Source organism: Paenarthrobacter sp. NPDC092416 (genome assembly GCF_044755025.1).
Lineage (GTDB): Bacteria > Actinomycetota > Actinomycetes > Actinomycetales > Micrococcaceae > Arthrobacter.
The window spans coordinates 1-57,671 of record NZ_JBIVQG010000003.1 but is presented as its reverse complement, the minus strand read 5'-3'; the positions used below and the strand labels follow the sequence as shown (position 1 = coordinate 57,671).

General features: G+C 62.4%; 46 protein-coding genes, 1 tRNA gene, 1 other RNA gene and 6 pseudogenes (1 of these 54 running past the window's edge). 30 read left to right on the top strand and 24 right to left on the bottom strand.

Features of this window, described 5'->3' with window-relative positions; translation table 11 throughout:
- The 5 genes from ACIQC5_RS08000 to ACIQC5_RS07980 all read right to left on the bottom strand — a co-directional run.
- A protein-coding gene (locus ACIQC5_RS08000; protein WP_400280261.1) for a DNA polymerase III subunit gamma and tau crosses the window boundary here: on the bottom strand, window positions 1-3,225 show its 5' portion. Its footprint begins 105 nt before the window's first position; the window shows 3,225 of its 3,330 coding nt (coding positions 1-3,225); the start codon lies at window positions 3,223-3,225; its stop codon lies beyond the left edge, outside the window.
- A gap of 33 nt (window positions 3,226-3,258) precedes the next feature.
- An RNA gene (gene ffs, locus ACIQC5_RS07995) (signal recognition particle sRNA small type) lies at window positions 3,259-3,355 on the bottom strand.
- Window positions 3,356-3,452: 97 nt separating this feature from the next.
- On the bottom strand, window positions 3,453-4,118 hold the full coding sequence (locus ACIQC5_RS07990; RefSeq protein WP_400280259.1) for a D-alanyl-D-alanine carboxypeptidase family protein: 666 nt from the start codon (window positions 4,116-4,118) through the stop codon (window positions 3,453-3,455).
- 126 nt (window positions 4,119-4,244) lie between these two features.
- Window positions 4,245-5,159, bottom strand: coding sequence for a hypothetical protein (locus ACIQC5_RS07985; protein WP_400280257.1), 915 nt, complete (start codon window positions 5,157-5,159; stop codon window positions 4,245-4,247).
- A gap of 9 nt (window positions 5,160-5,168) precedes the next feature.
- Entirely contained in the window at window positions 5,169-5,519 is a 351-nt protein-coding gene (locus ACIQC5_RS07980; RefSeq protein WP_400280255.1) for a hypothetical protein, read from the bottom strand.
- Between the two features lie 304 nt (window positions 5,520-5,823).
- On the opposite strand from ACIQC5_RS07980, the gene ACIQC5_RS07975 reads away from it, so the two are divergent.
- Window positions 5,824-5,908: transfer RNA gene (locus ACIQC5_RS07975), tRNA-Ser, on the top strand.
- 89 nt (window positions 5,909-5,997) lie between these two features.
- Here ACIQC5_RS07975 and ACIQC5_RS07970 read toward each other — a convergent pair.
- Window positions 5,998-6,900 (bottom strand): LysR substrate-binding domain-containing protein, encoded by a 903-nt coding sequence (locus tag ACIQC5_RS07970; RefSeq protein ID WP_400280253.1) that lies wholly within the window; start codon window positions 6,898-6,900, stop codon window positions 5,998-6,000.
- A gap of 123 nt (window positions 6,901-7,023) precedes the next feature.
- Between ACIQC5_RS07970 and ACIQC5_RS07965 the strand changes: the two genes are divergently transcribed.
- The gene (locus tag ACIQC5_RS07965; RefSeq protein WP_400280251.1) at window positions 7,024-10,497 is read left to right on the top strand and encodes a bifunctional proline dehydrogenase/L-glutamate gamma-semialdehyde dehydrogenase; all 3,474 of its coding nucleotides are present in this window, start codon (window positions 7,024-7,026) and stop codon (window positions 10,495-10,497) included.
- A 409-nt stretch (window positions 10,498-10,906) separates the two neighbouring features.
- Here ACIQC5_RS07965 and ACIQC5_RS07960 read toward each other — a convergent pair whose 3' ends face one another.
- Window positions 10,907-11,473, bottom strand: a complete 567-nt coding sequence (locus ACIQC5_RS07960; protein ID WP_400280880.1) for a recombinase family protein — start codon at window positions 11,471-11,473, stop codon at window positions 10,907-10,909.
- An 83-nt stretch (window positions 11,474-11,556) separates the two neighbouring features.
- Here ACIQC5_RS07960 and ACIQC5_RS07955 point away from each other — a divergent pair, with 83 nt between their 5' ends.
- From ACIQC5_RS07955 to ACIQC5_RS07940, 4 genes are all read left to right on the top strand, one after another.
- Window positions 11,557-13,281, top strand: a complete 1,725-nt coding sequence (locus ACIQC5_RS07955; RefSeq protein WP_400280249.1) for an IS30 family transposase — start codon at window positions 11,557-11,559, stop codon at window positions 13,279-13,281.
- A gap of 739 nt (window positions 13,282-14,020) precedes the next feature.
- Window positions 14,021-14,176: a hypothetical protein gene (locus ACIQC5_RS07950; protein ID WP_400280247.1), complete on the top strand. Its 156-nt coding sequence runs from the start codon at window positions 14,021-14,023 to the stop codon at window positions 14,174-14,176.
- Window positions 14,177-14,452: 276 nt separating this feature from the next.
- Complete coding sequence (locus ACIQC5_RS07945; protein ID WP_400280245.1) at window positions 14,453-15,103, top strand: RNA polymerase sigma factor; 651 nt, start codon at window positions 14,453-14,455, stop codon at window positions 15,101-15,103.
- Window positions 15,090-16,142: a CU044_5270 family protein gene (locus ACIQC5_RS07940; protein ID WP_400280243.1), complete on the top strand. Its 1,053-nt coding sequence runs from the start codon at window positions 15,090-15,092 to the stop codon at window positions 16,140-16,142. Before ACIQC5_RS07945 ends, ACIQC5_RS07940 begins: the two co-directional genes overlap by 14 nt.
- A 448-nt stretch (window positions 16,143-16,590) precedes the next feature.
- On the opposite strand, the gene ACIQC5_RS07935 is transcribed toward ACIQC5_RS07940, so the two are convergent.
- The gene (locus tag ACIQC5_RS07935) at window positions 16,591-17,397 is read right to left on the bottom strand and encodes a trypsin-like serine protease (protein ID WP_400280241.1); all 807 of its coding nucleotides are present in this window, start codon (window positions 17,395-17,397) and stop codon (window positions 16,591-16,593) included.
- 809 nt (window positions 17,398-18,206) lie between these two features.
- Here ACIQC5_RS07935 and ACIQC5_RS07930 point away from each other — a divergent pair.
- Window positions 18,207-18,425: a hypothetical protein gene (locus tag ACIQC5_RS07930; protein ID WP_400280239.1), complete on the top strand. Its 219-nt coding sequence runs from the start codon at window positions 18,207-18,209 to the stop codon at window positions 18,423-18,425.
- A 356-nt stretch (window positions 18,426-18,781) separates the two neighbouring features.
- Window positions 18,782-19,129, top strand: coding sequence for a hypothetical protein (locus tag ACIQC5_RS07925; RefSeq protein ID WP_400280237.1), 348 nt, complete (start codon window positions 18,782-18,784; stop codon window positions 19,127-19,129).
- Between the two features lie 73 nt (window positions 19,130-19,202).
- On the opposite strand, the gene ACIQC5_RS07920 is transcribed toward ACIQC5_RS07925, so the two are convergent.
- Window positions 19,203-20,114: an oxygenase MpaB family protein gene (locus tag ACIQC5_RS07920; protein ID WP_400280235.1), complete on the bottom strand. Its 912-nt coding sequence runs from the start codon at window positions 20,112-20,114 to the stop codon at window positions 19,203-19,205.
- 90 nt (window positions 20,115-20,204) lie between these two features.
- Window positions 20,205-21,644 carry an MFS transporter gene (locus tag ACIQC5_RS07915; protein WP_400280233.1) on the bottom strand — a complete coding sequence of 480 codons (1,440 nt, stop codon included), beginning with the start codon at window positions 21,642-21,644 and terminating at the stop codon, window positions 20,205-20,207.
- A 96-nt stretch (window positions 21,645-21,740) separates the two neighbouring features.
- Between ACIQC5_RS07915 and ACIQC5_RS07910 the strand changes: the two genes are divergently transcribed.
- The 4 genes from ACIQC5_RS07910 to ACIQC5_RS07895 all read left to right on the top strand — a co-directional run bounded on the left by ACIQC5_RS07910 (window position 21,741) and on the right by ACIQC5_RS07895 (window position 25,645).
- A complete protein-coding gene (locus ACIQC5_RS07910; RefSeq protein ID WP_400280231.1) occupies window positions 21,741-22,118 on the top strand; it encodes a MarR family winged helix-turn-helix transcriptional regulator in 378 nt (125 codons plus the stop codon).
- 180 nt (window positions 22,119-22,298) lie between these two features.
- Window positions 22,299-23,933, top strand: a complete 1,635-nt coding sequence (locus tag ACIQC5_RS07905) for a M23 family metallopeptidase (protein WP_400280229.1) — start codon at window positions 22,299-22,301, stop codon at window positions 23,931-23,933.
- A gap of 118 nt (window positions 23,934-24,051) precedes the next feature.
- Window positions 24,052-24,549 carry a glutathione peroxidase gene (locus tag ACIQC5_RS07900; RefSeq protein WP_400280227.1) on the top strand — a complete coding sequence of 166 codons (498 nt, stop codon included), beginning with the start codon at window positions 24,052-24,054 and terminating at the stop codon, window positions 24,547-24,549.
- A gap of 154 nt (window positions 24,550-24,703) precedes the next feature.
- Window positions 24,704-25,645 carry a phosphodiesterase gene (locus ACIQC5_RS07895; protein ID WP_400280225.1) on the top strand — a complete coding sequence of 314 codons (942 nt, stop codon included), beginning with the start codon at window positions 24,704-24,706 and terminating at the stop codon, window positions 25,643-25,645.
- A gap of 24 nt (window positions 25,646-25,669) precedes the next feature.
- On the opposite strand, the gene ACIQC5_RS07890 is transcribed toward ACIQC5_RS07895, so the two are convergent.
- Together ACIQC5_RS07890 and ACIQC5_RS07885 are read right to left on the bottom strand one after the other, a co-directional pair.
- Entirely contained in the window at window positions 25,670-27,199 is a 1,530-nt protein-coding gene (locus ACIQC5_RS07890; protein WP_400280877.1) for a stealth family protein, read from the bottom strand.
- Between the two features lie 100 nt (window positions 27,200-27,299).
- Complete coding sequence (locus tag ACIQC5_RS07885) at window positions 27,300-28,220, bottom strand: hypothetical protein (protein ID WP_400280223.1); 921 nt, start codon at window positions 28,218-28,220, stop codon at window positions 27,300-27,302.
- A gap of 136 nt (window positions 28,221-28,356) precedes the next feature.
- Between ACIQC5_RS07885 and ACIQC5_RS07880 the strand changes: the two genes are divergently transcribed.
- Together ACIQC5_RS07880 and ACIQC5_RS07875 are read left to right on the top strand one after the other, a co-directional pair.
- Entirely contained in the window at window positions 28,357-28,656 is a 300-nt protein-coding gene (locus tag ACIQC5_RS07880; RefSeq protein WP_021471645.1) for a type II toxin-antitoxin system VapB family antitoxin, read from the top strand.
- Between the two features lie 112 nt (window positions 28,657-28,768).
- On the top strand, window positions 28,769-29,416 hold the full coding sequence (locus ACIQC5_RS07875) for a LytR C-terminal domain-containing protein (RefSeq protein WP_400280874.1): 648 nt from the start codon (window positions 28,769-28,771) through the stop codon (window positions 29,414-29,416).
- Between the two features lie 7 nt (window positions 29,417-29,423).
- On the opposite strand, the gene ACIQC5_RS07870 is transcribed toward ACIQC5_RS07875, so the two are convergent.
- Window positions 29,424-30,113: a TetR/AcrR family transcriptional regulator gene (locus ACIQC5_RS07870; RefSeq protein WP_400280221.1), complete on the bottom strand. Its 690-nt coding sequence runs from the start codon at window positions 30,111-30,113 to the stop codon at window positions 29,424-29,426.
- A 468-nt stretch (window positions 30,114-30,581) separates the two neighbouring features.
- Here ACIQC5_RS07870 and ACIQC5_RS07865 point away from each other — a divergent pair.
- A pseudogene (locus tag ACIQC5_RS07865) lies at window positions 30,582-30,764 on the top strand (TniB family NTP-binding protein); the annotation flags it as partial.
- A 273-nt stretch (window positions 30,765-31,037) separates the two neighbouring features.
- Here ACIQC5_RS07865 and ACIQC5_RS07860 read toward each other — a convergent pair.
- The 4 genes and pseudogenes from ACIQC5_RS07860 to ACIQC5_RS07845 all read right to left on the bottom strand — a co-directional run.
- Window positions 31,038-32,591, bottom strand: a complete 1,554-nt coding sequence (locus ACIQC5_RS07860; RefSeq protein ID WP_400280219.1) for an NCS1 family nucleobase:cation symporter-1 — start codon at window positions 32,589-32,591, stop codon at window positions 31,038-31,040.
- A gap of 112 nt (window positions 32,592-32,703) precedes the next feature.
- On the bottom strand, window positions 32,704-33,528 hold the full coding sequence (locus ACIQC5_RS07855; RefSeq protein ID WP_400280217.1) for a MurR/RpiR family transcriptional regulator: 825 nt from the start codon (window positions 33,526-33,528) through the stop codon (window positions 32,704-32,706).
- A 232-nt stretch (window positions 33,529-33,760) separates the two neighbouring features.
- On the bottom strand, window positions 33,761-34,021 hold the full coding sequence (locus ACIQC5_RS07850; protein WP_400280215.1) for a hypothetical protein: 261 nt from the start codon (window positions 34,019-34,021) through the stop codon (window positions 33,761-33,763).
- 284 nt (window positions 34,022-34,305) lie between these two features.
- Window positions 34,306-34,842 (bottom strand): annotated as a pseudogene (locus ACIQC5_RS07845) (hypothetical protein); the annotation flags it as partial.
- Window positions 34,843-35,120: 278 nt separating this feature from the next.
- On the opposite strand from ACIQC5_RS07845, the gene ACIQC5_RS07840 reads away from it, so the two are divergent.
- The 13 genes from ACIQC5_RS07840 to ACIQC5_RS07780 all read left to right on the top strand — a co-directional run bounded on the left by ACIQC5_RS07840 (window position 35,121) and on the right by ACIQC5_RS07780 (window position 50,020).
- Window positions 35,121-36,185 carry a LacI family DNA-binding transcriptional regulator gene (locus tag ACIQC5_RS07840; RefSeq protein WP_400280213.1) on the top strand — a complete coding sequence of 355 codons (1,065 nt, stop codon included), beginning with the start codon at window positions 35,121-35,123 and terminating at the stop codon, window positions 36,183-36,185.
- 363 nt (window positions 36,186-36,548) lie between these two features.
- Window positions 36,549-37,991 (top strand): argininosuccinate lyase, encoded by a 1,443-nt coding sequence (gene argH / locus ACIQC5_RS07835; RefSeq protein WP_400280211.1) that lies wholly within the window; start codon window positions 36,549-36,551, stop codon window positions 37,989-37,991.
- A gap of 66 nt (window positions 37,992-38,057) precedes the next feature.
- Window positions 38,058-38,975, top strand: coding sequence for an amino acid ABC transporter permease (locus ACIQC5_RS07830; RefSeq protein WP_400280209.1), 918 nt, complete (start codon window positions 38,058-38,060; stop codon window positions 38,973-38,975).
- On the top strand, window positions 38,972-39,739 hold the full coding sequence (locus tag ACIQC5_RS07825) for an amino acid ABC transporter ATP-binding protein (protein WP_400280207.1): 768 nt from the start codon (window positions 38,972-38,974) through the stop codon (window positions 39,737-39,739). Before ACIQC5_RS07830 ends, ACIQC5_RS07825 begins: the two co-directional genes overlap by 4 nt.
- A 28-nt stretch (window positions 39,740-39,767) precedes the next feature.
- Entirely contained in the window at window positions 39,768-40,643 is an 876-nt protein-coding gene (locus tag ACIQC5_RS07820; protein WP_400280205.1) for an ABC transporter substrate-binding protein, read from the top strand.
- Window positions 40,640-41,563, top strand: a complete 924-nt coding sequence (locus ACIQC5_RS07815; protein WP_400280203.1) for a polysaccharide deacetylase — start codon at window positions 40,640-40,642, stop codon at window positions 41,561-41,563. The genes ACIQC5_RS07820 and ACIQC5_RS07815 overlap by 4 nt, the downstream gene beginning before the upstream one ends.
- Window positions 41,541-42,440 (top strand): polysaccharide deacetylase, encoded by a 900-nt coding sequence (locus tag ACIQC5_RS07810; RefSeq protein ID WP_400280201.1) that lies wholly within the window; start codon window positions 41,541-41,543, stop codon window positions 42,438-42,440. The genes ACIQC5_RS07815 and ACIQC5_RS07810 overlap by 23 nt, the downstream gene beginning before the upstream one ends.
- Window positions 42,437-43,888 carry an MmgE/PrpD family protein gene (locus ACIQC5_RS07805; protein WP_400280199.1) on the top strand — a complete coding sequence of 484 codons (1,452 nt, stop codon included), beginning with the start codon at window positions 42,437-42,439 and terminating at the stop codon, window positions 43,886-43,888. The genes ACIQC5_RS07810 and ACIQC5_RS07805 overlap by 4 nt, the downstream gene beginning before the upstream one ends.
- Before the next feature lie 126 nt (window positions 43,889-44,014).
- Window positions 44,015-45,016 carry a LacI family DNA-binding transcriptional regulator gene (locus ACIQC5_RS07800; RefSeq protein WP_400280197.1) on the top strand — a complete coding sequence of 334 codons (1,002 nt, stop codon included), beginning with the start codon at window positions 44,015-44,017 and terminating at the stop codon, window positions 45,014-45,016.
- Between the two features lie 190 nt (window positions 45,017-45,206).
- Window positions 45,207-46,541 carry an extracellular solute-binding protein gene (locus ACIQC5_RS07795; protein WP_400280195.1) on the top strand — a complete coding sequence of 445 codons (1,335 nt, stop codon included), beginning with the start codon at window positions 45,207-45,209 and terminating at the stop codon, window positions 46,539-46,541.
- A gap of 27 nt (window positions 46,542-46,568) precedes the next feature.
- Complete coding sequence (locus tag ACIQC5_RS07790) at window positions 46,569-47,531, top strand: carbohydrate ABC transporter permease (RefSeq protein WP_400280193.1); 963 nt, start codon at window positions 46,569-46,571, stop codon at window positions 47,529-47,531.
- A gap of 2 nt (window positions 47,532-47,533) precedes the next feature.
- Window positions 47,534-48,430, top strand: a complete 897-nt coding sequence (locus ACIQC5_RS07785; RefSeq protein WP_400280191.1) for a carbohydrate ABC transporter permease — start codon at window positions 47,534-47,536, stop codon at window positions 48,428-48,430.
- Window positions 48,431-48,481: 51 nt separating this feature from the next.
- Window positions 48,482-50,020: an alpha-N-arabinofuranosidase gene (locus ACIQC5_RS07780; protein ID WP_400280189.1), complete on the top strand. Its 1,539-nt coding sequence runs from the start codon at window positions 48,482-48,484 to the stop codon at window positions 50,018-50,020.
- A 97-nt stretch (window positions 50,021-50,117) separates the two neighbouring features.
- Here the strand turns inward: ACIQC5_RS07780 and ACIQC5_RS07775 are convergent, their stop codons facing one another.
- A complete protein-coding gene (locus ACIQC5_RS07775) occupies window positions 50,118-50,816 on the bottom strand; it encodes a DsbA family oxidoreductase (protein WP_400280187.1) in 699 nt (232 codons plus the stop codon).
- A 148-nt stretch (window positions 50,817-50,964) separates the two neighbouring features.
- Between ACIQC5_RS07775 and ACIQC5_RS07770 the strand changes: the two genes are divergently transcribed.
- Window positions 50,965-52,038 (top strand): glycosyltransferase family 4 protein, encoded by a 1,074-nt coding sequence (locus ACIQC5_RS07770; RefSeq protein WP_400280185.1) that lies wholly within the window; start codon window positions 50,965-50,967, stop codon window positions 52,036-52,038.
- A gap of 56 nt (window positions 52,039-52,094) precedes the next feature.
- Window positions 52,095-54,230 carry a glycogen debranching N-terminal domain-containing protein gene (locus ACIQC5_RS07765; RefSeq protein ID WP_400280183.1) on the top strand — a complete coding sequence of 712 codons (2,136 nt, stop codon included), beginning with the start codon at window positions 52,095-52,097 and terminating at the stop codon, window positions 54,228-54,230.
- Between the two features lie 3 nt (window positions 54,231-54,233).
- On the opposite strand, the pseudogene ACIQC5_RS07760 reads toward ACIQC5_RS07765, so the two are convergent.
- The 6 genes and pseudogenes from ACIQC5_RS07760 to ACIQC5_RS07735 all read right to left on the bottom strand — a co-directional run.
- Window positions 54,234-54,764, bottom strand: a pseudogene (locus tag ACIQC5_RS07760) (GNAT family N-acetyltransferase).
- A complete protein-coding gene (locus ACIQC5_RS07755) occupies window positions 54,757-55,785 on the bottom strand; it encodes a LacI family DNA-binding transcriptional regulator (protein WP_400280871.1) in 1,029 nt (342 codons plus the stop codon). The pseudogene ACIQC5_RS07760 and the gene ACIQC5_RS07755 overlap by 8 nt, the downstream one beginning before the upstream one ends.
- Before the next feature lie 164 nt (window positions 55,786-55,949).
- A complete protein-coding gene (locus tag ACIQC5_RS07750) occupies window positions 55,950-56,261 on the bottom strand; it encodes a hypothetical protein (RefSeq protein ID WP_400280181.1) in 312 nt (103 codons plus the stop codon).
- Between the two features lie 20 nt (window positions 56,262-56,281).
- Window positions 56,282-56,992 (bottom strand): annotated as a pseudogene (locus ACIQC5_RS07745) (sugar phosphate nucleotidyltransferase); the annotation flags it as partial.
- An 18-nt stretch (window positions 56,993-57,010) separates the two neighbouring features.
- Window positions 57,011-57,111 (bottom strand): annotated as a pseudogene (locus tag ACIQC5_RS07740) (sugar phosphate nucleotidyltransferase); the annotation flags it as partial.
- 135 nt (window positions 57,112-57,246) lie between these two features.
- Window positions 57,247-57,671, bottom strand: a pseudogene (locus tag ACIQC5_RS07735) (DUF3417 domain-containing protein); the annotation flags it as partial.

Here is a 57,671-nt window from a genome sequence, read left to right as displayed (position 1 = left end):
GGTCTCGTCTTCCGGACTGGGGATGTCCTCAACAGTGCTGGCTGGTTGAGCCTGTGCTCGAACCGGTGCCTGAACGCGTCCCATTTGGGCTTCGGGGCTGTTTGAAAGCCGCTGATACAAGCTCTGCCGGCCGGATGGAGTGACCGACGGGCTGGTCTCTTCCAAGGTTGCGACGGACCCGTGGGCCTCGTGGGATGCCCCTGCAGAAGTGGACGGCCACGCGGCGGGGACGTTGCTGGCCGCTGGCGCTGGTGCTGCACTTTCTGCTGGCGTTGCCACGGGCCACGACGACGCCGGAGCGACGTCCCAGCCCGAGGAACCGTTGTGTTCCGCGTTGGTCAGGTGGCCATAGTTCGGTGTGGTCTCGGCCGGGACCTGCGCCGTGGCAGGCTCGTAGTCCGGGACGCCCGATGTGACCGGGGCTGCCTCAGGCGTAGCCTCCGTCCTGATGCCCACGTTGGATTCGCTGCCGACAACCCACGTGCCGGGAGCCTGCTCGACTGCCCGGGACCATGGATCCTTGGACGTTTCGGGGCCGGATTCCGCTGGTGACTTGGAACTCTGGGAGGACTTGGGGCTCTTTGAGGTCTTGCTTGCCGGGCCAGCTGCGCCTGTTGTCGCCTGCGCGCTGACCGATGCGTTGCTTGCCGAGGCAGGATCAAGAACCGGAGCAGCGGTTGCCGTGGACGTATCGAGCGATGGCGTCGAACCCGGCCCGGAGTACGAGGCCGTTGGTTCCCAATCTGCCGGAGGCTCCTCATCCAGCGGCGGGGCATCTTCATCCCGCGGCGGGCCCCAGTCGTCATCCGGGTACGAGTAATCGCCGGCGGACTCCATGGCAGGAACAGTTGTGCGTGGTTGAGCTTGGGAACTCTGTCCCGGCTGCGGCTGCGGCTGCGGCTGCGGCTGCGGCTGTGTCGGCGTCGCTTGCTCCGGCACAGGCGAGGCCGCCGCGGGAAAGGCCGCCGCAGGAGCAGAAACCTGCGTGGCTGTAGCAGCTCCTGCTGCAGGGGCGGATACTGGGGCGCTCCCGTGCCCAGCAGGCGCGGATACTGGGGCGCTCCCGTGCCCAGCAGGCGCGGGAACAACGCTGGGGGCTTTCGCCGTCGAAGGCTCTTCCCGGGCCGCCGGACCCGAAGCCTCCGAGGGCGGGTCGGAGACCGGAGTCGCCGGAGCCAGTCCCCAGGCTGAGTCGACGGAGGAGACTGTGCTCGCCGAGGGAGCAGCGACCGCAGGCGCCGTTCCGACCGTTGCCGTAGCCGGAGTTTCCCGGCTAGTAGGCGCTTTTGGGTTTGGCTCAGAGCTCGCTGAGCTGTTGCCGCCAGCCACTGCGACGATCTGGCAGTCGATGCCGATGGTCTTGTGGATTGCCTGGCGAAGATTCTCCGAGTGGTCCGCGCGACCGAAGGCCCCAGCAAGACCGCCAGTGGTGAAAGCGAGTGTAAGGACTTGTCCGTCGAACTGTGCCACCTGGGCGTTGGGTTCCACGAGCGCCCACGTGCTGCGCTTGATCTTGGTCAACGTCTGCAGGACTTCCGGCCAGGCACGACGCAGGGCCTCGACGTCGCCTCCACCAGCGGGTGCAGCATGCTGCGGAGCGGCGGGTGGCTGCATTTGGGGTGCCTGCGGCTGAACAGGCTCTGGCCCGGGAGCCGTTACCTGGGGCTGTGCCGCAACTGGCTGTGCCGCAACTGGCTGACCGGGCGCCGCCTGGGCTGGCGCTCCTTGGGGCTGTGCTGCCTGCGCAGGAGCTGATGGACCCTGTCCGGCGGGTGCTTGGCGCTCGTCGACGGGCCAGTCGTTGGTGGAAACCCGTGGTGCGGTCAGTGCTTCACGGGCCGTTTCACGAGCTCCGGCACCGTCCGATGACGGAGCCGGCGACACTACCGGAGATTCAGGCGCAGCCGCTGACTCGGGAACGGAGGGCGCCACAGGTGCGGATTCAGGTGCAACAGATGCGGGTGCAACCGGTGCCTGAGTAACCGGCGCAGCCTCTGGAGCAGCAACCCCAGCGGCAGGCGGGACTGGAGCGGCAGCGGGGATCCCGGCGTCGCCCGTGTAACTGAGCCGCCGTTCCACTCGGTCGATGCGTGCCGCGATGCCGCGTTCGGTTTGTTCCGAACTGGGCAGCAGGATGCGTGCGCACAGCAGCTCGAGGTGGAGGCGCGGCGAGGTGGCACCGGTCATTTCGGTGAGCGCGGTGTTGGTGACGTCGGCGGCTCGGGAGAGCTCTGCTGCCCCCAGGTTGTTGGCCTGGTTGCGCATACGGGCGATCTGGTCCGCGGGCATGCCGCGGAGGATGGCTTGGGCGCTTTCGGGCATCGCCTGGACGATGATGAGGTCACGGAAACGCTCCAGCAGGTCCTCAACGAACCGGCGGGGGTCGTGCCCGGTCTGGATGACCCGGTCAACGGCCCGGAAAACCGTGGCGGCATCGACTGCTGCCACCGCGTCAACGACGTCGTCGAGCAGGGAAGCGTGGGTATAGCCGAGCAGCGCAACAGCGAGCTCGTAGTCGAGGCCGTTGGGGCCTGCGCCGGCCATCAGCTGATCGAGCACGGACAAGGTGTCGCGGACGGAACCGCCGCCCGCGCGAATCACCAGCGAAAGGACGCCCGGAGCAACCGGAACGTTTTCCTGCTGGCAGAGCAGCTCAAGGTACTTCATCAGCGGCTCGGGCGGCACCAACCGGAAGGGGTAGTGGTGCGTGCGGGAGCGGATGGTGCCAATGACCTTGTCCGGCTCCGTGGTGGCGAAGATGAACTTGATGTGTTCCGGGGGCTCCTCGACGATCTTCAGGAGCGCATTGAAGCCAGCCGACGTGACCATGTGGGCCTCGTCGATGATGAAGATCTTGTAGCGGTCACGGACCGGGGCGAACGTTGCGCGCTCGCGGAGATCGCGGGCGTCGTCCACGCCACCGTGGCTGGCGGCGTCGATCTCGATGACGTCCAGCGAGCCGGAGCCGCCGCGCGCCAACTCGACGCAGCTGGGGCACGTGCCGCAGGGGGTGTCAGTGGGGCCCTCGGCGCAGTTCAGGCAGCGGGCCAGGATGCGGGCAGACGTGGTCTTACCGCAGCCGCGGGGGCCGGAGAAGAGGTAGGCGTGGTTCACGCGGTTCTTGCGGAGCGCTGTCATCAGCGGCTCCGTGACGTGTTCCTGCCCGATAACGTCCGCGAAAGAGTCCGGGCGGTACCTTCGATACAGGGCAGTTGTAACAGTCACAAGTGAAACCTACCTATAGGGACTGACATTTAAATAAGAGACCCCTCATGCACCCGCCAGAGCCCATCTACCCTTGCTACCTTCCGGTCCTGGGGGAGTTCAACAGGATGACGCCACATGAGGGGCCGTCGACAAGCTTACCTGAACTTGGTTATTGGTTCGAATCGGCGCAGGGGGCTGTGGAAAACGCTCGACGGCGCGTGGCTCCCGCCCGATTCCGGCGGGAGTTAAGGCAGATAGTCCGGCGCGTCCTCAAGCCCGAAATACCGCTCCAACGTGGTGATTCCGTTGGCCTTCATGTCGGTGGCCAGCTCCACGCCGACAAATCGCAGATGCCACGGCTCATATTCATAGCCAGTGATGTCCTGCGCCCCGGCCGGGTACCTGATGATGAACCCGTATTTCCAACCGTCCGTGGCCGCGAAACGCCCCACTGGAGTGTCGGCGAAGCAAGCTTGCAGAGCACATACGCCGCTGGCGTTGCCGATGTCCATGGCCAGGCCGGTCTGGTGTTCACTGTAACCAGCGCGTGCAGCCAAGGTATCCGCGGTCTCCTGGCCGTATTGCGCGACGTAGTTGGCATAGAGACTCTGTTGTTGCGAGTAGGAGCGGTATCCGCTGGTGGCCCGGACGTTGACACCTGACGCTTTGGCTGCCTTCACGAAGGAGTTGTACGCGGTTGCAGCCTCCGGGCGCAGCCGTTCAGTTGAAACCCGCGTAAGCGACGCCGGGACATAGCTCGGCGGATTCAGCATCCGGTGTTTGTTAACCACAACCTGGAGACTGTTGGCCGAGTCGATGTCGTATTGGACAGCGACGGCAGCCTGCGGGGACAGGAGCCCCACGGACAGCAGTGCCGCAGCGATCCCTAACCAGAATTGGCGCAGCTTCATCGGGTCCTCCAAGTCATGTGCGTCCAGTCAAGTGTGTCCAGCGATGGGGTGACTGTACTCCGGGTCCGGAGTGCCGACAATCTTGACTTTCAAGGCCTGTCACCTCTTCAGTCCAAGGGTGGGTTTTCAGTCCAGAGCTGGTTCCCCGGAGTTGAAGAATGGCCGGCCGCGGCGCCGGGCATCGAAGACTTCCCACGCCTGGGGTATCAGATCGAACGCTACGTCGCACATGCGCCGCAGTTGTTCCATTCCTTCGGCCTGGAACGCATCGTCTTCGGCGAGGTTGCTTGCGACGTCGTAACCGCTTCTTTCGGCGGTAGTCCACTCCAGCCCGTGGGAGTAGCCGCTACAGAACTGCCAGGCATAGATCAGCCCGGGAGGCAGGCTGCTGCTCGAACGCAACTCCTTGAGGATCGCTGTCTCCGTGCGGTTCTTGGTGGCATACCCCCAGCTTCCATCGCCTTTCCGTCGAAACATTGGAGGCAACCGCAACAGTTCAGCCGATGAATTGAGCGCCAGGCGGAGGCCGTCAAAGTAATCCGCCGCGACATCGTGCCGTTCCGGATGGAACTCACCAAGGTAGGCGTCCCAGAACGCAGCGGCGTTGAACACCTCCCGGGACACGAGTACCAGGCCTCGCCGCGCACGTTCATCGGAGCTTTCCGGCAAAAGCGCCCACAGCACTGTTGCAGTGCATTCCATGATGGTGCGTACCAGCGCATACGGTGCATGGGTCTGCGTGCGGAAGTAGATATTCCCGTCGGGTGCCTCGATGAACAAGAGGCGGCGGAGCGCCTGCAGATTATCCACGGCGGCCACGAGGGACTGGGTCAGCAGGTGGCTGAGGCTGCGAGAGGATCTGAAAAGGTCATCCAACTGGTGAAGGGGCGAACCGTTCTCGACGCCGCCAACGTCCATTCTTCGATCGCAGAGCGGCTCCAAGGCCTGGAGGCGTTCAAAGATTCTTTTCGCGGCCCGGCTTTCTTCGTCTGCCCCGTCCAGCGAACCGGCAGACTCGGGAGGTATTTGCCTATCGTCCACGCAGCGATCCTAGCTCTCCGGCAGATGCGGCGGGGAAGGTCGCCACCCGTTCACTGGCCAGGTCATGAAAGCCGGCTCCTCGTACGGGTGGGCCGCTCGCAGAGCCAGCACAACGGCGTCGAGCACGTCATCCTCAACCACGCACTCAACCCGCGTCTCCGGCACTTGCTCACCGACGCCTACGTCGCCGATGAACGGCTGCGCCCCTGTCAAAGGGGTGAAATGACCGGTGCCGGGCGAGGTGAAAGCGCAGTGGGAGTAGTCGCCAATGCGGCCGGCGCCGGCATCCCCGAGGGCCTGGAGGAGTGTTGAAGCATGAGTTTCGGGCACATAAACCACCAAAGCGTGAAGCTGCGACATGGGAACATCCTGTCAGTAACTTGGCCGCAAACGGGCCCGCACCATTGCATATCCACGTGTCACAGCGGACCATGGGTATGTACACCGATTGGGGCAATCTCAAGATTGTGAGCTGCGGGGCCTGGGGGCGAGGGGCCGGACCCGGCAGCTCAACGGTGATACCGCAAGAATGGGCGCGTTGGGGGCGTCCATTTTTCCGTTAAGGGGAACGTCGCAACCAGGACTGCGTGGACAGCAAAAAGGGCCGATTACACGATGCCGAAATTCTCAGGTACAGTAGTATCTGCTTTCGAATCGGAAGCAAGGAGAATTCGCCTAGCGGCCTATGGCGCACGCCTGGAACGCGTGTTGGGTTAACGCCCTCGGGGGTTCAAATCCCCCATTCTCCGCGTTTGGCCCCAGTCTTCGGACTGGGGCCTTTTGCGTTTTCCGACCCGTGACTGCGGACACGCACCCACGCACCTGCGGGCTGGCTCGGCTACGACTGTTGCGCCGCGGCCACGCGCTCCAGAACTTCGCGGCACGCCAGGATCGCAGGGTGGATGCGGCCGGCTGTGCGGGTGGAAGTGAACACGGTGCGCTTAGGTAGCCCGGGAAGGTCAAGGAGCTGGACGGGTCGGGTCATGCCGGTCCAGACCAGGTCCGGCATGAGTGCCACGGCATTTCCGGATTCGATAAGCCGAATCTGTGCTTGGAGGTCGGCAGTTTCGTAGCGCACGTCCGGTTCGAAGCCCGCGGACCGGCAGGCCTGTTCGGCCCAGTGCCTCGAGGCCGCGCCGCGGGGCTCCATCACCCAAGGCATTGATGCTGTGTCCGCCAGCGATGTCACGGACTCGCCGCCGAGTCCAACCGGGGGAGTAGCCAGGCGCAACGCGTCGCTGGTGAGGGTGGCGCGGTCAAGTCCGGGGTGGTGCGGCGCGGCGTGTCCGGGATACTGCTCGGCCACAACAATGTCGAAGTCGCGGGCCCACGTTTCGTAGAGTGCAGTTTCGGGTTCGCGCTGGGTCATCTCGACGCGGACTTCGGGATACTCCCGGCGCATGATCGTGAGGAAGTCCGGAAGCAGCGCCAGCGCGGCCGACTGGAACACGGCAAGCCGCACCGTCCCCGTCACCATGGACAGGGATGCCGCCAGCTCGGTTTCGGCCCGCTCCAGCGTTTCCAGCAGCGCCGCTGTGTGTGCCACGAGGATCTCGGCTTGCGGCGTCAGTTGCACGCGTCGCCCTGCCTTTCGGAGCAGTTCAACCCCTGCTTCCTTCTCCAGAAGCGTCAGCTGTTGGGACACTGAGGAGGGGCTGTATTGCATCGCGTCGGCCACCTCGGCCAGGGTTCCGCGGATCTTCAATTCGTGCAGCAAACGCAGCCTGCGAACGTCCAGCAAGGCGGCCTCCAAAGGATCGGAATGATTGATGAATATTCGTCAGAAAAGATCGCTTTTCCTAACGTGATTGTAGATCCATACTGATGGAAACAAACAAACTTCTCCGCCCCAGAAGGAGCCCCCATGACCAGCACCATCCCGGATGCCACCTCCCCGCGCACCCAGGATTCCGGGCAGTTCGATGCTTTGGCCGAAGAGGCCATTGCTTTGGTCCGCCACTGGCTGACCGAAGCCAGCAAGATCCCGGTAGACGTTTCCGCGCAGCGCCTTGCCGGCGTCCTGAAGGACCCGAACGGCCTGGACTTCACGGTCGGATTCGTCGACGGCGTCATCCGCCCGGAGGACCTGTCCGTCGCTGGCCGCAAACTGGCCGAGCTCGCCCCGAAGGTGCCCAAGTTCCTCCCGTGGTACATGCGCAGTGCAGTGCGTGTGGGTGGCGTCATAGCCCCGATCCTCCCGCAGGTAGTCATCCCGATCGCCCGCCGCGTGCTCCGCGAGATGGTGGGCCACCTGATCGTGGACGCCACCGACGCCAAGCTCGGCCCGGCCATCGCCAAGATCCGCCAGGACGGCGTGCACCTGAACGTGAACCTCCTCGGCGAAGCTGTCCTGGGTGAGCACGAAGCCCAGCGCCGCCTGGAAGGCACCCTCAAGCTGCTTGCCCGTGAGGACGTGGACTACGTCTCCATCAAGGAATCCTCCACGGTGGCACCGCACTCCCCGTGGGCCTTCGACGAAGCCGTGGACCACGTGGTGGAGAAGCTCACCCCGCTCTACCGCCTCGCAGCCTCCTTCCCCAAGCCCAAGTTCATCAACCTGGACATGGAGGAATACAAGGACCTCAGCATGACCATCGCCGTGTTCAAGCGGATCCTGGACATGCCTGAGTTCAAGAACCTGGAAGCCGGCATCGTGCTTCAGGCCTACCTCCCCGACGCCCTCGGCGCCATGCAGGAACTGCAGGAGTGGGCCACGGCCCGTCGCGCCAAGGGTGGAGCTCCTATCAAGGTCCGCGTCGTGAAGGGCGCCAACCTTCCCATGGAACAGGTTGAAGCCTCCCTCCACGACTGGCCGCTGGCCACCTGGGGCAGCAAGCAGGACTCGGACACCAGCTACAAGAGCGTCATCAACTACGCCCTTACGCCGGAGCACGTTGACGCTGTCCGCATCGGCGTTGCCGGTCACAACCTGTTCGACGTCGCCTTCGCGTGGCTGCTCGCCAAACAGCGTGGGATTGCCGGGCCGGCACAGAAAGCGATCGAATTCGAAATGCTCCTGGGCATGGCAACCGGCCAGGCCACAGCAGTCCGCAAGGACGTCGGCAGCCTGCTGCTCTACACACCGGTGGTTCACCCGGGCGAGTTCGACGTCGCCATCGCTTACCTGATCCGCCGCCTCGAAGAAGGCGCCAGCCAGGAAAACTTCATGTCCGCAGTCTTCGAACTGAGCGACAACGAGGGCCTCTTCAAGCGCGAAAAGCAGCGCTTCCTGGACTCCCTCGCGCAGCTGACAGACGAAGTCCCGGGCCCGAACCGCAAGCAGGACCGCCGTCTCCCCGCCGAGCCCGCACCGCTCGAGGGCTTCAGCAATACTCCTGACACGGATCCGGCGCTCCCGGCCAACCGAGCTTGGGGACGCGACATCCTCAAGCGCATTCCCGGCTCCACCGCGGGCAACGCGATCGTCGAGTCCACCAAGGTCTCTGACGCTACTGAACTGGACCGCATCATCGCCACCGCTGTGGACCACGGCAAGGCCTGGGGTACCCGCCCTGCCGCCGAGCGTGCAGCGATCCTGCACCGCGCCGGCGACATCCTCGAAGCCCGCCGCGCCGAACTCCTTGAAGTCATGGCGTCGGAAACCGGCAAGACCATCGACCAGGGCGACCCCGAGGTCAGTGAAGCAATCGACTTCGCGCACTACTACGCCGAGCGCGCCAAAGACCTGGAAACGGTCGACGGCGCCACGTTCGTCCCAGCGAACCTCACCGTAGTGACACCGCCCTGGAACTTCCCGGTGGCGATCCCCGCAGGCTCGACGCTGGCAGCACTCGCCTCAGGCTCCGCCGTCGTGATCAAGCCTGCAAAGCAGGCCCGCCGCTCCGGTTCGGTCATGGTGGATGCCCTGTGGGAAGCCGGCGTGCCGCGCGAAGTGCTGGCGCTCGTCCAGCTCGAAGAGCGCGAACTCGGCACCCAGCTGGTCTCGCACCCGAGTGTTGACCGCGTGATCCTCACCGGCGGCTACGAAACGGCCGAGCTGTTCCGTTCCTTCCGCCAGGACCTCCCGCTGCTTGCCGAGACCTCCGGCAAGAACGCCATCATCGTCACCCCCAGTGCCGACCTGGACCTCGCAGCCAAGGACGTCGTGTACTCGGCGTTCGGCCACGCCGGCCAGAAGTGCTCCGCCGCGTCCCTGGTGATCCTGGTGGGCTCGGTGGCGAAGAGCGCCCGCTTCCACAACCAGCTGATCGACGCCGCGCGCTCCCTGACCGTTGGCTACCCGGACAACGCCACCACCCAGATGGGGCCGATCATCGAACCGGCCAACGGCAAGCTCCTGAACGCCCTCACCACCCTGAGCGACGGTGAAACCTGGGCCATCAAGCCCGAGCGCCTCGACGAGACCGGCCGGCTGTGGTCCCCGGGCATCCGATCCGGCGTCAAGCGTGGCTCCTACTTCCACCTGACCGAGTTCTTCGGCCCGGTGCTGGGCGTCATGACCGCCGAAACCCTTGAGGAAGCCATCGCCATCCAGAACGAGATCGAGTACGGCCTCACGGCAGGCCTGCACTCCCTGGACTCGGCCGAGATGGGCGTCTGGCTGGACACCATCCAAGCCGGAAACCTCTACGTCAACCGCGGCATCACCGGAGCGATCGTGCAGCGTCAGCCGTTCGGTGGCTGGAAGAAGTCGGCCGTCGGCGCCGGAACCAAGGCTGGCGGACCGAACTACCTGGTGGGCCTGGGCAGCTGGCTCCCCGCCGAGGCCAAGGCGCAGCGAGGCACTGTCCTTCAAGGTGCAGCCGCGCAGATTCTCGCCGCGGCCAGGTCTGCCGACGTGTCCGGCCAAGAGCTGCAGACCCTCCAGCAGTCATTGTTCAGCGACGCCGCCGCGTGGGAATCCGAGTTCGGCACCCGCAAGGACGTTTCGGCCCTGTCCGCCGAGCGCAACGTCTTCCGCTACCGCCCGCTCCCAGTGACCATCCGCCTCTCCGAAGGCGAACGGCTCGCTGAACTGCTCCGCGTTGTAGCAGCCGGCGCTGTGGCGGGCTCGGCGCTCAAGGTGAGCACCGCCGTCGTACTTCCTGACGCGGTAGTGTCGGCGTTCGCGGCCCTGGGCGTTAGCGTCCGGATCGAGGACGACGTCGCGTGGCTGGCCCGTGCGCCCAAGTTCGACGCCGGCCGGATCCGCCTGATCGGTGGAAACTTCACCGCGCTGAGCGCGGCCATGGGTGGTCGCCCGGACGTTGCGGTCTACCACGGTGCTGTGACTCAGGCCGGCCGGATCGAGATCCTGCCGTTCCTCCGCGAGCAGGCCGTGTCCATCACCGCGCACCGCTTCGGCACGCCGAACCACTTGTCGGATCACCTGATCTAGGCCATGTGCGCCGAGGCGTGAAAAACAGCCGGACAGGGACGGATTCATTTCGTCCCTGCCCGGCTGTTTTGTATCTCAGGGTGGCGCCAAGGTTGGTGGAGAACGTCACACCAGCCGCGCTGGCACCCCCGGCGTCCGGCGTGGAAGAGCCGGGCTTGGACGGCCCGTTCGATGGCGGCAGGAGAAGGGCCAGAGGAAGCATGCGGGGAAGCACTCCTGGAACAGGCTAGCCCCGCTCAACCGGGACCACCGGATCGGTATGGGTCAGCGGGATGACGTCTTGAAATCCTAAAGCTTAACGAGACAACGAAGCGCTGGGTCCGGACAGGTCTGTGACTTTCGGCGCTAAATGGCGGTCTTTTTGCGGCGCTATTTGGCGCGTTCCTAGCAGTAGGCGCCGCGCCGGTCTTCAGATGGTGCGCCTTTGGAGCTCGCGGTACACCGTGGTCCGTGACACCCGGAACAGCTCTGCCAGTTCGGCCTGCGTATGCTCGCCGGCGTCCTGCAGTGTCAGAAGGTGCTTTTGCTGTGTCTTGGACAACTTTGGCTGCTTGCCTTTTAGCCGCCCCTTGGCTCTTGCTACCGCCATGCCCTCGCGGGTGCGCATCCGGATCAGATCCGCCTCAAACTCGGCCACCATTCCCAGGACGTTGAACAGCAGACGGCCTACCGGGTCAGTTGGGTCGTGGGTGCTTCCACCGAGACTAAGCACAACGCCCTTAGCCGTCAGCTCATCGGCAATGTCCCTGGCATCAGATAGAGAGCGCGCCAGCCGGTCGAGCTTGGTCACCACGAGCGTATCGCCGGCCCGGCAGGCCGCCATTGCTTCACGGAGACCTGGGCGCACACGATTCGCTCCCGTGAGTCCGTGATCAACGAAGATCTGGGTCTCTTCCACACCCAAAGCAACGAGGGCATTGCGTTGGGCTGTGAGGTCCTGGTCGTTCGTCGAGACCCGTGCATAACCGATCTTCATTCCAGTCATAAGGAACATGGTTGCAGTAATCCCCCCTTGGATTCTGTTGATCGAAGCAACACCCAATCAAGGGAGTTCCTTCGATGTATCAACAGTTCGATTCGCCCACCGGTGTTAGGTTTCTTGCTCTCATCAAGGAAGGCAAGAGTTTCAGAGAGTCAGTACGGGTGACGGGAGTCGGTAAGGAGACCGGTTACCGGTGGTTGCGTGATGAGTACCTCCGATTCCGCAGCAAAGGCCTCGACCACGTAGCTGCCCAGATCGAACTTGGGTTCACCTCGCGCAATGCCGGGAAATGGAATGAACTCTTCCTGAGAGGCTTTGGGCGCCATCACTTCCAAGTCGATGCAGCTGTTGAGGAGGCGTTCTGGTCCTCATACTCCACCGGCATGAGCGTATTGGCTGCTGCCACATCGGCAGGCGTAAAGCATACGACTGGGTACCGGTGGGTCTACCGTCGTTTCATCATCTTGCGAAGCCAGCTGCCCCTGGCGGAGGTTGTAAACCTTTTACAACTGTCGCCGAGGACCTCCCTCAGGTGGGAATCCCAGCGGAAAGAAGAACTGGAAGTCGAGAAAGCACGCCTGCTGAAAGCCGAGCGGGACGCGATTCGGACCGCGAGGATCGTTGCCGAGAGGGTTGCAGCTCCTATGTCTCCAGCACAAAAGCGACGCGCGTTACGGGAGACACGATATTGGGAGTTGGTGGGCTCCGGTGCTTCCAATGCTGCCGCCTGCAGGATGTTGGGCGTGAGCAGGAATATCGGGACAAGGCTTCGGAATCAGAGGGCGCAACAGCCACGGGCTCGCCTTAAACCTCCGTCGGGCAGGTACTTGTGCCTGCGCGAAAGGCTTCAAATGGCAGATCTGCTCCGCATGGGATGTTCCCTGCGTCAGATTGGCAGGGAGCTGGGGAGGCATGCGTCGACCATCAAACGGGAGCTTGACCGGCACCGTGATCCCCGGGGGCGCTACTTGCCGCATACAGCCGATCACGATGCGCGCAGCCAGCGGCGTCGGCCGAGGGAGCGGAAATTGCAGGCTAATCCGCGCTTGCACGCACTGGTACAAACAAAGCTAACCAGTCACTGGTCCCCAGAGCAGATCTGCGGGTGGCTAGCACTGGAATTTGCCGCTGAACCAGCGCTGCGGCTCTGTCCGGAGACAATCTACCAAGCACTATTATTCGGCGATCATGGCGGGCTAAGCACGGCCGGCAAGCCACGCCTGCGCACAGGGCGAAAGATCCGTAAGCACCGCTGGCGGACAGGATCGGGCCATGGTTCCGTCGTGAAGACCATGACGATGATTCACGAAAGACCGCCAGAGGTCGAGACCAAAATAGAGGCCGGCCACTGGGAAGGTGATCTCATCGTGGGGGTTGGTTCCGCATCCGCTATGGTCACCTTACGCGAACGCAAGACCCACTACGGGATCATCGTCAACCTCCCAAACGGACACACCGCGGCCCAGACCAACCAAGCGATCGTCACTGCCTTTTCAGCCTTACCGGCTCATCTGAAGCAGACACTGACCTGGGACCAAGGCCTGGAAATGGCCCGGCACCAGGAACTATCTGCCGCCACCGGACTTCGGATCTATTTCGCGGAGCGGTCCAGCCCTTGGCAACGCGGCGCGAATGAAAACTTCAATGGACTCGCGCGCCAATACTTCCCTAAAGGCACGGATCTCTCCGTCCATTCAGAGGACCACGTCAAACAGGTCTGCGCCGAGCTGAACAGCAGGCCACGCAAAAGCCTCGGCTACCGCACCCCGGCAGCAATCTTCCAATTCTCGACGGATGGATAGGCTCCCAGACCAGGAGCCTCCAGCTGCCGACGCCTCTCTCGCGTCCCGTCAGTCTGCGCCTATTCTCCGGTTCACAACGTGGGCTGCAGTGGCAGCACTCTTCAGTAAATCTTCAAGGCGATTCCTAAAAGACTGTTCTGCGCCGAAAAAAGTTCGGTCCGTCAAACGCCACCCGAAAGTGTCAAAAGCGCGTGCCTGAAGTTTGCACTCGTCATCGATTGCTGTCGCCGTAACCTCCAGGGCAACTGGAAGGACATTTTCGCCTGAAAGGAGGTTTCCGAGGATCCTATAAACCCAATTAGAGCCAGCACGGATACGTACCGCTCCGCCGTCGATTTCAACCTTCGCGCGTGACTTAGCGGATGATCTCGCAATGGCTTCGATGGCGGCGTTGGCACTTAAGGGTGATCGCCAGTGCTCAGTTATCTCCACGATTGGTTTTCCCTTGAAACCATCAACGCCCACGACAAAGCCCCCTTCAATGCGGCAGGACGTGGTCTTTGGACGTCCCGGTACCGAATTTACAGGGGATCTTTCTAATAAGGGATAACCTCTTTGCGCAGCCTCTCCAGGGGCCGTTCTATAGCTCTCCTTCGTACCCTCGTAGACTTCAACCACAGGGCGATAGAGCCCGAAAGTAGCCCGCTGTTGCGTCGACCACTTGAATCCGCCCCCCGTCACCGTGCATTTCATCGTGCGGGTCTTACGTACATGGCCCAAGCCAGCAATGGCGCAGAGCGTGGCGACAGGCTTTGGCAGCACGGTGATCGACCGGCTTACGGGCGTGCCACGGGTAGCCTCATCGGATGCCAAGGATGCCAAGGATGCCAAGGATGCCAAGGATGCCAAGGATGCCAAGGATGCCAAGGATGCCAGTGCCACGATAGACGCATGACGTCGACCGACGCAGAGCAGCAACCGGAGGAGACACCTTTGAGCGATTTTCCAGCGCAGCAAAAAGTTAAGGCCGAGTCAGAGCTTGCTTTGTTGAACGGTCGGTATATCCGGGTATGGGATGTCACGGGAAGCAAGCCACGGTTACCGAGCTTTCGACCAGGGCAGGAAACGACTCTTCCCGTGTTCCGAAACAATCCCGAACTCGAGGGCCTGCCAACTGGTCACTACCAAATAGTGGCCTTCCTGGGGGCGTTGAAACCTTCGCGCAGAAGAGGTGCAGATACGCTGTGGTCGAGGGGGAGATGGGCCGCTGCGTGAACTCTTTTGCAGCCAACGGTCAATACATAGTGTGAGCACAGACAGCGAGATCATCAGGCGGTCCCGGGACAGCCCCGCGGTTTTCGGGGAACTATACGATCGGCATGCCACGGCCATTTATAGATATGCGGCCAGAAGAGCTGGCGACTTCGCCGCGGAAGATGTCACTGCGGAAACGTTCCTGGTCGCTTGGGAGCATCTGGACAGCTACGACACTAGCCGGGACGATGCTCGGCCATGGCTATTTGGAATAGCTACCAACTTGCTTCGAGAGCATCATCGGGCAGAAGCCAAAGTCCTCAGAACAGCTGCAAAATCGGCGTCACGTGAGGCCATAGCCGATGACTCTGACCGAATCGCTGCTGAGGTCGATGCCAAGATCGCCACCGGACAAATTGCGCAAGTCCTCCGGGATATGGCTGCGATCGACAGGGAAACATTGTTGCTCTACGCATGGGCTGACCTGACTTACGAAGGTATAGCCCAGGCAACCGGCGTTCCGGTGGGGACAGTTCGTTCCCGCTTGAACCGTGCGCGGCAAATAATTCGAGCCCAGTTCAACCTTGAAAGACTTACTGAAACGGAGAATCACTATGGACGACCTTGAGCTGCTCCGCGAGATGCGTAGCGATGTCGGCTCAGCGCCGGCAGCCGCCTTGGCCCGAGGCAGGGAGAAAGTCATGGCCAAAGTGCAAGCGTCCGTCGCTTCAGCACCTCAGCGGAAAGCCACCGTTTCGCCTATCCGGTTCCGGCGCCGGGCCCTTTTCGCATCTGCCGCTGCCGCGCTGTTGGTCGGCGGAATCGTCTTGGTCGATGTCATCAGGCCTGGAGGTCCTGGAGCCACAGCTGAGGCGGCCGAGGTGCTGAACAACGCCGCTGCTGCAACCATTCAAACGTCCGACCCTGTGGTGGGACCTGGCCAGTATTTGAAGATCGCAACGAAGACGGTCTCTGGAACGGGCGGGCAGGCTGCCGATCTAAGCCAGGTGAGATGGCAAGAGACCTCGACCAGTCAGATGTATGTGCCAGCCGACAAGTCAGACGTATGGGTCTGGAACCGGGAACCAGGCATGATTCTGGATTCGATGAACGAGGAAGCCAAAGCTCTGCCGGACGAGATCGTCAAGGCTCAGGGAGCCGAGTCGGATGGTCAACCTGAGTTCGTCGGGATTCTGCGCTCTCCGGGAGGTGTCTTCTACGGGAAAGAGCCGACCGTCATCGTCGGCACGCCGCTAAAGGAGGCCGCGAGTCTCCCTAGGGATCCACGGGCTCTCCTGGACTTGATCTACGAACGAACCAAAGGCACCGGGAAGTCCCCCGACAGTGAGGCTTTCACGGCAATCGCGGATGGACTGCAGACAGGAGTCGTTCCGGCGGACTTGCGCGCTGCGCTGTACAAAGCAGCTGCTCTAATCCAGGGCGTTACGGTTACCGACAGGCACGCAATGATCGACGGCCGCACCGGCATCGCCATCGGTATCGCAACATCAGGCGGGGTAACTGGAGCGAACATTGTCATCGATCCCGCTTCGGGTCTGGTTATCGGGGAACAAACCGTGCTCTTCAAGGACTACCCCGGATATCCTGCTGGGACCCTCACGACGTGGACCTCGCTGAGGACCTCCGTAGTGGACGTCGCTCCCTAGGCTCGCGCCAGCTGGCCGCACATCGCAGCGGTCGCCATTGGGGGATGACCGCACCACTTGGAGGGACTGAGGCGAACAGTCCCTTCAGTAGGATCGATGCCCATCTATTGCCACCGGGGACAGGGGCCGCCCGAATATGGTTACTCTGCGAACCACCAACAGAGACCGGCCCTGCGAAAATCCGATAGGAGTAAGCAAACCCTCCATCTCTCCCTGACGCCATTTGACGTTGCCGTTGTAGCAGCAGCCGCGCTATCAGAGTCTCCCGATGCAACTTATCTGAAGCAGGCAAACATCAATCAGCCTCCCAAATCTCCGCTGCGAATTGAGAGTGTAAAAATGAGATGTCCTCTTGATAGCGCAAAAGGCGTAAGCAAGAGGACATCTCATTTTGGTTGTACGAGCTAGCAAACGCGCTTAGTCAGCCACCGTCTCCCGAGGATTCCCACTAGTCCCGGATAAGCTCCACACCATCAGCGGCAGTGAGAATAGGCGGGAGTTCTGTGCTCGGGCTTGGAGGCATCAATTCTTCGTCTGAAGTTGAGCCGCGGGCTGCCCACGCCGGCCAGAAGTTCATGCTCGCTCCCCACTGACTCAAAAGCGTGTCTATGGGGATGTAGCACCCGAGAATGGAACCGTTGTAATTAAGGGCCCCGACGTGCATGCCAACTGCTCGCAAACCTTGACTGTCCTGTCGCCAAACAGGACCGCCGGAATCGCCCCCTGCTCGGGCATAATTGGCGCAGTACGTGTAAACCCCGTCCCAATCAAGAAAGCGGTATTGAATCGTTCCTTCAGTCCAACCCGTTGTATCGCCCATCTTGCCGACCGCCGTGCCGATAGTCTGGTCACCGCTGGGCATCGTCCCTGTTACGCGTCCGCTGCCAGGAGTATTCCCTGTCTTCGGGTCGACAATGGTCTGGTACACGTCGACGCCGGTGTCGGGTCGAACGAGCGCGGAGTCTCCATCAGTGCCGAAGGCCTTTCGGTACGCCAGAGTTCCGAACTGGGCACCGGTGCCGGACACTCGTTCCCCCACAGAAAAGCAATGCCCAGCAGTCAGGATAAAGGTCCCACTCGAGCCATTGATGACGTAGCTGCCGGTGCACCAAGGATTACTGCCTTTGTACATGGGGTGACCAACCAAATAGTCGTACCATCCTGCGTGTGCCGGTTGCACACCAATAGCAATGACAAAAAGTGCCGCGATAAGGGCTGAGATACCTGAGATCCCGCCCTTAAGTACCTTCCGCATATTGCCTCCTACTTGAGATTTGCTTGCCGGCAACGCCGACAACGAATGACTCTAATCCGCCTCTCAGATAATTTTTGGTCTTTACGCTCATTCCTGCCCGGGGTCAATCGGACGAAAATTATCTTCGTTGGACTGATCCGACTTGAACTAGTTGGAGTCGGCGGGCACAGATTATCAGAAAAGGGCGTCTCACTTGTCCAGTCATCCGAAATAGTTGGAGGATAGTAAGCAACTTGTGAAATAAAAAGAAATATTTCCCGATCTGCGTCACGAAATCAATCGCTGCATCACTTATGCGGATTGACTCAGTACGTTTACCAACAGTGAATATTCGAGCAGAAGAATTAATTCTGTTTGGTCCGTCCTTGTCCATGCGGTTCAGTGCCGGACGTAGGGTGAAACGACGTTGAAGATTTTGATCCGATGTGCAGCTGCCGCCATCACGGCGTTGATGTGAGCATCAGATTCCTGTAATCGGGTATTTGGGAGCCGGGGACCAACGCGGCATCAATAGCCCTGCCTATGCCCCTCCATGCCAATAATGGATTGCTGGACCTGTGGCATCGTTCTTGCGCAGGCCCTTCCCTTTGGCCATTAGGGGTGCCCCATTAGTTGGTGTGTTTCTGTGATAAGAGTCCGGTTGACATGGATCCTAGTCAGGGGGCCGTGAGTGGCCGAGGCAGCGTCCCACGCAATTCCTTAACGGAAGTTGACCTGAATTGTCAAACAAAGAGCTACAAGAAAGTGCAGAAATTCTCGATTAGCCATCAAATCCGGACACGCGCCAAATCCACACCATAATGTCGGTTATGTTGTGGGAGGGTGACCTGATTGACCAACTCAGAGATTCACTGAACCGAGACCCGGAGTCTTGGGAGAACCCCGATCTGGATAGGTTCCTGGAAGCTTTGGCTGCATGGACCCGAGATATGGACGGTTGGTTCATGAACCGTGGCGAACCAACTCCCGAGGTACCTTCCTGGGAGCTCTTTGGCCACATGCTCCTTGCGGCCGGAATTTATGAGTAGATCGTCAAGTACTGAACCCAGATGCGAGTCTGGCACTGTTTCAGCACCCTGCGAGAGATCAACGCTGTCTTACTTACCGTTTCAGTTCGTCCGCGCCCAGTAACTCGGTAGGTTCCGTCCGGAATTCGTTTTTGGGCGGCCGGTCGAGGAGGGCGACAGGCCGCCCGCAATCGAGGACCTTCGGGGACCACCCAAGCGGTGAAGTAGTTATCTGCGATTCTCAGTTCCACGGCACGACGGAACAAGGGCGGTTACGGCGAGTGGGTCCTCATTACTTGGTAAGCCATCCGTGATGACGGGTGTGACAGACTCCAACAAAATGCCTTGAGGGCCGTTCGTTTGGAAGGGAAAGCTACATGTCGTCCCAAGCTGGTAGGCGGGAAGCCGTCACAGACCTCATCCAGTTGCGGTGCCCGTTGAAGGAGTCCTTGGTTCGTTTGGCCGCCTTTGTTTGGTCCTATCAGGAGGACCTGGCGGTTGTTGAGGTTCGGGACATCGGCCATGCACTTGACGAGTTCGAGGCCGGGAGGATTGATGCGGATGAGCTCTGTGCCTGGGCAGAGGAAGTGCAAGGGCGCGAAGACATTGGGGTGGATTCCCGTGGGCATGACTTCATCACCGACGCACTCTTTCAGCTGTCTACGCCTGAGATCTGTGCACCCGCGAATGAGGTTGCCCGTGCCCTCAGGCAACGGATGATCTGACGACCGAAGCGTTTCCTGCACCCGAACATACCGACGGCCGTGGGCTCAACCAGAAGCCGGGCGGCAGGGGGTATCAGGCCGCGTAACCCAGCCTTCGCAGCCGCCTTCGCGCGGCTTGTTCGCTGGGACCTGTCCGGCCTAAAGCAAGGCGCACCATGCCGAGCACCACCTTGGCGGCCATGGTTGACGGGAACGGCACGGGGCCGATCTTCGCCGGCCGGAGCCCCAGCATGTCGCGGTATTTTGGCTCAAGGCTTGCGACGGCGGCGGCGAACAGGATGCGGTACCCGGGGCGGAGCCGGGGGCTCAGCGGGGGATGGTGGATGAACTCGACGGTTTCGGCGAGACGCTCGTCGGAACGAAGGACTCCTGAGGAATACCAACGTTCCAGTTCGGCGGTGACCTCGGCCTCGGTGAGCGGCGGATTCTCGATCCCCATGAGCTTGCCTGCCTCGGCCCATTCGCGAATATAGGCGTCAGGACCGCCTGGCGCCGGGCGGCCCCAGATCCGGTTGGCGGTGACAAATGAATCCGCGTAGGTGACATGCACCCAGCGCAGCAGCTCGGGATCGTTCGCCGAGTAAGGGTGGCTCATGCCGGAAGCGTCCAGGTAACTTCCGCGGACGTGCTCGTGGATTTTCCGCACACGGGAGGTGGCGGCTTCGGCGGCCTCGGTGGAGCCGTACGTGACGGTGAAGATCCAGCGGATGGTGCTTGCCAGCCGGCCCAAGGGATCCTCTTTGAAACCGGAGTGTTCGTAGACGCCGGCGAGTGCGCCCGGATGGAGCGACTGCATCAGCAGGACCCGGATCCCGGCCACGATGGTGGACATGGAGCCATGCACCGCCCAGACGGCCGACCCCGGAAGGTGATATCCGGCGTCGTTCCCTTCTGCGAGGCGCGGTACCCACTCCGGCGGCGAACCTGCTGACCCGGTGAACGTGCGCTGCAGTTCGTGCCTGTACTCGGTGAGGTAATTCCTCATGCCATCCATTCGACCGCGCATCTGCGTTTGTGTACAGATAATGCCCTTATGAGTCGCTCCTAAGGGCATTATCTGTACGGAAACCCGACGCTAGACGCGGGTGCGGCGGCGGGACGGTGCAGCCGCCACCAAGAGCGCGACGATTGCGACGGCGGCACTCAGGATGAGTCCCGGACGGTACTGTTCCAGCATGGCCTGGGCGCTGACGGTACCGGTTTCGTGTCCGTGGCTGCTGACCAAGGCGGTAGTGACGGCGAGAACCAGCGCGGCTCCCACCTGCGTGCTGGTCTGGATCAGTCCAGCGGCTAGTCCTTGTTCGGAGTCCTTGATACCGGCCGTGGCCTGAACGTTGATGGACGGGAACGCCAGTGCGAAGCCGATGCCCAGCAGGACCACCGACGGCAGAATGTCCAGGGCGTAGTTGGGTGTGGTGCCGACTCGAAGGAACAGCACGTAGCCCAGGCCCAGCGCCGTCAGGCCCGTGAGGATCAGCTGCGTAGCGCCAAACTTTTCAATGAGCCGGTCCGCGAACGGTGCGCTGGTCGCCACCAGCAGGCCAGCGGGCAGCAGGGCCAACGCCATTCCCAGCGGCGTCCAGCCGAGCACGGACTGCAGGAACATGGTCACGATGAACTGGAAGCTCAAGTAGGAACCGAAGAGCCCCACCGCGCTCAGGTTAGCCCTGGCTACCCAGCCTTCCTTGAGGATGCCGAAGCGGATCAGCGGATGCTTCACCTTGTTTTCGATGATCGCGAATGCCGTCAGCACGGCGGCAGACACTGCGAATCCGGCGATTGTTGCCACAGATCCCCAGCCCTGTTCGGGTGCTGAAACCAGTGTGTAGACCAAGCCGAGCATGCCCAGTGCGAGCGTTACGGCGCCCCAGATATCGTGCCCGCTGTTTTCTGCCGAGGGCTTGTCCTTGGGGATGAACTTCATACCCAGCAGGACCACGACGACGGCGATCGGCACCGAAACCAGGAACGTCCACCGCCAGCTGAGGCTGGTCATGAGCCCACCCACCACAAGCCCCAGTGAGAAGCCGCTGGCGCCGAACGTGGTGAAGATGGACAGTGCCTTATTGCGGGCGCGGCCTTCGGCGAAGTTGGTGGTGATGATGGAGAAGCCTGTCGGCGCGGTGAACGCTGCGGCCAGGCCCTTCACGAAGCGCGTGGCGATCAGGATGGTGGGGTCGTCCACCAGTCCACCAAGCAGCGACGCCGCAGCGAACACCGTCAGTGCAATGAGGAAGATACGACGGCGGCCCAACAGGTCCGCGAGGCGGCCACCGAGGAGCAGCAGGCTTCCGTAGCCCAGAACGTAGGCGGAGACGATCCACTGGAGCGAATCGGTACCGAGGTTCAGTTCCTGGCCAATGGACGGCAGGGCCACGCCAACCATGGAAACGTCCAACCCGTCCAGGGCCAGGACGGTGCAGACAACCATCAGGAGCAGCCACTGGGCGCGGGTCCAGCGGACTGCGGTCAGCAATGGTTCGGCAGTTCTTTGAAGGGTGGTGGGTGATGTCATGCGATCAATGTATATGACGCGTCATTGAATGACAAGGAATATGACACGGAATATTATGACGTGGATTCTAACGGCCACATGAACTAGAATCGGGGCATGGCAACGACGCGTGACCGTCAGCTGGTTGAGCAGTGGCGCAGCATCCAAAACTCCTACTTCCGCACCGCGGGGGCGATCGACCGCGCTCTGGAAGCGAAGTTCGACATCGGCCTCAACGAGTTCGAAATCCTGGACCTTGTTGCCGACAGTGTTGAATCCGCCTGCCGGATGAAGGCGCTGGGGGAGCGCACCCCGATGACCCAAAGTGCGGTATCCAAAGTGGTGGACCGCCTGGAAAAGGCCGGGCTCGTCTCCCGCCAAACCTGTGAGGATGACCGCCGTTCCCTGTACTTGGAGCTGACGGAAGCCGGCCGCACGTTGCACGCCAATGCAGCACTGGAACACCGCGCCCTCCTCAAGGAAAACCTCGGCTGAACTGCGGCAATTCCGCCGCCTCTGCTTGGCCTGGAAAGTACCCCGGCGCACCCTTCCTCAAGATTGTGACAAGATCTTCTGTGGGGGTCCGTAAGGCCTTTATTTTCGGCCTATAACCAGCCAGAATGGTGCTTGCACGCCAGGCTGGGGTTTGGTGCCGCTGGCTTTGGGGAGTGTGTTGTGGGCAAGCATCAAGATTCAGGCCGGGTTGTTGACCTGGTACGCACCAATGGGTTCCGACGAATCCTTATGTCCGGGTGCCTCGCGGTCTTGATATTCGTCGCCTTTGGTTTCCAGGCGCCAAATTCCTTCACCTCGGCATCCGTCAACGGCTCGTTGGCCCAAGGCGTTGTAGGCCCCACCCAACTTGGCGGATTGGTGCCGCCGGAAGCCGAAACCACGGTCATCGACCTCCTCCCGGAGCCTCCTGAACAACTTCCCGGCACGCCCATGGTTTTCTTTGACCGTGCGCTGGTCCGCACTGTCGGCAAAGACGGCTCCTCCGGGCTGACCGTAGCCTCTGCCGGATTGTCACGCCCGGCCCAAGGCAGCCTGTACTCACCCCTTGAGGTCCTGAACCCGAGTTCGCCGTACGGCTACCGCATCAACCCGCTGACCGGACTTCCCGGCGAATTCCACTGGGGCCAGGACTACGCGGCCGCTTGCGGTACGCGTGTCTACGCCGCCGACGCCGGAGTGGTCCGCGCAGTCGGCTGGCACCTCTGGGGCGGCGGCAACCGCGTGGAAATTGAGCACGGCAACGGCCTCGTCACCACCTACAACCACCTCCAGGCCATCGGCGTCACACAGGGACAGTCCGTCCGCGTCGGTGAAGTCATTGCAGAGGTGGGAACCACGGGCTGGTCCACAGGTTGCCACCTCCACTTCGAGACGATCGTCAACGGCCTCCACACCAACCCGAACAACTGGACGCTCCTGCCCATCCACCAGGTGGATCCGCTCCAAAGCATCACCATGGTGAGCTACCAGCCCGGCGTTGGCACCGGCGCCTCCGCTTCACCGCAGTGGGCAGTGCCCGTGTCCGGCAGCGACCAGCGTGCCGTGATCGGCGGCGAACACGAGGAATCTGTGGCTCCGCCCGTGACGGTCCCGCCGACCACAGCACCCACCACGCCGACTGTTTCGACGCCGCCTGTCACCTCGACGCCGACGCCGACACCGACCGCGACGGCTACGCCAACACCGACCGCGACCGCTACGCCGACCGCGACGGCTACGCCAACACCGACCGCGACCGCTACGCCGACCGCGACGGCTACGGCTACGCCGACCGCGACGGCTACGGCTACGGCAACGCCGACACCGACCGCTACGCCGACTCCAACGGCCACAGCGACGCCAACGCCTTCGACGACGACTCCCGCACCGACCACCACAGCACCGGCAGCGCCCGCCACCACCACGACGACCGCCCCCGCCACCTTGACGGCACCTGTAACGGTTGCAGCGCCCCCTGCTCCGGAGAGCGCTGCGGCGCCGGCACCCGCCGTCGAACCTGTCGTTGAACCCGCACCTGCGGTTGCGCCAGTCGTTGAGCCCGCACCTGCGGTTGCCCCAGCCGTTGAACCGGCTCCTGCCGTCGCCCCTGTTGTGGAGCCCGCGCCGGTGGTGGCTCCAGTGGCAACAGTGGCGCCGGCACCGGTGGCGCCGGTTCCCGTAGCGCCCGTTCAAGTGACGCCCGCGATCGTTCCAACGGTGGTCCTTCCGCCGGGCTACGTCCTGGTGGCGCCTGATCTGGTGCTGACGCCGGAGGGCGTGATTGTCCCCCTTGCGAGTCTCCTGATCACGCCGTAGCCAGCCATGAACAGGCCATCGGGTCAGCTCAAGTTCTCAGGCGATTCGCGACGGACCAACAGCGACCGTAGACTCGGTGACGGCAATTCCGCCAGCCGACGTCGTCAGGAAGCACTTAATGACCGCCCTCTACAGCATCCCCCTCACGTTCAACGATGGTTCGGAAGCGGACTTCAGCCGCTTCGAGGGGAAAGCAGTCTTGGTGGTCAACGTTGCCTCGAAGTGCGGTTACACGCGTCAGTATTCGGGCCTGGAGGAACTCTACGGCCGGTATCGCGAGCAGGGCTTCGAGGTCCTGGGCGTGCCATGCAACCAGTTCGGCGGCCAGGAGCCGGGCGCCGACGATGAGATTGCCGAGTTCTGTGAGCGAAACTTCGGGGTCTCGTTCCCGCTGACCACCAAGGCTAACGTCCTTGGCAAGGAACAGCACCCCTTGTTCACAGAATTGACCACGCCTGAAGCCGGGGCAGAGCGGGTCAAAGTGAAGTGGAACTTCGAGAAGTTTGTGGTCAACCGCAGTGGTGAGTTGGTGGCCCGGTTCCCTTCCGCCGTCGAGCCTGACTCGGAAGAACTGGTCGAAGCGGTCGAAATGGCGCTTTCCCAAGCGTCAAACTAAGCCGCTGACAACAGCAGTCGATTCCGCGGAATTCACGTAATTTTCCAACATTCCGCCCCAAGTTCGCCTGTTGTTGGCCTCTTGTCTGGTTGGATTGGCCCTACTGGGGGATGACACGGGAGGCGCCGCCTCCCACCAACCGCTAAGGCTAGTCATGGAGTTCATCGAAGCCGAGTACCCCAAACCAGGTCATGTGCTGTTGCATCTGAGTGATCTGCATTTGGTGGGCGGCCCCGGCACACTCTACGGTTCAGTGGACAGTGCGCTCAGACTGCAGGAAATCTTCGACCAGATCGTCGCATCCAAGCTCAACCCCGACGCGATCATCTTCACAGGTGATCTCGCGGACACAGGCGAAACCGCGGCCTACAGGCTGCTTCGCGAGATGGTCGAACCCGTTTGCGAGACGCTCGGGGCAAAGGCCATCTGGGCCATGGGAAACCATGACAATCGCGCGAACTTCCGTACCGCATTCATGGATGCGTCCGAGGACAGCAAGCCCCAAGACCCCGTGGACCGCAGCTACTTTGTCAACGGGCTCAGGATCATCACGCTGGACACCACCGTTCCCGGCTACCACCACGGCGAATTGTCCGACTCGCAGCTCGAGTGGCTCGCCGACGAGCTGGCGACGCCGGCCCCGGACGGCACCATCCTGGCCCTGCACCACCCACCAGTACCGTGCGTCCAGGACCTCGCAGTCTTGGTGGAGCTGCGTGGCCAAGCCGAGCTGGCCGCCGTCGTTCGCAATTCAGATGTCCGCACCATCCTGGGCGGTCACCTGCACTACTCCACGACGGCGGGCTTCGCCGGCATTCCGGTGTCCGTCGCCTCCGCCACGTGCTACACGCAGGACCTTGGCGTGAGGGCTGGGGGCCAGCGCGGCCGCGACGGCGCGCAGGCCTACAATATGGTCCACGTCTACGAACACACGATCGTTCACTCGGTGGTTCCGATGTCCGGGGGCGTCACAGTGGGCGAACCCGTGGACGCGGCCGAGGTTCAGCGCAGGCTGGCTGCGGCCGGTATCCGCATTCCGCGGCGATCGCGGGTGCAAGCCGCTGTCCCCCAAGCGGAGCTCGTGGACCGCGACTGACGTTCACCGGCCGAAGCCAAGCACCTACTTCTCCCAGGGCGCCTTGACCGGGAAGTACTTCTCCATGAAGTCCGTCACCAGGTCCGCGCGTTCGTCCGCCTCTACCTCAGGGAAACTGCCGTCGTTGAGGCAGAAGAAGTCCATGTTTCGCTTGGCCAGGAGCTTGGGCAAATAGTGCAGCCCGGCCCACAAGGTGGTGTCCACATACCGCACCCTGGCGCTGGTCTGGGTCACCGCGCGGCCCGTCAGCAGCGCGTAGTAGTGGTAGAACGAGTTGGTGACGGAGATGTTGTCAGCGGCACGGAACCGGCTGGCAGCTGTCTTGGTGAACTCGGCAGGGAACTCGCGCTCCATTTCTGCCACGACGCTCCGCCGCAACGGGGCCGCAGTGTGTTCCAGGTGCCTCGTGGTGATCCTGCCGAAGCGTTCCCACAGCAGCTTGCGGTTGACCCTGGCGGCGTTCTCGAAACCGCTGCGCTCGGTATCGTTCTCGCCGAGCCCGATCCGCGTTTCTGCTTCGATGAATTTGGTGATGCCTCCGGGCGTGAAGAACATGTCCGGGCTGACGGGGCGGCCAAAGAACATGTCGTCATTGGAGTAGAGGAAGTGCTCCGACAGGTCCTTGATGTGGTGCAACTGGGATTCCACGGCCTGCGAATTGTGCGTTGGCAGCACAGAGGGATCGGCGAAGAATTCTTCACTCCGGACGATCGTCACCGAGGGGTGCTCGGCCAGCCATGAAGGCGTGGGTGAATCGGTGACGATGAAGATGCGGCGGACCCAAGGCGCGAACATGTGGACCGAGCGCAGGGCGTACTTGAGCTCGTTGATCTGCCGGTAGCGTGCCTCATGCGCGTCGCCTTCGCCAAGGACGGCATCTGCCTGCTGGGAGCGTCGAGCCGCGATGTAGGCGGGATCGCTGCCGTCAACCCAGGAGAAGACTATGTCGATGTCGAAGTCGATGTCGCTCGCGTGGTCCGCAAACATGTTCTCGATGGTTGGCCACGTGAGGCCGTGTCGCTGCACAGTGCCCCGTACGGCGTCCTGCCGCAGCATGGTGCGGCGGGTCAGGGAGTTCTCCACGGGCAGTTCCAGATGGTCGCCCTCGAAGCGCCAGAGCTCCAACTGGACGCCGAGGCCCGGGCCGTAAGACAAACCGCCGCCGGGTTCCACCCTGGGGCGGTACAAGCGGAAGATCCGGGCTTTCCTGTTGGCGGACAGCTCGCCGTCGGCCACGAGCACCGACGACTTCTTCCGGGCGTCAACGGTCATGGAATAGAACGGTTCGTTGCGGAAGGCAGTAACCAGTGCTTCGCGGAGCTCCTTGCGGTGCTCCCAATCGACGGCGATGACCGGCCTTTCGTCGTTGCCGCGCACCAGGATGAAGTCGACGCCGGCAGTGTCCAAGGCCGCTCGAATGGCGAGCAGGTCCACCACCATGGCCTGCTGTGGCGTGAGATCGGCGTTGACGAGGGCGTACCGCCCGCGGTGACGGACGACGTCGGACCTGTGCTTTAGGTGGGCAACAACGGCAGGCGAGACCGCCTCGGCGATCGCGTCTTCTTCTACGGTGGGGCTGCCGTGGTAAATCGGATCGACCTGTGCTTGAGTGATGGCTGTTTCTCCGAACTGCTCTGGGGTGGAATGCAGAATGCTAGATGGCAAGCGCCTCGCGCCAGCTGCGCAGGAAGGCGCCGCCGGCGTCGTCGTGGATGACGTCGTCCGCGAGGTCGAGGTCGGCAGCCGTCAGGATGGTGTAGGGCTTGACCGGAACGCCGTCTGCGGGACGGACGTCCACGTGCTTGACGTCGTGATCATTGTGATGGAGCCAGTCTGCCATGGCGTAGTCGGTGCGTGAGTCGCCCACCGTACGCCAAGCCAGAGGGGTGATGCCCTGGGCTGCAAGCAGCTCCACGGCGCGGCTTGCGCCGAGGTCCTTTCCGAGCCTGACCGACTCGATGTCCGTGGAGATGATAGTGGGGTCCAGACGGTAATCTGCGGCGTCGTCGGATTCCGGGGCGTGGTGATCCAGGATCGCCGCGTTGAGGCCGTGACGTCCCATGATGTCCAGGGCGTCGGCGTCGAAGAGTTTTTGCTCGGCCAGGTAATCCTCGCTGGTGACCTCCAAGTGCTGCTCCACTGAGACCATGGCGCGTTTAGTCTCGTCGAAGAACATGTGCGAGGCGTAGTCCTCGGCCACGAGCCTGCGAATATCGTCGCCGTAGGCCTTGGGGACCGCGAGCTCGTGGTCAACGTGGATCGGCCCCGGACCCGTTGCCGTGTAGCTGAACCACACTGCGCCCTTTTCGCAAATGGCATGGATGACCGTGCCGGATGGCATTCCGGCAGCAATCATGGGCTCCATGACTTGCTCGCTGATGAAGGCATCGGAGCGGCCCGTGTTGAAGATGACAGGAATGCCCGCGGCGGCCAGCGCCACGAGATCGGCGATGATGTCCGGTTTCACATCCCGCGTGACAGGGCTCGCGATCGGTCCGTCGACGTCGAGCAGCAGCGCAAGTGGCGGCGCTTTCTGAAGAGGGGTGCGGTCAGTGCCGTGGAGCGGTTGAGTCATGCTCCCATTCTGTCAGTCCATGCGGTTTGCATCACAGCTATGACGCGCGACGTCGGATAGTCACCTTTTGGCCACAACCTGCCTGTGCCGGGGCTCACAAGTTCCGTTGGGGCTGCTTCTTCCATAGGCTTGCAGAGTGATCTTCAAAGCTGTGGGCGAGGGACGCCCGTACCCTGACCATGGATACTCCGCGCCTCGCGATTGGGCCGCGCTGCCCCCGCGCCCCGTCCGCCTGGACGAACTCGTAACCACCAAGCGAACCCTTGATTTGGAGGCTTTGTTGGCTGAGGATTCAACATTTTTCGGCGACCTGTTCCCGCACGTTGTCCAGTACCAGGGCGTCATGTACCTCGAAGATGGCCTCCATAGAGCGGTCCGCACGGCGCTCCACCAAAGGACGGCGATCCACGCACGCGTGCTGGTCATCGATGGCTAGGCCTGAGGCTCCGGAGCAGGAAATGACCGAACCGGTTCTCGGGAGCGGAGCACCAGCGGATGCCACTGAGCAGCCCAAGGCCCGCCCAAAAAAACGCAAGCGTCCCAAAGATGTGACGCGCCTCCACGGCCACCATGTGGTGACCGGACCTGAACTGCGGGCCACGTTCGCCGTGGATTCACAACCGCACCGCGGCCGCTTCGGACGCCGCCTGTTCCACGGCATTGTCCTGGTCCTGCTCGTCGGCGTCATCGCTGCCGGCGCGGTGGGTGCGTGGGCCATCATGAACGGGCTCATCAAGATCCCCACTGCAATCGCCAGCAAGGCGCCTACCAGCCTGTGCCCCACCACGACGTTCGACTACCTTCCGAACGACCAAGTGACCCTCAACGTTTTCAACGCCACCTCCAGGGGCGGATTGGCCCGAACCATCGCGGATCAATTCACCGCGCGCGGCTTTAAAGTGGGCTCCGTGGACAACAGCGACACCGGCTATTCCGGCATTGGCATAGTGATCTCCGGCGTCAAGGGCGAGGCCGCTGCGTTCAACGTCCAGCGCAACCTTGCCGGGACGGACTACTTCCAAGACAACCGTGAAGATGCCTCGGTGGACGTTGTGTTGACTCCGGGTTTCGAGGGCCTGGTGGAACCGCAGCTGGTGGATCAGACTCCCGGCATGCTGGCTTGTCCCCGCGAAAACCTGCGGATCGCCGACAATTCCAAGTGGCCGATCATCCTTACCCCGGCACCGAAGCCCTAGTCGTGTCTTAGAGGGCAGCTTCGTCCAGGCGAAGAGGGCGGCCGTCTTCGCCGAAGCGCGCCCCGGCGCCGAGCTGGATGAACCGCACCGTTTGAGCGATCTGTCCCTCCTGCGCGGCCAGGCTCTCGACGTCGGTGGTCGGGGCAGTCTGGGGAGTCTCGCCGTCGGGCGTTCGGTTGCGTCGTGCGGCGCTGGCGGACAGTGTGCCGTGAATGAGCCGTGCGAGTTGCGTGACGTCGATGTCCGGCAAATAGCCCTGCTGGACGCCATCGCTGAGGATGTCCTGGAGCAGGACGTTCAAGTCGCCCACGTGGTCCGCGAGCTTGGAGAACGAACCAGGGGAGAGTACCGCCGCCATGGCCGGTCCTGGTGGCAGGTGGCGCCGGCTGAGGTCCTCCACCTGGGCGCGGACGTACAGTGCCAGCCTGTCCACAGGATTCTCGAGCGCCGCCAGAGAATCGCGAAGGTCCACGATGAAACGCTCAGTCTCGTCCAAAGCGTACGCGATGAGCAGTTGCTCCATGTCCGCATAGTAGTTGTAGACGGCGGTTCGTCCCACCCCGGCATGGCGTGCGACGTCGGTCATGGTCAGCCCCGGAAGTCCGTGGGTGAAGAGCAGTTCACCGAAGGCCTTCAGAATCCGACGTTGGGTCTCGGCGCGTTGGGCAGCATTCGTGGCGGCCGTGATCCTTGGCATATAGACACTTTACAGGGATCTGTCAGCAAACTGGTGCTGCCTGAATCAGTGTCCTTTCTTGTCGGCGAAAAGGATCGCATCAAGGGACTCGGGCCCAACCAGAGGGGGTTCAATCGACTACTGCGGCGAAGACAACCAGGCGCATGCGACGCGACGCCGAGCCGCAATGTAGCGACGATGCGGCGCGCCGGGATACCAACCCCTTTGTTCCCGTCGGAGGCCCGGCTGATCAGGCGCTGGACACGGTGGATGTGGTCCGGGTGCCGCGATTCGATTAGATCCAGCAGTGGTGAACGTGCCCGAGTACGAGGCGCCCGAGTTGTCCCACCTGCACCCGAGCGTGCGGGACACGGCCCGGTTGCCTGCGAACGAACGGGCGAACTGATCCGGGCCGACCGGTGGATCGGCTATCCGTGCGCGGTGGAGGTGGTGGCCCGTCTGGAGGCCCTGCTGTGATGGCCGGAGAAACGGCGAATGCCGACCGTGTTGCTGATCGGTCCGACGAACAACGGCAGGTCGATGTTTGTGGAAAAGTTTCGCCGGGGGCCGGCCTGTGGACGGGGCAGGCCGGGAAGACATTCCGGTGATGTGCGGGCACATACCGTCCGAGCCTTGCGTCGCGCGCTTCTACATCGCGCCGAACGCGGCTAGTTCGTCGATGAGGAAGAGTAGGAGATAGGCGTACATCGCTTCGCGATGGCCATCCCCAATGCGCCGAGGGCGGCGGTGATTTCCGTCTCTGGCCCCGCCTCCTGGATGGACCAGTCCTTCGCTGGCGGCGTGGCGCGGCTGCTTCGGGAGGCGGCCCAGACGATCTCCGAGGAGCTCAACCAGAACTGACGACGCCTGTGTTGGCGCGGACTGGCAGTTGCCGCCTCCATTTTCAGTGGAAAAGCGGCAACAACTGCCAGCCCGCTGAGGGGGTCAGCTCAATGCGCCGTCGTTCGCCTCGACACCGTTCGGCTCAAGGTTGATCATCGGCGTGCTCTTCTCAAAGGACCAGAAGGCCACCAGGCCCAGTGCGCAGCCAAGGAACCAGCTGTAGTTGCCAATCCAGGTGGCGTTGACGGTCGTTGCGCCTGAATCCAGCAGCATCTTGGGGATCAGGACCGAAGCGATCGAGATGACTCCGCTGACGGCCACGGCTTTGATCGCGTTGGGGTTGTAGCCGTTGCGGAACCAGTACTTTCCACTCGGCTTCATCGTGTACATGTCCTCCACCCACACTTTCTGTTTGCCCACCAAGTAGTACCCGGCTATCAGGATGCCGAAGAGCGGGCCGATCAAGGCGCCCAGCACCCCGAGTGTGTAGTGAATGGCGTCATTGTTTGAGTACCAGTTCCACGGGGTCAGGATGACGGATCCGACGGCGGCAATCATGCCGCCCATGCGCCAGCTGATCTTCTGCGGGCTCACGTTGGAGAAATCAAATGCCGGTGAGATGAAGTTGGCCACGATGTTAATGCCGACAGTTGCGATGACAAAGGTCAGCCCGCCCAGCAGCACCGCGAAAACTGAGTCGATTTCCTGCACAGTCTTGACCGGATCGGTGATGAGGTGCCCGAAGACGGGGATCGTGGCCGACGCCGTAATGACGGTCAGCAGCGAGAAGAACAGGAAGTTGACGGGAAGGCCCAGGAGATTGCCCTTCTTGACCGCTTTGAAGCTCTTCCCGTAGCGGGCGAAATCGCCGAAGTTGAGCATGGGGCCCGAGAAGTAGGACACCACGAGCGCAATCGCGGAGATCATGACCGGGATGGATGCCGCGAAGTCGAGTGGCTCACCGGCGGACAGGTTGAGGCTGATGTTGCCGATGCCGGCCTGGGAGACCAGGTAGATGGCCAAGATGAGCATGACGACGTACACGGCGGGGCCGGCGAAGTCAATGAACTTGCGGATACTTTCCATCCCGTTCCAGAACAACGCAGCCTGGGCCACCCAAAGGATGCCGTAGCAAATCCACCCCAAGGCCGAGAGGCCCAGGAAACCGTACTGTTGGGTGTCGTAGAGCGGTGTCATGGCCGGGAAGAATTTAAGGAACACGATCACGAGGGCCTCTGACGCGAGGAAGGTCTGCACCCCGTACCAGGCGACGGCGATCAGGCCGCGGATGATGGCGGGGATGTTGGCGCCTTTGACACCGAAGACGGCCCGGTTTATCACCGGGTACGGAACGCCGGTTTTCTGGCTGGGTTTGGCCACCAGGTTGCAGAAAATCTGAACGATCACGATGCCCGCCAACAGCGCAACGAGAACCTGCCAGCTGGCGAGGCCCAGCGCGAAGAGGCTTCCGGCCGTAACGTAGCCACCAATGCTGTGGACATCGGACATCCAGAACGCGAAAAGGTTGTACGTCGTCCAGCGCTGACTTTTCAGCGGCGCAAGGTCGTCATTGCTGAGTCGTGGATCGCGGGCGGGGCCAAGGCCGGGGGCGGCGAGGGCGTCGTTGGGTACCGCAGTAGTCTGGGGGTCTGGCATGGTGTCCTCTAATCGGTCTGGGTCCCGGCTGGTTCAGCCGTTCCATGTTCTCAATTAGATGAAACCAAAGTTTCATCGCTGTTTCGACGGCGCTACATCCTGTTTACAATTCCTAACGCCGTTCGATCTCCCGCAGCGAATCGTAGACGCCGGTGATTTCCCTGACACGGTCCCGCCCGGGGCGGCCGCGGCCGGCGAGCACTCCGTTGGCGAGAACGCTCATGAGGCTCATGGCTGTGGCGTAGCTGTCGAAGGCTGCACTGCCCTCCAACGGGCACTCGATCCAGATCGAAGCCTCCGCGGCAAGCCAGCGGGCGCTGGGGTCTGCGATCAGGATGGTACTTGCACCCGTGGCAGCGGCAGCTTTCAGCGCACTGTGGAAACCCTCCGGCCGGCGCCGGAATCCGAGCAGGACGACGACGTCCGCCTCGCCCATCCCCGCGAGTTCTTCCCCGACGCTTTGACCCGGCTGTGGTGCCAGGGCTACTGCAGGCCGGCACTGCAGTAGTTGCTGCCTAAGGTGCAGAGCCAGCGGGAAACTGTTGCGGAATCCGAGTACCAGAACGTTCCGGGCCCCGGCCAGCAACCTGGTCGCTTCCTGCAGCCGTGCATCTTCAAGACCTTCAAAAAGCCGCTTCAGGTTCTGGTGCTCCAAGGCAAGATGCTGGGGCAGGCCGCCATCGGCCCCTTGGGCGGCAAGCGGCACCCCGCTGGATCGCAGGCTCCGGATGTGCTCCTTGACTTCGTTGTAGTCGGCAAATCCCAGGCGGCGGAAAAGCCGGCTCATGGTGGCCTTGGAAACGCCGCTCAACTCGGCGAGTTCGGCCGCGTTGTAGACCGCCAGATCGCCCAGGCGGTCCAGCAAGGTGTCCGCGGCCTTTCGCTCCTGTGGCCCCAGCTCCGGATAGTGCCGTTCGATTCGCTCATCGATCCTCATGAAACAACCGTCTCACGCCGCACCGGTCGAACGCACGGACTGCTGCGGCTGCGGCCGTGGCCGCAGCGCAAAAGAGGTCAGGACTGAGTGGGTCGGGTCGTCGCCCAACGGACCACCGCGGGCGGAGGGACAACGAAGCTAGCGTTCATCATCGGTGACAGCATCAAACGCCGCTCAAACCATGACCCTGCCCAACACCTGCACGGGCATGAACATCACCACTCTTGTCCGCTCAGGCACGCACAAAAAACCATGCTTCCCGGTCAACCTCCACCCCGCCACGGCCGAACTCCGCTGCACGCCAGGCTGACGGAACCGATGCCTCGTCAATGTCATTCCGAAGGAGCTGGCGTCGACCGCGCGGACCGTCCAGCATGGCGAGGGCATCAAGCATGGGCTGTCGTGTTGCTGTTGCCTGCAACGGCAATGTGTTGGCCAACAGCCCAAGGAGCGGGGCAATGGTTCGATATCGGTGGGCCACTTGCTGACGCATAGCGCCCCCAGCCTTGACGCGTTCCGGGATGAGAACACCGACCGTGTCGGCATACCGCGCGACCTGATCCCGTGCGGCGACCTTTTCCAACCGAGCCCATATCGTCGCTACATCGATCCGTTGGCCCCCTCTTTCACCACAGAGACCAATTCTCGGCCGACCCGGGCAAGAATTGCTGAGGCCTCTTCAGTTCCGGCAGTGACTCCAACCGGGAGGCGGCTGCAGCCGTCTTTGAGGGGACCAATACCTTCGATGCCGTCAGCGCATCAAATAAATCCAACGCGTCATCGACCGCCGACGCAGACAAAGTGTCCAGGGTAGCCAACAGCGTCGACGTGCGACGCGGCTCTGCCAACCGGCGCGGCGACTGTGCCTTCGCCGCCAACCCACACCGCGCCAGCGTCCGTGGCCGGGATGCCGGCGACTGTGAAGTGTCCACCTTGCCAACCCCGAGAGCCCGGATTTGCCCTACCCTGCGCAGTGCCTGATTCATTGTCGGCACAGATAACCTCACAGGCCCGGAACGCAATACTTCCAACCGGGACACGGGTGCCCTCATCAACTGCCGGCAGTCCACGCAGCCGGGCGGCGACTGAGTATCCCGGCTTCGCTGCTTCGGCAAGCAGCTCGTACAGTTCCGACACGGCACGTTCCCGAGCGGCCTGAACAGTCTTCGATAGCCTCGTCACTCCGGGCCGGAGGATCTGTCTCCGACGTAACCAGAGCACCGCATGGGTGAACAACGCTGTCGGCCCCTCACCCTGCGGCCAAGCCCGCGAGTAAACGAAGTCGCTCGGATCCTCAACTGCAGGTCCAGTAAAGTCCTCGTAGCCTTAGAGCCGGCGGATCTCCCGCGCATGGGCGTTCGGAGTCGCAACCCGCTCGGGGTACCGCTTGATGACCGACAGATCGGCGACTCCGAGCTACGCCGCCAAATAGTCCACCACGGACCATGGCACATCACTCGGATCCCACTGAAACGCCCCCAGGAAGTGCACTGTTCCAACCTGGGACCGGATGGTCGTTCGGTGTGGGATACCGGTGTCAATGCACGCCTTCTGCCATCCGAATTGCCAAACATTTGCTGTACATTTTCCTTATGGAAAATCACGTACCCCGCAGCGCCAATTTAATGGATGTGGCCCGTCTCGCGGGCGTATCGCGTTCGACGGCGGCCAGGGCCTTGGGTGGGTATGGTTCAGTCAGCCAGGACTTGGTGGACATGGTGGTTGCGGCCGCGGAAACCCTGGGATACAGGGGCAACGCATTGGCCCGAAGCGTGAGTTCAGGCCGCTCGCACACCATTGGGGTGGTTGTGAGTGACATTGAGAATCCCCACTTCGCCAGGGCAGTCCGAGGCATGACTGACGCCGCCAAAGTAGCGGGTTTTGACGTGATCCTTGCCAATACCGATGAAAACGTTGCGGCCGAGAGGGCTGCCGTTCAGGTGTTCCTGGATAAGCGGGTGGACGGCTTGATTGTGGCGTCAACCACGCGGAGTGACTCGGCCCATCTGTTGGACGTTGTGCGGATGGGCAGGCCGCTGGTCCTCTTCGACAGGCAACCCGACGACGTTGAGGCCGACTGGGTAGGCACGGATTGCCATGGGGATGCCAAAGCGGTCATGGAATTCCTGGTTGAGCGCGGGCATACGCATGTGGCGTTCCTGTCGGCAACCACCAAAACCCCGGCTGAACTCGAAGCCGGGCATCCATTGCCCATCTCCACCATTGCAGACAGGGTGCGGGCCGTTCGCGAAGTGGCAACAGCCGCGGGCGTGAAGTATGAATTTATCTCCGACGCCATGTCGCCGGAGAAAACCAAGGAAATCGTCGCCGCCCTCCTTGTTCGGGAAGATCGCCCAACCGCCGTGATTGCGTCCTACAGCCGGGTTGCCCTCCCCGCATTCCAAGCCATCCGCGACGCCGGGCTCAGCGTTCCGGACGATATCTCCTTGGTCTGCCTGGATGATGCCGACTGGATGACGGTCAGCTGCCCGGAGATTTCGGCGGTTTCACTGCAGCCTTACAGCATGGGTGTGCGGGCCGCGGAAGTCCTTTTGGGTCGTATCGAGGGCCGGGGGCCCCTATCGAGGAAACATCTCCTGCCCGCGGAGTTCACGCACAGGGCCTCCGTTGCGAACTTGGCGGCCGCAAAGATCTAAACGCGCTTTAAACTGGCCGGCTGAGCGGATAGTCGGAGCCCGCGGCAGACTGCCGGCGGGCCCTTTGTTGTGCTCTCGCGCGGAGCGCAAGTTCCGCGGAACACCGGGCTTCGCTGGGGTGTCCGGTAAAAAACAATTGCTGGAGATACCGGTGTCTCATACCATGGTTTCAATGCAAGATACCGGTATCTGAATCAGGCATTTGCAAGTGGGAGACCAGTCTCCAATAGAACAGAATCGCGACGTAACCGATCTGAAACAACTCCGAAACCATTGACAATTACGGTTTACTCCAGAAATACTTTCGTTGCATGAAGTGACACCGATCACTTCCCAGCAACTTTTCCTCTAGGAGCCATACCCATGAAAGAACAAACGAAGCTTTGGGGCGGCCGGTTTGCCGGCGCTTCCAGCCCGGAACTCACCCGCTTCTCACGGTCGGATCCCCGCTACTTCCGCATGGCGCCGTATGATCTGCATGGTTCCCGGGCGCACGTCCGCGAATTGAACCGTTCAGGTCTCATTGACGACGCCGAGTTGGTCGCCTTCCTCGACACGATTGACGCAGTGGCCCGCGACATCCAGGAAGATCGCGTAGCACCGCAGGAAGCGGACGAAGACGTCCACACCTTCCTGGAGCGGCTCCTGATTGAGCGCATGGGTCCCACTGGCGGCAAGATCAGGGCCGGGCGTTCGCGCAACGACCAGGCAGCCAACGATCTCAGGCTCTACATGCGGGACAAAGTGCGCACGGTCAGCGAACTTCTCATCGACCTCACACAGGCCTTGGCCAGCCAGGCCGAGCAGCACTTGAGGACGCCGGTTCCCGGATTCACGCATCTTCAGTCAGCGCAGCCCGTCGTGTTCGCCCACCAGATCCTCGCCCACGCCCAACCCCTGGTCCGGGACCTCAACCGCTTCCAGGACTGGGATCGCCGAGCTGCTGTCTCGCCGCTGGGCGCAGCCGCCTTGGCTGGATCCACGTTTGCCCTTAACCCCGAGCTGGCTGCCCTGGATCAGGGCTACGAGACCAGTGCCGAAAACTCCATCGACGCCGTCGGAAGCCGGGATGCCGCGATTGAGTTCCTCTTCGTCTGCTCCCTGTCGCTCATCGACATTTCGCGCCTCTGTGAAGAAATCATCTCCTGGGCATCGCAGCAATTCCGCTGGATCACCATGGATGATGCCTATTGCACCGGGAGCTCCATCATGCCGCAGAAGAAGAACCCGGATATCGCCGAGTTGGCGCGGGGGAAATCGGGACGCGTCCTGGGCGACCTCATGGGCTTGATGGCAGCTGTTAAATCGTTGCCGCTGGCCTACAACCGGGACCTCGCCGAGGACAAGAACGCTGTGATTGACGCAGTGGAGACCCTGGAGGTTACGCTGCCTGCGCTCAGCGGCCTGGTCCGGACCTTCACGGTCAACGTCGATGAAGTCCGTCGTCAGGCAACGGCCGGCTACACCCTGGCCACAGAAGTTGCGGATTGGCTGGCACGGCAAGGGACCCCTTTCAGCGAGGCACATGAGATCTCGGGGTCGCTGGTACGTTTCTGTGAGTCCCGGGGCCTGGACTACGACGACCTCAGTGATGAGCAGTTGGCATCGGTTGACCCCCGGCTGACGCCGGAAATCAGGACTGTCCTTACTCTGGAAGCAGCGCTGGATGCACATTCCGGATTCGGCGGCACCTCGCCCCAACGCGTGTCAGAGCAACTGACGCGGCTCCGGGCAAAGCTGGACCAGATCAAAAGCTGGACAGCCGATTACGACGGCCTGCGCGTCAGGCCGAACAACCAGGGCTGAACCATGGGCCCTTCAAGCGCAGGACGTTCAAGCGCAACAGATACCCTCCACGATCAGGAAAAAGCCATGAACACTCAAACCGAGCCGAGCGTTACGGGCGCAGCATCGGCCGACCTGAAAATCGTCCCCCGGCGGCACCTCGGCCGGTGGGCAGGCGCCGCCGCGGTGGTCCTGCTGCTGGTATGGCTGGGGGTCTCCTTCTCCCGGGCCAAGATTGACTGGCTCACTGTCCAGGAGTATCTCACAGTCCCCGTCCTCATCCAAGGCATCGGCGTAGCGCTCCTCCTCACGGCAGTGGCCATGGCTATCGGCCTGGTCCTGGGTGTTGTCACAGCGGTGATGCGTCTCTCCAAGAACCCTGTGGTCTCGGGCGTCGCCTGGTTGTACATCTGGGTGTTCCGTGGCACTCCCGTCTACCTGCAGCTCCTGATGTGGTTCAACCTGGCGCTCATCTTCCCGGTCATCGGTATTCCTGGCCTCTACTCAGGACGCATGATCGACATCCTGACGCCCTTTGTTGCGGCTTCCATCGGCCTTGGTTTGAACCAGGGCGCGTATACCTCGGAGGTGGTCCGTGGCGGCATCCTGTCCGTTGATGAGGGCCAGACCGAAGCAGCACAGGCTGTTGGGATGACGAGGCTGCAGGCCATGCGCAGGATCGTCCTGCCCCAGGCCATGCGGGTCATCATCCCACCGGTTGGCAACGAAGTGATCGGCATGCTGAAGACCACGTCCCTTGCCTCGGCAATCGGTGTCAGCGAAATCCTTTCCGAGGCACAACACATCTATTACGTGAACAACCGAATCATGGAACTGCTGATCGTCTGTGCCGTCTGGTACCTGGGCGCGGTGTCCATCCTGAGCATCGGCCAGTTCTACCTTGAACGCTTCTTCGCCAAGGGCTCCTCCAGCCGGCAACTCCCGCTGACGCCGTTCCAACGGGTGAAAAGCATCTTTGGCACCAACAGGAAGGCATTGTCATGACAACCAACGTTCTGGTCCGCGCCGAAAATGTGCACAAAAGCTTTGGCCTGAATGAAGTCCTCAAGGGAATAAACCTCGAGGTCAACAGCGGGGAGGTCGTGTGCCTCCTGGGAGCTTCCGGTTCAGGAAAGAGCACGTTCCTGCGCTGCATCAACCATCTGGAAACGCTCTCCAACGGGCGCATCTGGGTAGGCGAGAAGGTGGTGGGTTACCGACAGGATGGCAACCGCCTGTTCGAACTCTCGGACAAGGAGGCAGCCAGGCAGCGCTGTTCCATTGGCATGGTCTTCCAGCGGTTCAATCTTTTCCCGCACATGACCGTGCTGGAGAACATTATCGAAGGTCCGGTGCTGGTCAACAAGGTCAAACCGGCCGAAGCAAAACGGCATGCCTCGGAGTTGCTTGCCAGGGTGGGCCTGGAAGGGCGCGAGTCCTCCTACCCCCGGCAACTCTCCGGTGGCCAGCAGCAGCGAGTGGCCATCGCGAGGGCGCTGGCCATGAAACCCGAATTGATCCTCTTCGACGAGCCAACGTCCGCACTGGACCCCGAGCTTGTTGGTGAGGTGCTCGATGTCATGAAGGACCTGGCCAAGTCCGGCCTCACCATGATCGTGGTCACCCACGAAATCGGATTCGCCAAGGAAGTGGCGGACCGCGTCGCCTTCATGCACGGCGGCGAAATCGTAGAACTCGGGCCACCCGCAGAGGTCCTGGGAAATCCGCAGCACGAGCGCACCAAGGCCTTCCTTTCCCGCGTCTTCTAGACCCAACCCCCAACCACCTGGAGCCAACATGAAGCACTTCAAGAACGCCGCGCGCATCGCGGCCATCACCGCGGTCGCAGCCTTCGGCCTCACCGCCTGCGTGGGTGGCGCTGAGACCACCACCACCGAGGCTGCGGCAGGAACCACAGGCCTGCCGCAGACCATCAAGGACGCTGGCAAAATACGGATCGGGTTGTCGCCCGACTTTCCTCCCATGGAGTTCCGCGACAGCGACAAGAAGCTGTCCGGCGTCGACATCGATCTGCAGCAAAAGCTGGGGGAGGTCCTCGGCGTCGAGATCGAAGTGGTCGAATCGCCCTTTGACCAGCTCATCAACTCTGTCCAGACGGGCCGCGTGGACCTGGTGATGTCCGGCATCTCGGACACGGCGGAACGGCAGAAGACCGCAGACTTTGTGGACTACTTCAAGTCCCAGGGCAGCCTGTACACCTCAGGTGCCCGTGCCGGTGAATTCACCAAGCAAAGCGATATCTGTGGCAAGAAGCTGGCAGTCAGTGGCAAGACCGACTATTTCGAGCAGGTCAAGACCTTGAGCAAGACCGTGTGCACGGACAACGGCTTGCCTGAATTGAGCATCCTGCCCACCGATTCCGGTGCTGCTGCCCGACTCCAGATCGAGCAGGGTCGTGTGGATCTTGCTGCCCAAGGCGGCGAGAACCTGGCTTACTTTGCCAAGACCGAGCCCGGAAAGTACGCGGCTGTGCTCGATCCGCTGCCGGCAAAGCCTTTCGGTGTGCTCATGCAGAAGGACAACACCCAGCTGGCCAACGCCGTGAAGGATGCCTTCGCCAAGATCATTGAAAGCGGCGACTACCAGAAGATCCTGGACAAGTGGGGCGTCGGCTACGGAGCCATGACTCCCGAAATCAACGGCGTCAAGTGAACCAAACCGCAGTTGTGAAGTCCGGGGCGGCGGTGTGGCCCGACGCAAAGCGGAGCGCCGTCGCCCTGGCCTTTGACCTTGACGGACCTACAGGTGATGCCATGCTGAAGGGCACCATCTGGGACAAGCCCGAGTACTTCAGCCTGGGTGCCTATGGTCCATGGCGCGCCCTGGACCGGATCCTCGGGCTATTGGACACCCACGGAATTCCCGCAACGTTCTTCACGCCGGCATGGGTGGTGCAAACGTGGCCGGAGCAGTGCCTGAGGATCGTTGAACAGGGCCACGAGATAGCCCACCACGGCTACAAACATGAAAAGTACTGGGATCTCACCACTGCCCGGCAACGGCAGGTTATTGACACCAGCCAGCGCATTTTCCACGATGTCCTGGGCACCACGGCAGTCGGCTTCCGGACGCCGTCCGGAGACTGGCGTCCGGAAACTCCGGCGCTGCTGGCCGACATGGGATTCCTCTATTCAAGCTCGATGCGCGGCGATGACCGTCCGTACTTCCACCCCGGCGGGAAACTCGTGGAGATCCCGGCGCGCTCGGATATGGACGACTACGCCTCGCTCGCCTACACCACCAACCCGGACTGGCCATCGGGCGGGGACCGCATTGCCAGCTACGACCTCACGCTGGACAACTGGACCCGGGAATTCGACGGTTACCACGCTGAAGGGCTCTGCCTTTCGACAATTTTCCACCCGAAAGTGGTGGGTAAGCCCGGGCGGGCAGCGTTGCTGGACCGCTGGATCCGGCACATGAAAGCGGCCGACGGCGTGTGGTTCAGTACGTGCCACGACGTCGCCGCATGGTGGCAGCAGACCCAGCAGCAGACCCAGCAGCCGACGCAGCAGCAGGCTCAGCCGGCAAAGAAGGAGGGCCGAACCAATGGCGAAGCAACCGCACGTTAGATGGCCCGGCGGGAAGCAGTGTGCCTTCGTCGTCACGGTCGGATTCGAAGCTGAACTTTCGGTCCTCGCGGCGGCGCCCGACGCCGTCGAGCGCGCAAAGAGCCTGTCGGTTGGACAGTACGGCGGGACGCGAGGCGTGGATCGCCTGCTGGCCGAGTTCGAGCGGACAGGCACCACGGCCAGTTGGTTCATTCCTGGAGCGAACCTCCGTACGTATCCGCGCCAGGCCGAGTCGATCGCGCACGCCGGACATGAGCTGGGCAACATGGGCTGGCACTTGGAAGACATGGGCCGGCAGTCGTTGGCGGAACAGCTGGACAGCATTGGCCGGGCGCAGGATGCTTTCGAATTCGGGCTGGGAGTCCGCCCCCAAGGCTTTCGAGCAGGGCGGGGATCGTATGCGGTCGGGCTGCCCCACGCGCTGCTGGACATGGGGTTCACATGGTCCTCGTCGTGGCACGGGGACGATATGCCCCATTTTCACGCCGCCGGTGCAGCTGGCCTGGTGGAAGTCCCTCGTCATCACGAACTGGATGATTACCCGTATTTCGTCTTCAACCTGGATCCGGCCATCCCCAAAGGCAGTCCGCGGATTGCCTCCAGCCGGGAGGTCCTGCGCAACTGGATCCTCGAATTCGATGCGTACCGGGCCGAGGGACTGTGCTTCGTGCTGACCCTCCACCCGGAAATCATTGCAACACCCGGTCGGATCGGGATGCTGCGTGAATTCCTGGACCACGTCCGCGCCCACGACGACGTCTGGCACGCCACCGGCGGCGAAGTGGCCACCTGGTGGCGTGAAGCCGGTGCTCCCAACGCGGCGGATCACCCCGCCGAGATCTTCCACGCATTGACCCTCGAAGGCAGGCCCGAATGACCATGGACACCACGGCGTCCGAACGACTCGCCGACTTCGTCACCACGCTGACACTCGGCGATGTCCCCGATTCCGCACAGCACCGCGCGAAGATCCACATCCTGGACACACTGGGCGCAGGCATCGCGGGGGCAGCTTCGCGTGAAGTTGCCATCAGTCGCTCCGCCTTGGCGGCAGCCTACGGAACGCCCGCAGCCGGAACCGGAGCCGCACTGTGGGGAACTCCGGTGGGCCTGCCCGTACTCGGTGCGGCGTTCGTGAACGGGGTTGCCTGCCACGCCTTCGAACTGGACGATTCCGGCGGGTGTGACCACTCCGGAGCTGTTGTGTTGCCCGCCGCGCTCGCGGCGGCTTCACTCCGTGGCAACGTCCGCCCCGGCGGCGACACCGGCACAACGGACGACGGCGGTGCTTACGTCAGCGGCGAAAGGCTCCTGCTCGCCGTCGTCAGTGGATATGAAGCAGCCCGGCGGGTCCAGGACGCGCTGGGTGGCTACGACGCGGTCAACAACGCCGGTTGGCACTCCACCGGCGTGTGCGGAACTTTTGGTGCGGCCGTGGCATCGGGGGTGGTTCTGGGGCTGGACGCTGCGCAGATGGTGTCTGCGATCGGCCTGGCCGGTTCGTTCACCGGCGGAACGTGGTCCTTCATCGGCGATGGCGCCATGTCCAAGCGCATGCACGTGGGCCGGGCCGCGGAGTCGGGCCTGAACAGCGCGCTCCTTGCCGGGGCGGGTTTCACGGGGCCTCGCGACCTGTTCTCCGCACCATGGGGAAGCTTCCTGCGCCTGTACGGGCAGGGCGGGGTTATCGATGAGGCCCGGCTGTACGAAACACTCGGCCACGAGTGGCAGATCGAAAGGGCTTCCATCAAGCCCTATGCCACGTGCCGCAGCACCCACTCGGCCATTGACGCTGTCCTTGACCTCAGGGAGCGACGCGGCATCACAGCGGATTCCGTCCGCAACATCACCGTTCGTACCAGCGCACTCATTGCGGACATGTGCGGGAAGGCCGACGTCGGTTCGCTGGTCTCAGCCCAGTTGAGCATGCAGTTTGCCCTGGCGGCGGCGGTCCTTCATGGTGCCGTCGGCTTGGACCACATCACTGAGCAGGGCAGGAGTGACCCCCGGCTAGTCGAACTCATGGGCCGGATTACCGTCGAGGTCGACCCGCTGCAGCAAGGTGGCTCTGCGGAACCGCAGCTGTTGGTGACAACGGAAACCGGGACGTTCGAGGTCCAAGCCGTGCGGGCGAAGGGCGCTCCAACCAACAGGCTTAGCGACGCCGAATCCATCGACAAGTTCATGGGCCTCGCCACCACCAGATTGCCGAAGTCCGTTGCAGCCAGCATCGCCGACCTCGTACTGGACCTGGAATCGACGGCGGATGTGGGCCCGCTGCTGAACCTGCTTGCGTCGAATGCGGAGCCCGTGCTGCTCAGTTAGGCATCCACGTGGCGGGCGCCAGCCCTGCGTCCGCCGGTGTCCGCCTGGCCGCCGGTCTCCGCCGGCCTTGAGTGGATCTCGCGTAACATCGTGGAAAACCGGACAACAATGCAGCTAGGGGGCGTCTTGCGCGCAACGGTCAAGGACGTCGCGCGCCGCGCTGGGGTGTCACCAAAAACGGTCTCGAATGTCATGAACGGAATCGTGCCGGTGAGCGGCCCCACGCGGCTCAGGGTAGAGCAGGCCATGCAGGAGCTCGACTATGTCCCGAACCTGTCCGCCCGCGGCCTGCGTAACGGGCGCTCGGGTGTCATCGCGTTGGCCTTGCCGGATCTGGCCACCCCCTTCTCAGCTGAGATAGCCCAGAACATTGTGGAAGTAGCCCACGAGCAGGGCTGGAGCGTCCAGATCGAGGAAACAGGTTCGGATCCGCAGCGCGAGCAGGAGCTGATGACCCGCGCGCGCTCCAACCTCATCGATGGGCTCATTCTCAATCCGGTGGTGCTGGATGAAAGCGCCGTGAAGGTCGGGGTGGCCTTGCCTCCGGTGGTCCTGTTGGGTGAGGTGACCCAGGAGCTTGCGGACAGGGTTTACGTGGACAGTTTCGCGGCGGCACGCGATATGACGCTTGCCCTGGCCAAGCCCGGACGCCGGCGTATTGCCGTGCTGGGCATCAACAAGGCCAGGCAGTCTGCCACCTCGATTCAACGGAGACAGGGTTACGAGGCTGCGCTTGAGGAGTTGGGGATCCCGCTGGATGAATCCTTGCTGATCTCCTGTGGTCAATGGACTCCTGGCTCCGCCGCCGAGTCCCTGATGCATTACCTGGAGTCCCACCCGCTGCCTGAGGCGTTGTTCTGCTTTACAGATTCCCTGGCCATTGGTGCCCTCAATGCACTGTGGAAGAAGGGCGTCCGCGTTCCTGACGAGATCGCGGTGGCCGGTTTCGACGATGTCATGGATGGGCGCTACGCGGTTCCCTCCCTGACCACAGTGTCTTTCGATAAACGAACCATCGCCACCGAAGCGCTGCGCCTCCTCACCGAGCGTATGGCGGACAGGGGCCAGGGACAACGTGTTGTCACCGTTGACTACAGCATTGTGGAACGGGACAGCAGCGGCGCCTGAAACGAGCGGTTCATTAAATTGTGCGCGCTAACAATTTTCTCTTGCCCCATCCATTACAACGATGTAATGTGAGACCTGCGTCACCCCGCCGCCGGGAAGCGGCTGGAGCGGGACGCGCCGGAACCGGAGCTTTGAGCATCACAAGCAACATGAAGTGACCTTTCAGCGGACCCATCCAAAGGAGTGACGGGTGAAGCAGTTCGAGTTTTTCGCCGGGAAGCAATTGTCCCGGAGACAGTTATTGACAGGAACGGCTGCCTTGGGCGGCGTCCTGGCAGCAGGCAGCCTCTCAGGCTGCGGAGGAAACGCCCAAGCGGCCGCGGTACAGGACATCGGGTTCTGGCACCTGTTGTCAGGCGGCGACGGCATCAAGATGCAGGCCATGATCAACAGTGCCAACCAGGCCAACCCCGGCTTCAAGGTTCAGCCCACGGTGTTGGCTTGGGGTCCTCCGTACTACACCAAGTTGGCCATGGCCTCGGCTGGTGGACGTCCGCCGGAAGTCGCCATCATGCACGCCAGCCGGGTGCCCGGATATGCGCCAGGCGGGCTGATCGATCCGTGGGACCTGGACCTGCTTGCCGAGCACGGGGTAACCGGAGACAACTTTGCGCCGCGCATTTGGGAGAAGAGCCAACAGAACGGCAAAGTGTTCTCCATTGCCTTGGATTCGCACCCTTTCGTCATGTTCTACAACACCGACGTCGCAGGTAAAGCCGGGGTCCTGGGAAGCAACGGCCAACTCCAAGAGGCAACTTCTCCTCAGGAGTTCAAGGACATGGCCAAGGAAATGCAGCAGGTCACCAAGGCCCACGGCCTGTCCTTCGGCTACCTCGGCAGTGGATCCCAGATGTGGCGCCTGTTCTACACGCTTTACAAGCAGCATGGCGCTGACATGGAACTGACGCCTGGGCAGCCAATGAAGGTGGACCGTGATGCAGCGATCGAGTCCCTCGACTTCATGGCCTCCCTCTTTGATGACACCATCGCGGCAAAGAGCGGCGACATCGGCACCGGAATCGCCGAGTTCGCGCGCGGCGACTCCGGGATGCTGTTCAGCGGCGTCTGGGAGCTGCCAACCCTCAAAAAGGCAGGCTTGCCCGTTGACGCCGCAACCATCCCCACGCTGTATGGAACCCCAGCCTCGTACGCGGATTCGCACTCGTTCGTGCTGCCGCGGCAGTTGAACCTCAACGAGGAGAAACGGCGGGACGTCTACAAGTTCGTCAGTGACGTCCTCAAGGGTTCGCTGTCCTGGGCAGAGGCCGGCCACATTCCCGCATACCAGCCCGTGGTGCAATCACAGGCCTACCGCGATCTCACGCCACAAATCCACTACGCCAATGCGGCCGACATCATTGCCTACGATCCCGAAGCCTGGTTTAGCGGCTCGGGCTCTGACTGGCAGACCTACTTTGCGGAGAACGTCCAGAACGTGCTCCTCGGACGGGACAAGGCGGCCGCTGGTTGGGACGCTTTCGAACACCGCACCAACACCCTTCTTTCCCGGCCCAACCCGGTCTAACGGCACCGAGCGACAAAGGAGTCCTTCATGAGTTCTTCACTAGCGTCCCGGCGCAGCACCACCGGGACAAACACCCGCAAGCCGGAGACCACCACGGCGAGCCAACGCCGCCGTCCTTCACAAGGCCGCACGCGCAACAACCTGAGCGGCTGGGGATTTGCCACGCCGTTCCTGGTCTTCTTCCTTGTTTTCCTGGTGTGGCCCATCCTGTACGGGGTCTACATGAGCCTGACGGGCAAGTCCCTGACCGGCGCCAATGACAGCCTGATTGGCTTCGCGAACTACGCCGAAGCCTTGGCCGACGCCGATATGTGGCGCTCCCTGGGGAACACGCTCTACTTCACCGTCATCAGCACCGTCCCACTGGTCCTCGTGGCGTTGGTGATGGCAGCCCTGCTGAATGTGGGGCTTCCGGCCCAGTGGCTCTGGCGGCTTTCCTACTTTGCACCGTACCTGCTGGCCTCAACCGTGGTCTCATTGTTCTTCACCTGGATGTACAACCCGCAGCTGGGCCTCATCAACGACTTCCTGTCCAAGATCGGCCTCCCGAAGGTCGCCTGGCTGAACGACCCCAACGTGGCCATGTGGGCGATCGTGATCGCCACGCTCTGGTGGACGGTAGGGTTCAACTTCCTGCTGTACCTGGCGGCGATGCAGAACATCCCGGCCCAGCATTACGAGGCAGCGTCGCTGGACGGTGCGGGAGCGTGGCGTCAGTTCTTCTCCATCACGTTGCCGCAGCTCACCCCCACCACCGTGATGATCGTGCTCCTGCAGATCCTGGCATCCCTGAAGATTTTCGATCAGGTGTACCAGATGACGGCCGGCGGACCGGGCGGCGCAACCAGACCCGTGGTCCAGTACATCTTCGAAACCGGGTTCACCGGCTACCGGCTGGGTTACTCAGCAGCCATCTCCTACATCTTCTTCGGACTGATCGTACTGGTCTCAGTCATGCAGTTCGTCATCACCCGCCGCAGGAGTGCATAACCATGGCAACCCCTACCCTCACCCGTCCCACCCGCCCCGGCACAAGTTCCCAGCCCATCAGACATCCACGCAAGAAGATGTCCGCCGGCAAGATCGCCGCCGTCGTGGTGGCCGCGTTCATCGCAGTCCTGTGGCTTATCCCTTTCGCCTGGGCCACCGCCACCGCTTTCAAAACCGAGACGGATGCCGCATCTCCAAAGGTCAGTTGGCTGCCGCCGTCTGGCTTTACTCCTGAAGCGTTCGTCAAGGTATTCCAGGACGGCAACATCCCACTGTGGACCTGGAACTCGCTGTACACCTCGGTGGCCATCACAGCGACCACGCTGGTGATCTCGGCGCTCGTGGCCTACGCCTTGTCCCGGATCGACTTCAAGGGTAAGAAGGTGCTGATGACGGTGATCATCGCGTCCATCATCATCCCGCCGCCGGTGCTCATCATTCCGCTGTTCTACCAAATGCTCGCGCTGAACCTGATCGATACGTCGTGGGCCATCATCCTTCCGCAAGTGATCCACCCAGCCATGGTGTTCGTTTTGAAGAAGTTCTTCGACCAGATTCCCCGTGAACTTGAAGAAGCCGCGGTGATGGATGGCGCCAGCAGGATGCGGATCTTTACCCAAATCATCCTGCCGCTATCCCGGCCCATCCTGGCCGCCGTCGCCATCTTCGTGTTCATCGGTGCGTGGAACAACTTCCTGTGGCCGTTCATCGCCACCAACGACGGCTCCCTGCTGACCCTTCCGGTCGGACTGCAGACCATCAAGAGCGCCTACGGCATCCAGTACGCGCAGAACATGGCGTCCGCGCTGCTGGCGGCGCTGCCGCTCATCCTCGTCTTCCTGTTCTTCCAGCGCCAGATCATCAAGGGCGTTGCGACGACGGGACTCGCCGGGACCTGATCCGGCCGCTTTTCACACATCACAAGACCTGAAAAACAACCAAGGAGATACATGTCCCGCGCACGCATCACCCTCGACCGCGACTTCACCATCGGGGAGGTACCCCGCCGCCTGTTCGGCTCCTTCGTGGAGCATATGGGCCGCTGCGTCTACACCGGCATTTACGAGCCCGGCCACCCCGAGGCCGACGAGAATGGCTTCCGCCAGGACGTCATGAAGCTCGTCAAGGAACTCGGAGCCACCGTGATCCGCTACCCGGGCGGCAACTTCGTCTCCGGTTACAACTGGGAGGACGGCATCGGCCCGCGCGAAACCCGGCCCCGCCGCCTGGACGGTGCCTGGCACACCGTGGAGACCAACGCGTTCGGCCTGCACGAGTTCGTGGACTGGTCCAAACAGGCCGGCACGGAAATCATGGAAGCCATCAACCTGGGCACCAGGGGAGTGGACGCGGCCCGCGAGATCGTGGAGTACGCCAACCACCCGGGTGGCTCCTACTGGTCGGACCTGCGGGCCAAGAACGGCCATAAGGACCCGTTCAACATCAAGCTGTGGTGCCTGGGCAACGAAATGGACGGGCCGTGGCAGATCGGCCACAAGACCGCTGACGAATACGGCCGCCTGGCGCAGGAAGCCGCGAAAGCCATGCGATTCGTAGACCCGGATCTTGAACTGGTGGCCTGCGGCAGCTCAAGCTCGGGCATGCCGACGTTCGGTGCCTGGGAGCAGACCGTACTGACACACACCTACGACGAGGTGGACTACGTGTCCCTCCACGCGTACTACCAGGAGCACGAAGGCGATGTCGGCAGCTTCCTGGCCACCGCCGTCGACACCGATTACTTCATTGAGTCCGTGATTGCTACGGCGGACGCCGTCCGCGCCAAAGGCAAGCACAAGAAGCACATCAACCTGTCCTTCGACGAATGGAACGTTTGGTACCAGCGAGGCCTGGATACCGAAGACCAGCCGCACAACGTGGCCAAGGCGGGCTGGCGCGAGCACCCGCGCATCATCGAGGACAAGTACAACGTGACGGACGCAGTGGTGGTTGGAACCCTGCTGAACTCGCTGCTGCGCCACGGTGACCGCGTGAAGATCGCCAACCAGGCGCAGCTGGTCAACGTGATCGCGCCGATCCTTTCGGAGGAGAACGGGCCTGCATGGAAGCAGACCATCTTCCACCCGTTCGCCCGCATGGCTGAGCTCGCCAAGGGCCAGATCCTGCGGCTGTCCGTGGACTCGGACAAGTACGAGAATGCCAAGTTTGGTGGCACGGACTTGGTGGATGTCAGCGCAACGTGGAACGAGGAAACCGGTCGCGTGGCACTCTTCTTCGCTAACCGCGGCCTTGAAGAAGCGGCCGACGTCGAGGTCGCCCTCCGCGGTTTCGACGCCCGCAAGGTGGTCCGCGCCGAGGTCCTGGAGATCCCCGAGGGCGGCGACCGCTTCACCACCAACACGCAGGACCAGCCCGGTCGCGTGGGACTCAAGCCACTGGAAGGCGCCAAGGCGAGCGGCTCCGAGCTGCGGGTGACGCTGCCCGCACTGTCCTGGGCCGTCGTCGAGCTCGATGTTGTGAAAGCCTAGCGCCGTACCCAACTGAGTCGCAGTAGTGCGCGTTATGAACGTTCATAACGCGCTCTGCTGCGACTTACTTGGGTGATCGTACGACGGCGGGGGCTACTTAGATTGCGCAGCCGTCGGGACCGCAGGCCTCGGCGTCGGAGGCGCCCACCGGGATCAGCGGCTTGGCTTCCTGCCATGCCTGCTCAAGGGCCTGGCTGAAGAGCTCGGCGGGCTGGGCACCGGAGATGCCGTACTTGCGGTCGATCACGAAGAAGGGGACGCCGGAAACGCCGATGGCGCGGGCCTCGTTGATATCGTCGTTGACGGAATCGGCGTACTTGTCCGTGGTGAAAAGCTCGGCGACCTCGTCCGCGGGCAAGCCCAGCGTGGTGCCGAGTGCCGTCAGATATTCACGGCTGCCGATGTCCTTGCCGTGCTCAAAATGGTCGCTCAGCAGCTGTTCCTTGGCGGCATCCTGGCGGCCGTGCGTGGCGGCCAGGTGGATGAGGCGGTGCGCGGTGAAGCTGTTGGCCACTACAACGGTGTCGAACCGGTAGTTGAGGCCTTCGCCCTTGGCGGTTTCCGTCACGTGGCCAAACATCTGCTTGACCTGCTCCGGGGCCATGCCCTTGCGCCTGCTCAGGTAGTCCAGTTCCGTGCCGTCGTAGTGCTCGGGGACTGAGGGGTCCAGCTGGTAGCTCTTCCACTCCACCTCCACGGAATCGCGGTGCGGGAATTGGGCCAGGGCAGTTTCAAAGCGGCGCTTGCCGATGTAGCACCACGGGCACGCGACGTCGGACCAGATCTCAATCTTCATGGTTTCGTCAACCGGCTTGCGGGGCGGGGCATTCCGGGAAGGGGCTGTTAGATTCCTCACCCATTGCCGGGTGGGCTGTCCAAGAATACTGTAGATAGAGGTTGTGCAGTCAGCCGTCGGGTTGGGGGTTGTGCGCGGAGGCCCCAGCATGCGCATCGGACTCATCGTTGGACCATGGTTTACTGTGCCGCCGGAAAGATACGGTGGCACAGAGCGTGTAGTGGACGAGTTGGCACGTGCCCTCGCTGGAGCCGGTCATGAGGTGCTTCTCGCTACGGCATCGGACAGTACCTGTCCAGTACCACAAGTTCCAGGTTTCGGACCCAGCGAGCCCGACGGGCTCGGCTTCACCTTGAGTGAGCTGAGCCATGTGATCAAGGCCTACGACGGGATGCGGAACGTGGACATCATCCACGACCACACCTTGGCCGGGCCGCTATACGCCCACCGCCCCCAGGACATCCCAGTGGTGACCACCATCCACGGACAGCTGACCGCACAGTCGGCCGGACTCTACCGCGACATGGCCCGTAACACCTCCGTCATCGCCATCTCCCACAACCAGCGCAGCATGGTCCCGGACCTGCCCGTCTCGGCAGTCATCCATCACGGAATCGACCCCACCTCCATCGCCGTGGGTGCCGGGTCTGGTGGCTACGCGTGCTTTGTTGGCCGCATGTGCCCGGACAAGGGCCTCATGGAAGCGGTGCACGTGGCCCGGCAGGCTGGTGTGCCCCTGCGTATCGCAGCAAAAATGCACGCCCCGGATGAACGACGTTATTTCCACGACGTGGTGCAACCGTTCCTCGGCCCCAATGAGGACTTCCTGGGCGAGTTGTCCGATCCTGAGAAGTTCGAACTGATGGGTGATGCGATAGCCCTGCTCAACCCCATCCAATGGACTGAGCCCTTCGGATTGGTGATGATCGAGGCCCTGGCCACAGGAACCCCCGTGGTGGCCACGCCGAGGGGAGCTGCTCCGGAAATCGTCCATCACGGGCTCACCGGTTTCCTGGCGCCGGTACAGGAATTAGCCGCTTTCGTTGAAGCGGCTGCCCGGCTGGATCGCGCCGATTGCCGCCGCTCAGTAGAGGAATACTTCAACGCCGGGCGGATGGCAGCGGATCATCTGGAACTATATGCGCAGGTCATCGAACAATTCCGGGCAAAAGGGGTTCCGGCCGCTGGGCTGTTGGAAGAGAATCAAAGGCAGGCCCTGTAGCCGCGCTGCGGAGGTCTTCATAGCCAGGAAACAGTTCGTGGAGGGGCCCGCCGCACATGACCGCATGGAACGCTGACACGGAAGCCGGCGCGTCCGAGCTTGGTGCCGTCACCGTCGTCGAAGGTTCTTCCTTCTGTATTTCGGCGCACAGCGGCGACGTCCACGCCGGTGGCTCCCAAGGAGCGTACTACCAGGACACCCGGATCGTTTCGCACTGGATCCTGAAGATCAACGGTGCCCTGCGCGAGCCGTTGGTGGCGCGCAATCCCACGGCATTCAGGGCCGAATTCGTGGGCCGTGCTGCGTCAGCGGATGGGCGTTTCGAAAGTCCGCTGGTAGTGCAGCACCAGCGGCATGTGGGTTCCGGCCTGCGCGATGACATCACCATCCGGAACTACTCCGGCCAGACCTCAACGTGCGAGATCGAACTGCGGATCGACGCCGATCTCGCTGACTTGTTCGACGTCAAAGGCGGGCGGGCCAACAGTGCGGAAACACCGGTGAAGAAGGTCCACAAAAACGAACTGCACATCGAAGCCGCACACCCCAGCGGGCAGCGGCGTGGCGTAGCGTTCCGGGCGTCGGGGGCGAAAGTCAGCAAGGACGGACTGAGCTTCCACGTCAGAATCCCTGCCCGCAGCCAATGGTCCACCAGCATCATCGCCATCCCACTGACCAACGGTGAAGCGCCCGACGAGCCATTCACCGAAACCACCGCGCTGCACCACACCACCGGGGTTCGGCGGCACCTCGCATGGGAGGAACACGTTCCCCGGATCTCCGTCACGGACAAGAACGTGGAGGAGGTCCTGGCACGGAGCCAAAGCGACCTAGGCTCGCTGCGGATCTTCGACCCCGAGCACCCCGACCGTGCCGCCGTGGCTGCAGGGGCACCGTGGTTCATGGCCTTGTTCGGCCGGGATTCGATCCTGGCCTCCTACATGTCGCTCATGGTGGACCCCAACCTGGCCGCCGGGACGCTGCAGACCCTGGCCGGGCTCCAAGGCAGCAAAGTGGACGTCGATTCGGAAGAAGAACCTGGCCGGATGCCGCACGAGGTCCGGCTCGGCATCACCGCCGGGCTGTCCCTGGGTGGGACCGCGTACTACGGGACGGCAGACGCCACTCCGTTGTTCGTTTCACTGCTCAGCGAGCTCAGCCGGTGGGGTTTGGGCTCAGACATCATCGATTCCCTGCTGCCGCACGCAGACCGTGCCATCGCCTGGATGGAGGAGTACGGAGACCGGGACGGCGACGGTTTCCTGGAATACCAGCGCCCCAACGAGCACGGCCTGGTGAACCAAGGCTGGAAGGACTCTTGGGACGGCATCAACTTTGCCGACGGCCGGATGGCTGAAACACCGATTGCCCTGTGTGAGGTCCAGGCCTACGCCTATGCGGCCTACGTGGGCCGCTCACTGTTGGCGCGCGCGGCGGGCGATACCGCCGTCGAACGTCGTTGCGCCGACCGGGCAGCGGCACTCAAGGAAGCCTTCAACGAGACGTTCTGGCTGCCGGAAAAGGGCTACTTTGCGCTGGCACTGGACAAGGACAAGAAGCCCGTGGACTCGTGCGCGTCCAATATGGGGCACTGCCTGTGGGTGGGGATCGTGGACGAGGACAAGGCGCCGCTGGTGGCGGAGCGGCTCATGTCCCCGGAGATGTTCACCGGGTGGGGCATCCGAACACTGGCCTCGGACATGGGCGCCTACAACCCCGTCAGCTACCACAACGGCTCCGTCTGGCCGCACGATACCGCGCTCGCCGCCACCGGACTCATGCGGTACGGCTTCGTGAAGGAAGCCAACCGCGTTGCGAGCGGATTGTTCGACGCCGCCGAACACTTTGGCGGCCAGCTCCCCGAGCTTTTCTGCGGCTTTGACCGTGGCGATTTTGCGGAGCCGGTCCCGTACCCGACGGCGTGTTCCCCGCAAGCGTGGGCGGCTGCAGCGCCCGTACAACTCGCCCGGATCCTGCTGCGGTTCGATCCCGACTTTACCCGGAACGTGCTGCATCTGGCGCCGATCCTGCCGGACTCCTTCGGATCGTTCCGCGCGGACAACGTGCTGCTGGGGCGCTCGCGGATTACGGTTCAGGCTACCGGTTCTTCGGGCAGCGTTACGGGGGCCCCGGCCGGGCTGGAACTCCGCTCTGATCCGCGGCCGCCGTTGACGGGGGACTTGTTTGGTTAGGCGTTAGAGGGTGTGCTCCAGGACGAAGTCATGCTCCACGGTGTCGCCCAGAGTAAACGACTTGGTCCCGACGCGTTCAAAGCCGCTCTTCTCATAGAAACGGATGGCCTTCGCGTTCTCGCTGTTCACGCCGAGCCAGAGTCCGGCTGCGCCCTTGTCCGCCGCATGGGCGATGGATGCCTGCATGAGCCGGGCCGCAGCTCCCTTGCCATGGTGCTCGGGATGGACCTAGCACTTGCTCAGTTCCGTAGAGGGAAGCGCAGAGAGAACGGACGCGACGTCGGGATCGCTTGCCGGCTTGGCAATCAGCATGGTGTACCCGGTGAGCTGACCGTCGTCGTCGAGCACCAGGATGGTGATGTTCGCATCGGCGAGGTAATCAACAAAGTTGGCCTCGCTGAGTGTCTTGGCGATGTGGGCCTCGATGTCCTTCATGGACGATCCCGGCGGGCAAGCCAGCGGGAAGGTGATGGCGGCAAGCTCAGCCAGCTTCCCGGCGTCGTTCGTCGTGGCGGTGCGGATGGTCTCAGTCATGTGGTCCCCCCGGGAGTTTGTGTTCAGGTGGAGTGCTGGCCCGTTCGGTCAGTTGAGGGCTAAGAAGCGTCTGGAAGCTGGCTGTCTTCTCGTCGTTCAGGCTCCTCACCAGATGGCCAACGGCCAGCTGGGCGAGTTCGCGGTGATTCACGGAAAAGGTCGTCAATGCGGGGTGGCAAGTGCGTGCGCCACCATCGCTGCTGTTCAGGCCAATGATTGACAGATCCTCCGGGATGCGTAGCCCGTCACTCATGGCAGCAGCCAGAAAGCCCGGAACGGCAGCCTCATTGAAGGTCAGCAAAGCGGTCATGTCCGATACCTCGGTGCGGATGGTGCGGTAAATATCCCAGCCGCCGTCAAAGGTTGCAGGTGCCGGGAACACCGAAACGTCCATGCCCTTGGCTTCGGCGGCTCTTAAGACAGCCGCGCGCATTTTGACCGTGGGACCGTGCCCGGCCTCCAATTCCCAATCGGGCCGCGTCAAGTATGCGCAACGGGTGTGGCCACGCTCTGCTGCAAAGTCGATCGCCATTTCACCGATCGCTTCAAAATCGCTGTCGACAAAAGCCTGTCGTTGTTCGCCCGTAGTGCGGCCGATCGTGATGAAGGGCATCTTCGTGTCGAGGAGGAACTGGACCCTGGGGTCGAAGGTTCTCACTTCCATGAGCACCACGCCTTCTACAATGCCTTGGTTGATGACCTTCTTCAGTTCTTCGACGTCATCTGCGCCGTAGGGCCACAGCAGCAGTTGGTACCCTTCCGTGCGTGCCTGCTCGGACGCAGCTTGGATGTACTCAAAGTCCGTGAGGTTGAAGCCTGCCTGACCGATGGGGAAAATCAAGGCGATAATCCCGGTCCGTTTGCCAGCCAGTCCTTGAGCAAAGACGTTCGGCGTGTAGTGGAGCGCCTGCATGGCTTCCAAGACTCTTTGGCGGGTCTGCTCCGAAATCGGCCTTTCGCCGCTCAGCACGTAGGAGACGGTACTTCGGGAGACGCCAGCGGCACGGGCAACGTCTGCCATAGTGGCCAAGCCGGTCTCCTCCCATGTTGCTGTGTGACTTCCGGTAGCCAGCATAGACCCTCTGCTGTGCGCGCTGGATGGGTCCGTCCCACGGGGAAGGCGGCAGGAGACCGCTCGAGGGCCAGCCGGCGCAGGGAACTTTTCAGCCGCGCAGGAGTCGTCGGTCAACTGTCCTCCCTGAATCCGGTAAGCCGCCACATGCCGGAATATTGATCGAGTGCCAGATCCATGACGGCGAAAACCAAGGTGCCACTGCGGCGAACCACCAGTTGCCATTCCAACCGCTGAGCAGCGTGGCCGCCTTGGTTTGCAGGGCGTTCCTGCTGGTCTCGGGACCACGGGTCGCGTCGGTCCACGGAATTTGGGTCAACTGTCCAGAGGATGCCTTCGTGGCGCACCGCCAGCGGGAGTCCTCTTTCATTGAAGCGGATTTGGACTTCTTGTCCGTCTCCGTTTCCTGGCTTCGGACCGGCCATTGATGGGTGTCCTTCGCCCGTCATGTGTCGTACGGGCCAGCGGCGGTGTGTATTAACTGCGAGTCGTGTCCGCTGGCCGTGGGAATGTGCTGGCCTTTGCTGACTACCGTCAACCCTGAATCGGTGACGGTATAGCCTCGTCGCCGGTCGTAGTTCGGATCAAGTCCAATGGCAACACCAGCCGGAACACAGACGTTCTTGTCGATGATGGCCCGCTGGATGACTGCCCGTTCGCCAATAACCACACCATCCAGAAGAACGGAGTCGCTGATGTGTGCCCCGGCCGAGACGAAGATATCGTGCGAGAGGACCGAGTTCCGCACCGTGCCTCCCGAAATGATGGCGCCACTGGAGATCATGGAACCGATGGCCTTTCCATGGCTGCCGTCCGCGCCCCGGACCAGTTTCACGGGCGGTGAAATGCGCTGGCGGGTGTAGACAGGCCACCGGGCATTGTGAATGGTGAAAATGGGCGTGGGAGAGATGAGGTCCATATGGGCCTCGTAGTAGGAATCGATGGTGCCAACGTCGCGCCAATAGTTACGGTCGCGGATGCTCGATCCCGGTACATCGTTGTCGGAATAGTCGTGCACGTACGCCTCACCACGCTCAACGAAATAGGGAATGATGTCCCCGCCCATGTCATGCCGGGTGTCCTGCCGGGCGGCGTCGTGTTGCAACGCGTCCACCAGTGCATCGGTGCTGAAAACGTAGTTGCCCATCGACGCCAGTCGATCAGCCGATAACCGCCGGCAAACGGAACGGCTGGTTTGGCACGGTCAGCTGTCAAAGGCATGAGTCTCTTGCCTTCACCACCGGCCAGGACGATCGCCAGGACTTTCTCTCGCACATCAATTCCTTTCCTCTTTGGGCACTGAACCTGCGCGGTGCCCGCGTATTCACCGCCACGTAGGCTCTGGTGCCTGATGTGGGGTTTGGGGGCCGCCCCCGCCGGGAGTTCACCAGCAGCGGGGGCAGCAGCTTGTTAGGCGTTGGCGATCAGTCCGAGTTCGGCTTTTGATGCCAGTGCCGAGTGCTTGGGGAACACGCGGACGGTGTAGCCGAACGAACCCGGACGGTCCACGGTCAGCGATCCGCTGAAGAGGTGCCGGCCACCATCGAGGATCTCGGTTGCGTCCAACTCAACTGTGGCAACGTTCTCGAGTTCGTCGGTTTCTTCGGCGCGGCCGAAGGCTACTTCGACGGTGACGTCGTCGGGGGTGAGGTTGTTGAGGGCGATGTAGGCGTTGACTTGGAGGGTGTCGCCTACTTGGGGTTCTTCGGAGACGCCTACGGAGTCGACGTGTTCCACCACGACCTGTGGCCAGGCGTTGCGGATTTTGGTGGTCCAGGCGGCGAGTTCCTTGGCTTCTTTGAATGCTTCGGCGGTGGCCCGGCGTCCGGATTTGG

Bases quoted from the DNA above. Each gene is read 5' to 3' on its own strand.
- ACIQC5_RS07810 (WP_400280201.1), top strand. From the start codon at position 41,541: ATGGCGAAGCAACCGCACGTTAGATGGCCCGGCGGGAAGCAGTGTGCC.
- ACIQC5_RS07770 (WP_400280185.1), top strand. From the start codon at position 50,965: ATGCGCATCGGACTCATCGTTGGACCATGGTTTACTGTGCCGCCGGAA.
- ACIQC5_RS07750 (WP_400280181.1), bottom strand. From the start codon at position 56,261: ATGGCCGGTCCGAAGCCAGGAAACGGAGACGGACAAGAAGTCCAAATC.
- ACIQC5_RS07870 (WP_400280221.1), bottom strand. From the start codon at position 30,113: ATGCCAAGGATCACGGCCGCCACGAATGCTGCCCAACGCGCCGAGACC.
- ACIQC5_RS07830 (WP_400280209.1), top strand. From the start codon at position 38,058: ATGAACACTCAAACCGAGCCGAGCGTTACGGGCGCAGCATCGGCCGAC.
- ACIQC5_RS07940 (WP_400280243.1), top strand. From the start codon at position 15,090: ATGGACGACCTTGAGCTGCTCCGCGAGATGCGTAGCGATGTCGGCTCA.
- ACIQC5_RS07915 (WP_400280233.1), bottom strand. From the start codon at position 21,644: ATGACATCACCCACCACCCTTCAAAGAACTGCCGAACCATTGCTGACC.
- ACIQC5_RS07955 (WP_400280249.1), top strand. From the start codon at position 11,557: ATGTATCAACAGTTCGATTCGCCCACCGGTGTTAGGTTTCTTGCTCTC.
- ACIQC5_RS07980 (WP_400280255.1), bottom strand. From the start codon at position 5,519: ATGTCGCAGCTTCACGCTTTGGTGGTTTATGTGCCCGAAACTCATGCT.
- ACIQC5_RS07990 (WP_400280259.1), bottom strand. From the start codon at position 4,118: ATGAAGCTGCGCCAATTCTGGTTAGGGATCGCTGCGGCACTGCTGTCC.
- ACIQC5_RS07820 (WP_400280205.1), top strand. From the start codon at position 39,768: ATGAAGCACTTCAAGAACGCCGCGCGCATCGCGGCCATCACCGCGGTC.
- ACIQC5_RS07895 (WP_400280225.1), top strand. From the start codon at position 24,704: ATGGAGTTCATCGAAGCCGAGTACCCCAAACCAGGTCATGTGCTGTTG.
- ACIQC5_RS07790 (WP_400280193.1), top strand. From the start codon at position 46,569: ATGAGTTCTTCACTAGCGTCCCGGCGCAGCACCACCGGGACAAACACC.
- ACIQC5_RS07785 (WP_400280191.1), top strand. From the start codon at position 47,534: ATGGCAACCCCTACCCTCACCCGTCCCACCCGCCCCGGCACAAGTTCC.
- ACIQC5_RS07885 (WP_400280223.1), bottom strand. From the start codon at position 28,220: ATGACTCAACCGCTCCACGGCACTGACCGCACCCCTCTTCAGAAAGCG.
- ACIQC5_RS07960 (WP_400280880.1), bottom strand. From the start codon at position 11,473: ATGAAGATCGGTTATGCACGGGTCTCGACGAACGACCAGGACCTCACA.
- ACIQC5_RS07825 (WP_400280207.1), top strand. From the start codon at position 38,972: ATGACAACCAACGTTCTGGTCCGCGCCGAAAATGTGCACAAAAGCTTT.
- argH (WP_400280211.1), top strand. From the start codon at position 36,549: ATGAAAGAACAAACGAAGCTTTGGGGCGGCCGGTTTGCCGGCGCTTCC.
- ACIQC5_RS07780 (WP_400280189.1), top strand. From the start codon at position 48,482: ATGTCCCGCGCACGCATCACCCTCGACCGCGACTTCACCATCGGGGAG.
- ACIQC5_RS07855 (WP_400280217.1), bottom strand. From the start codon at position 33,528: ATGAGGATCGATGAGCGAATCGAACGGCACTATCCGGAGCTGGGGCCA.
- ACIQC5_RS07925 (WP_400280237.1), top strand. From the start codon at position 18,782: ATGTCGTCCCAAGCTGGTAGGCGGGAAGCCGTCACAGACCTCATCCAG.
- ACIQC5_RS07965 (WP_400280251.1), top strand. From the start codon at position 7,024: ATGACCAGCACCATCCCGGATGCCACCTCCCCGCGCACCCAGGATTCC.
- ACIQC5_RS07840 (WP_400280213.1), top strand. From the start codon at position 35,121: ATGGAAAATCACGTACCCCGCAGCGCCAATTTAATGGATGTGGCCCGT.
- ACIQC5_RS07935 (WP_400280241.1), bottom strand. From the start codon at position 17,397: ATGCGGAAGGTACTTAAGGGCGGGATCTCAGGTATCTCAGCCCTTATC.
- ACIQC5_RS07850 (WP_400280215.1), bottom strand. From the start codon at position 34,021: ATGCGTCAGCAAGTGGCCCACCGATATCGAACCATTGCCCCGCTCCTT.
- ACIQC5_RS07920 (WP_400280235.1), bottom strand. From the start codon at position 20,114: ATGAGGAATTACCTCACCGAGTACAGGCACGAACTGCAGCGCACGTTC.
- ACIQC5_RS07755 (WP_400280871.1), bottom strand. From the start codon at position 55,785: ATGGCAGACGTTGCCCGTGCCGCTGGCGTCTCCCGAAGTACCGTCTCC.
- ACIQC5_RS07805 (WP_400280199.1), top strand. From the start codon at position 42,437: ATGACCATGGACACCACGGCGTCCGAACGACTCGCCGACTTCGTCACC.
- ACIQC5_RS07860 (WP_400280219.1), bottom strand. From the start codon at position 32,591: ATGCCAGACCCCCAGACTACTGCGGTACCCAACGACGCCCTCGCCGCC.
- ACIQC5_RS07900 (WP_400280227.1), top strand. From the start codon at position 24,052: ATGACCGCCCTCTACAGCATCCCCCTCACGTTCAACGATGGTTCGGAA.
- ACIQC5_RS07765 (WP_400280183.1), top strand. From the start codon at position 52,095: ATGACCGCATGGAACGCTGACACGGAAGCCGGCGCGTCCGAGCTTGGT.
- ACIQC5_RS07930 (WP_400280239.1), top strand. From the start codon at position 18,207: ATGTTGTGGGAGGGTGACCTGATTGACCAACTCAGAGATTCACTGAAC.
- ACIQC5_RS07910 (WP_400280231.1), top strand. From the start codon at position 21,741: ATGGCAACGACGCGTGACCGTCAGCTGGTTGAGCAGTGGCGCAGCATC.
- ACIQC5_RS07775 (WP_400280187.1), bottom strand. From the start codon at position 50,816: ATGAAGATTGAGATCTGGTCCGACGTCGCGTGCCCGTGGTGCTACATC.